Genomic DNA, 55,059 nt, shown 5'->3' on the forward strand with positions numbered 1-55,059 from the left:
GAGATCAAAGAGAATTTTGCAAAGATTGCGGTTCGCGTCTTTGAACAAGGATACGACTTTCGCCATGGCATGGCCTTGGCGATCCCTGTGCTCATAACCGAATCGCTAATCCGGGTCATGTGGACCTTTAAGCAGAGATTCTACCGCGACGTGCCGTTGGGCGAGTGCGCCCCTCTCGAAAAAAACCCAGAACTCCGGCGGATGCTCCTGATCGGCCATGGAACACTTTGCATCGTCGATGGCGCCGACGCGGCATTGAAGTCAGGCGGTTACATAATCCCGTTCATGCTTCGCGCCAACATGATCGGCTGGGCGCGTTTCGGTACCATAGCTCTGAAGGAACTCAAAGTTTGGTATCAAGCTGGCGGTTTGGACGTCGATGCGGTCGATGGATATCTCAACGCTGAATATGAACGCCTTCTTGTGCGGAGCCGTTAAGTTTCCTGACAGTCCGTTGTCGCAGGCGGTCCGGACCGTTTGCTCAGAACAAGCGGCCGATATCGCGTGCCCCATGTAGCACATGCAGAACGGCGATGCCGTCCTTGAGCGGGCGATAGAAGACGACATAGTTGCCGTGGATAAAGCTGCGGATGTCGTCGCCGAGTTCGATGCGGGCACGCCCTGCCAGAGGGTTTCCCGCCCAGACAGAGCAGGCCGTCCGTATCTCGTCCACGAACGAATAGCCACGACCTGGCCGGTCGGTCTCGATGTACTCGGCAATCTGTCGGAGATCGGAGACGGCTGCCGGACGAAAAAGAACGCGCGGCATCAGGACCGGGTTCGGAATTTCTGGTCAAGGTGGCTGCGGACCTGCGCGAAGGCCTCATCGCCGTCGATATAGTCGCCGCTGGCGTCCGCCTCGATCATGGCGGCGCGGAGATCGGCCAGCTTCGCCTCGTCCTCTTCGTCGAGGACGATCATCATGATGCGCTTATTGCCAGCAAACCCCGCTTTGGCGAGGTCTGCGGCAGCCGTGCTGACGGTGGTTTCGATCTTCATTGCCATGGCCTTACCGTAGCGCATTCGGCGGCTGGCGCGCAATGAGCCCGCTGTGATCGGTCATTCGGTGGGCTTGGATCAGCGTGAGGCGGGGTAGCGGTGCCGGGGCTTCGCCTCCGCCGGTTCAGCGGATTCGGGGATCACTTCCACCTGCGGCTGCTTCCGCGAATTACCGAGGCCACTGGCCTTCGCCAGCGCCGAGCGGCGCTCGGCATAATCGGGCGCGACCATGGGGTAATACCAAGTCCCGGTGATCAGCACCCATGCGCCCACCGACGGAGTCCGATGGACATGATGGTCCAGGGCTGATCGATCAGCTTGTTCCAGGCGTGGCAGCAGTGATCGAGGATGTCCTCGTAGGATTGGAAGATCCGGTTGGACAGCCAGTTGTCGCGCATGAACTGCCAGATGTTCTCGACCGGATTGAGTTCCGGGCATTTTGACGGCAAGGGCAGCAAGGTGATGTTGTTGGGGACCGTCAGATCGGCGGAGAGATGCCATCCGGCCTGGTCCACCAGGAGGACCGCATGGGCGCCCGGGGCCACGGCGCGAGAGACTTCCTCCAGGTGCAGCGCCATGGCGGCTGTGTTGCAAAACGGCAGGACCAGACCGGCCCCTTTTCCCAAAGCCGGGCAGATGGCGCCGAACAGATAGGCCGAGACCGTCCTCTGATCCTTGGGAGCCGATGGCCGGGTGCCGCGTCGAGCCCACAGAGGAGGCCCCGTCCATTTGGACAGAATGGCGGCTTTGTTAAGCTATCGCCGGGTTCCTTTTATGCCGCCAGCGGGATGGCCGACACCGTCTCCGGGGCATGCCCCGGAGACGGTGTCGGCGTGCGTTGATGATACGCCTCGTCGGGCGGGCGTCCAGCCAGGGATGAATGCGGCCTGCGGGTGTTGTAAAAGTCGATCCAGATACCGAGGCCGTCCCGGAGTTCCGATCCGGTCTCGAAGGCGTGCAGATAGACGCATTCGTATTTCAGGGACCGCCACAAGCGCTCGATGAAGACGTTGTCCATCCAGCGGCCCTTGCCATCCATGCTGATGCGCACCTTGGCATCCTTCAGCACCTGGGTGAAGCGGGGGCTGGTGAATTGGCTGGGCGTGCTTCTCGAGGCTGTCCAATTTATCCAATGCGTAGGTGAGGAGCTCTGCTTCTGATTTTTCGTCCCCTGGGCCACCCGGAATCACGGTTATACGCATCACGTTCTCCTATCGATTGCCTTTCGTGAAAGCCATTTTGCCAATAATGCCCGTAAGAGTCATGATTTCGTCGTGGTGAATTGTCCCCGCCTTACCTCCGCGTGATTCCGCTATGATTCCGCAAAGAAAAAGGGCCTAGCCGAATGAACGGCTAAGCCCTTGATAAACTTGGTGGAGCCGAGCGGGATCGAACCGCTGACCTCCTCATTGCGAACGAGGCGCTCTCCCAACTGAGCTACGGCCCCTGAAAGGGAAGCGAGATAATGTTCAAACCCCCCCGCGCTGTCAAGCGCCACTGTTGGCGCGATTCCTACGCGCTCAGCCTCAGCGGCGGCAGGGACAGCCAGGACAGTTTTTCCAGCGCCGTCTCGGCGGTGCGGGTCTGGGGAGCGTCGGGATTGTGGCGTTTCTCGAAATCCACCCGCTGTTCCCACTGGGCCAGCATGTCCTTGGGCTGGTCGGGATTGGCCTTTTCGCCGGTCAGGGCGCCGATGGTCTCGTCATAGCGGGGGTCAAGCTCGCTGGGAAAGCCCACCATCTTGAACTCGTCCCAGCTCAGCGTGCCTTCCAGATACAGTTCGTGGGTGGTGTCGGCGAACTGGCGCGGCGACATGTTGCGCAGGTCGAACCGGGGCTGGGCGGCGAAGTCGCCGGGGGCGGGCAGGGCGGGCAGTTCGCCGGTCTCGGCGGCCGTGCCGGCATCCTGGGCGGCGCCGGCGTCTCCCAGGCGCGGCTCGTGGCGGGTTCGTTCCGAGACGGTGCGTTCCCACGGATCGGCGAACAGGCGGGACAGGGCGGAGCTGATCAGCGTCATGGCAGGATGGCCCGGCTTCGCCTGGACAGCGGCCACGCCGCCAGGCTGGTGTTCAGGTGGGGCCTCAGCTCGGGCAGGCCCGCCAGCGAATGCAGTTGATCGGGGGACAGGGTTCCCTCGGCGAACAATTCACTGACCAGGGCGGCCACCTCGGCGCAATCCGGGTAGGACGGGACCGCCATGGCGCCGGGCGAGGCCGAGCCCACCGGATCGGCGACCGTGAAGGAGGTTCCGTTCAGCAGCGATGTCATCCAGTCGGGAGCGAAATCGAAGGTCATTCCTCTCACTCCTTGTCGTGTGCAACCCCATTCCCGGACGGTGCCTCGCAACCCATATGCCAAGTGCATGAATGGCGGTTCCTGGGACCGCGCGCCGGAATCCACGGCCGGCGACGGGAATTTTCTTCCCGGGGGGCGGCAGGATTTGCCTGGTGCCCGGCAGGATCGTCCCGTCACGGATGTCTCGTCTGGTTCCCCGCGCGGGGAGGTGTATAATGAAGAACGTTTTCCCACCGGAGGGTCAGATGAGGCGGTTGCGTGGAGTGGCGTTGTTTGGCTGCATGGCGGCGCTGGCATCGGTTGCCTCGGCCGCCGCCGCCGTGCCGGCCGAACTGGCGTCGCACCTTGCCACCTACCGCATGGGGCTGTCCTCCTCGCGCTCGGGCAGCGGCATGAGCAATGCCGGCGGGGCCTGGACCTACAAGTTCGTGGATTCGTGCGACGGTTGGGTGACGGAATTCCGGCTGGTGATGACCTATGCCTATTCCGAGGGCGGCCAGATCGAGACCACGACCGATTTTCTGGGGTGGGAGTCCAAGGACGGGCTTTCCTACCGCTTTCGCGTGCGTCAGGCCCGCGACGGGCAGGTGACCGAGGAGGTGGAGGGCACCGCCAGGCTGAACGGCGCCGGCCAGGGCGGCATCGCCCGCTATACCCGGCCGGAGGTCTATACGGTGAAGCTGCCAAAGGGCACCTTGTTTCCCACCGCCCACACCATCCGCCTGATCGAGACCGCCCGCGCCGGCGGCCGCATCCTGTCGCGACCGCTGTTCGACGGCCAGGGCGACGAAGGGCCGTTCGACACCAGCGCCCAGATCGGCCGGGCGGTGACGGCGCAGCCGGCGACGCTGAACAGCCCATTGCTGGAATCGCCGGTGTGGCCCATGCGCATGGCGTTCTTTCCGGCCGGCAGCACCGATCCGCTGCCGGAATTCGAGATGTCGCTGACCTACCACCCGAACGGCGTGGCCGAGGATATCGAGCAGATCTTCAAGACCTTCAGTCTCAAGGGGCGGCTGGAATCCATCGAGACGCTGCCCCGGGCCAAGTGCTGACCCGCCGCGCCAGGACGCTTCTGCCCCGGAAGGAACCACGACGCTTGTCTTCGCACCAGTCCCCCGATGCCGATGCCGATGCCGAGTTCGAGCGTCTGCTGGCCGTGGTCGCCGAATTCCGCCGCCGGATCGAGGCGGACCCCGAATCCCTGTTTCCCGCCCATGCCGATTCCCTGGTCCGGCTGGGGGGGCTGCTGGCCGGACGCGGCGAGGCGGCGGCGGCGGCGGCGGCCCTGGCCGAGGCGGTGGAATTGTTCCGCGCCATGGCCGAGGTCGATCCCGGCGCCTTTCGCGTTCATCTCGCTTCGGCTCTGAATTCCCTGTCGAACCGTCTGGATGACGTCGCCGACCGCGACGGGGCCAGGTCGGCCTGTGATCAGGCGGTGGCCGAAGCCCGTCTCGCGGTCGAGGCCCGGCCGGATCAGGCCCGCTTCGTGCTGGTGTCCTGCCTGATCAACCTTGCCGGCAAGCGGCTGCGCGACGGCGATATCGGCGGCTGCCTCGACGTGCTGGCCGAGGCGGTCGAGGTATTCCGCGCCGGTGGCGCCGCCGGGACGCCCTATCTGGGCTCCATGGTCGAGGCCCTGCACCGGGCCGCCATGGCGTTTTCCGAGATCGGCCGATGGGGCGAGGCGGTGGATACCCGCCGGCTGATGATCGGGCTGTTCGCCGATGGTCCGCCGCCGGCCATGGTGCATCTGCTGGCGCTGACCCTGCAACAGGCCTCGCTGGCCATGGCCGGGGCCGGCCGCTTCGATGTGGCGCTGGCTTCGGCCAACGAAGCCGTGGATCTGGCGCGGCTGCTGTTCGACAAGGATGCCGCCGAATACCGCCTGTTCCTGGCCCAGGCCCTGGGCAACCAGGCCGGGCGGCGTCATCAGGCCGGCGACAGCGCCTCGGGCCTGGATGCGGCGCTGGAGGCGGTCAACCTGTTCCACGAGGTGGTGGGCAAGGACCCGGTGGCGGCGGTCCCGTCCATGATCCTGACGCTTGGCAGCCTGTCGGAGATTCTGACCGGCCTCGGCATGGCCGGTCAGGCGGCCATCGTCGACGAACAGCGCCACCAGTTGCAGCAGACCCTGGACGTGCTGACGCGATCCGACCCGGGCCGGTAGGAGTTCAGCCGGATTCCAGTTCGGCGGTCATCGCCACCCGCCCCAGGTGGTCGAGTGCCAAAGGTTTGTCTTCGTCATGGTTTTCCTATTATTGATTGCGTATTCCGGCGTGAATATCAGGCGCTGCTGTAGAATATTGGAGTTGATGGTGGCGTCCCTGGATTATACATTAATCGCAAGATAATAAAATCCGGGGGCTGAGACCAGGGACAGGGGCGGAGGCGGGGGGTGAACAGCGGGGCAAGACGGATTTCCTTTATCAGGCGCCGAGTGCTGATCGCGCTCGCGGCGCTTGTTCCGTTCGTCATGCTGGAGGTTCATTACGTTTCCATTCTGAATGACCGGGTCATGGACACCGCCAATGGTCGTGGGGCGACATTGGCGCGGTCGGTGGCCTTGCAGCATCGCGCCATGATCGAGGCGGCGGGCCTCGCCCTGGAACAGGTGGCCCTGTCCGATCAGATTCACAGCGGCAGTCCGGACCGATGCGCCGCCTGGATCAGGCGGATTCGGGCGGAGTCCCGGCTGTTCGCCAATCTGGCGCGCGGCACGGTGGACGGCGTCGTCGATTGTTCCGGAGTTCCGGGGCAGGCACGCTTCATCGCCGAGGCGATGACGGCGGTCGCCAAGATGGCCGGGATCGGCCGGACCGCCGTCGGCGTCGCCACCATCAGTCCCAATCACGGCCGCCCCATCCTGCCCATGGCGACGCCGCTGTCCGGGCCGGACAACCGCCGGGACCGGGTCCTGGTCGCCGGCATCGACCTCCACTGGCTCGACCGGGTGATCGCCGAACTGGCGCTCAATCCCGGCGAGCGGGTCCTGGTCCTGGACGATCGCGACACCATCCTGGCCATCTGGCCGTCCACCCCCGGCCTGGTCGGCGCCTCCATCGGCCTGGGGGACGCCTGGGCGGACCTGGAGCGATTCGACCTCACCTTGCCGGACGAGATGCCGCGAAGCTTTTCGGCGACTTCGTTCGACGGCGGCATCCGCATCGCGGTCGGCACCGACCAGAGGGCCGCCCTCGCCGAACTGGACCGGGCGCGAACAACGCATCTGATCGGTTTTGGCGCCACGGCGGCGGGATCGGTGCTGCTGCTGGTGCTGATCGACTATTTCGGCCTTGGCCGCCGGACCAAGCGTTTCGCCAAGGTGGCGGCCAGTCTGGCTGCCGGGGATTCCTCGGCCCGCCTGCGCGTCGACGGCCGCGACCCCGTCGAATTCGGCCGCATCGCCGACGCCCTCAACTCCATGGCCGACGCCATCGCCGAGCGGGACAGCCTGATCGAGCATTCGGTGGAGCAGATCCGGATTCTCTCTCGCGCCGTCGAGCAGAGTCCGCACATGGTGATCATCACCGACATCGACGGGATCATCCGATACGTCAATCCCCGATTCACCGAGATCAGCGGATACCCGCCGGACGAGGCCATCGGGCGGCCGCCCGGCTTTCTCGGATCGGGCGACACCCCTCCCGAGGTCTATCGCGATCTTTGGGAGACGGTGCTGTGCGGCCGGCAATGGCATGGCGAGATCAAGGACCGCCGCAAGGACGGCAGCGTCTTCTGGGCGGCGGTCAGCATCGCGCCGGTGCGGGAACCCGGTGGCGCCCTGACCCATTTCGTCGCCATGCACGAGGACATCACCAGGCGCAAGCTGGAGGAGGATGGCGTCAGACTCGCCCGCGAGCAGGCGGAAGTGGCCAGCCGGGCCAAATCGGAACTGCTCGCCAACATGAGTCACGAGCTGCGGACGCCGCTGAACGCCATCATCGGCTTTTCCGAAACCATGCTGATGCAGATGTTCGGTCCGCTGGGGGCGGAAAAATACCAGGAATACGCCCGCGACATTCATTTTTCCGGCCAGCACCTGCTGGAACTGATCAACGACATCCTGGATGTTTCCGCCATCGAGGCCGGTAAGATGGAACTGCACGAGGAGAGCGTCGACATCGGCCGGCTGCTGGAATCCTCGGTCCGGCTGGTGGTGCCGCGGGCCGAGAAAGGGGGGGTGACGGTGCGGTTCCAGGCGCCGTCCGGACTGGCGCTCCTGTGGGCCGACGCCCGGCGGATGAAGCAGATTCTGCTGAACCTTCTCAGCAACGCCGTCAAGTTCACCCCGGAGGGGGGAACCGTGACGGTCTCCGCCAGGATGCTGTTCGACGGACGCCTGACGATCCAGGTCAAGGATACCGGCATTGGCATGACCAGGGACGAGGTCGGCAAGGCGGTGACCAAGTTCGGCCAGGTGGATTCCAGTCTGGCGCGAAAGCATGACGGCACCGGACTCGGGCTGCCGCTGACCATCGGCCTGGTGGAACTGCACGGCGGAACCCTGGAGATTTCCAGCGAGAAGGGGGCGGGCACCCTGATCAGCATCATTCTGCCGGCTGGTCGCATGTCGCCGGCCCCGGCCGTTCCCCGGCTGGAGGATGCCTGACGGATCAGCCCAGGGCGTTGGTGATCAGATACTGGGCGACGTCGGCGGGCTTGACCTTGAGGGCCTTGGGCTCCTGGTTGGTCTCCAGGGCGATGCGGATGCGCATGGAATTCTCCACCTTCATCAGGTCGACCTTGACCAGCCCGCGCGCGCCCCTGACCTTTGGGTAATAGGTGGGATCGACCAGCTTTTCCTTGCGGGCGAGGCGGGCGAGGGCGGCATCCTCGTCGACGTCGTCAACGTCCCGGGTCTTGACCACCTCCCAATCGCTCACTCCGGCAAAGCCCGAGGCCAGCATTTCGGCCGGGTCGCCCTCCTCGACCACTCCGATCTTGTAGAGGTTCTTGCCCAGGCCGACATCGGCCCCCCAGGCTTGCAGGGTCTTGCTCTTGGCGACATAGATGACGGGCATGGTGATCTCCGGATAAAACCAATACTATTGGTCGTATGCTTACTTGCCTGGAATAGGTACGGCTAAGGGCTGGTGCGTGGTCTTGTCGGCGGCAGAGCCCCGGATTATGCTGTCGTGGCGTGGAACAGTCCACGATTCGGAGCGGATTTCTTGACAGGCGAAGCACGGGGACTTTCAGGCAGGACGGCCCTGGCCGTGGTTTCCGGTATCCTGGCGGCCGCTCTCGGGCTCGGGGTGATGGTGGGGTGGCACGCGCGGCTGGCGTCGCTGATCCAGGTGCTGCCGGGCTTGGTGCCGATGCAGTACAACACCGCCCTCGGTTTTCTGCTGGCCGGCGCCGGGCTGGTGGCCCTCGCCACGGGCCGGAACCGCTGGAGTCCGGGGTTCGGGGCACCGGTGGCTTTGATCGGCGGCCTGACCCTGATCCAGTACCTGCTTGCGCTCGATCTGGGCATCGACGAAATCCTGATGACCCATTACGTCAGCGTCGACACCTCCCATCGCGGGCGGATGGCGCCCAACACCGCCCTCTGCTTCGTGCTGGTCGGAATGGCGCTGACGGTGGGAGGGGCGGCGCCTCGGGCAAGGCGTGGCCTCATGGCCGTCGGATGGCTGGGGTCCCTGGCCGCCGGCCTGGGGCTGGTCGCCTTCTCCGGCTATCTGACCGGCCTGCCCACCGCCTATGGCTGGGGTCAGCTGACCCGGATGGCGCTGCATACCTCGATAGGCTTTATCACCCTGGGATTCGGCGTGGTCGCGGTCGCGTGGGAACTGGAACTGCGCCGGTTCGCCGCCCGGCCGGGCTGGCTGCCGATGGTGGCGGGAACCGGCACCGCCGCCGCCGCCATCGCCCTGTGGCAGGCGTTGCTCATGGATCGGGACGTGGGCGATTTCGCGGCCCACACCGTCCTGGCGTTCGGGCTTGTCATGAGCCTTGCCCTGGTCATCGCGACGGCGGCGGCCCAGAACGCCCGGCGGGCGCTGGCCGAACGCAGGGACGCCGAGGAGAGGCTGGCGCGGAGCGAACAGCGGTTCCGCGACTATTTCGAGATGGGGCTGGTCGGATTCGCCGAAACCTCGCCGGGCAAGGGCTGGGTCCGGGTCAACGACCAGCTTTGCCGCATGCTGGGCTATTCCGCCGAGGAACTGAGCAGCAAGACCTGGAGCGAGTTGACCCATCCCGACGATCTGGCGGCCGATCAGGCCGAATTCAACCGCCTGCTGGCCGGCGAGATCGACGGCTATTCCCTGGAGAAACGCTTCATCCGCAAGGGCGGCGCGGAACTGCACACCATCTTGTCGGTGCGGATTCAGCGCCGGGCGGATGGTTCGCCCGATTACCTGTTCGCCATCTTGCAAGACGTCACCGAGCGCAATCGCGCCAACCGGGCGCTGCATCGCAGCGAGGCGACATTGCGGGCGGTGATCGACAGCCTGCCCGGCATTTTCTATCTGTTCGACGCTGACGGCCGTTTCCTGATGTGGAACCGCAACATGGAGGCGGTGTCGGGACGGACGGCGGCGGAGATGGCGGAGCTTCACCCCCTCGACCTGTTCGAGGGCGACGACCGCCGCCTGATCGGGGAACGGATCGCCAAGGTCTTCGCCGATGGCGCTGCCCAGGCCAGGGCGACCCTGACGGCCACGGACGGGCGGCGCACGCCGTTCCTGTTCTCGGGCCTGCGTTTCGTCCTGGATGGCCGTCCGTGTCTGGTGGGGGTGGGAATCGACATCACCGCCATCCGCGACGGTGAGGAAAGTCTGGCCCGTTCCAACGCCGAACTCCAGCGCTTCGCCTATATCGCCTCGCACGACCTGCAAGAGCCGCTGCGGACCGTCGGCAATTTTGTCCAGTTGCTGGAGCGGCGCTATGCCGACCGGCTGGACGACACCGCCCGCGAATACATCGATTTCGCCGCCGGCGGCGCCAAGCGCATGGGACAGCTGATCCGTGATCTCCTGGAATATTCCCGGATCGATACCCAGGGATCGGCGATGGAGCCGGTCGAGACGGGGCCGCTGGTGGCGCGGGTGATCGAATCCCTGTCGGCGGCCATCGCCGACGCCGACGCCGACGTGCGGGTGGACGGCGACCTACCCGCCGTCGTCGGCGATTCCGCCCAGTTGGAGCGCCTGTTCGGAAACCTGATCGGCAACGCCGTCAAGTACCGCCACCCCGGCCGCCGGCCGCTGGTCCGCGTCGCGGCGCGGCGAGAGGACGGGACCTGGGTGTTCTCGGTCGCCGACAACGGCATCGGCATCGAGCCGGAATATCACGAGAAGATTTTCGTCATCTTCCAGCGCCTGCATGGCCAGGGGGCGTACGAGGGCACCGGCATCGGCCTTGCCGTGTGCAAGCATATCGTCGAGCGCCACGGCGGCCGCATCTGGCTGGAATCGACGCCCGGCGAGGGAACGACCTTCCTGTTTGCCCTGGGGGTGCTTGACGGGCATCAATGAGGGGGGCTATGACCCTTGATATCGAGACCGAAACCGCGCCGTCATCGAGAGAGGCCCCACCCATGACTCCGGGACACGCCCGCGCCGCCGTCCGGCAGGCACCACCGCCGTTCTCGCCGGTCCTGCTGCTGGGACTGGCGTTGAAGCCGGTGCGGCCGCAGGTGCTGCAACCCGTCTTCGACGCCATGCTGGGCGTCATCCGCCGCCGCCATCCCGATATCCTGGATCGCATGGCCGATTACGCCGACAAGCCGGTCTGCATCGATCCGACCGACCTGCCCTTCGTCATCCTGCTCGATCCCAATCCCGAGGCTCCCGCCCTGACCGTGCGGCGCGAGATCGATCCCGCCGAGGTGGCGGCCACCATTCACGGCCCGCTGGACATGCTGGTCAGCCTGGCCGAGGGCAAGGTCGACGGCGACGCCCTGTTCTTTTCGCGCCGGCTGGTGATCGAGGGCGACACCGAGGTGGTGGTGGCCCTGCGCAACGCCATCGACGGCGCCGGCATCGACCTCGTCGAGGACATCTCGTTGCAGTTGGGGCCGCTGGGCCGCGTGTTCCGCGGCATGGCCGGCGCCGCCATCGGGCTGGTCGGACGGATGCGCGACGATTTCGAGATGCTGCGCGCCTCGCTGATCGCGCCTGCCGTCAAGGAGGTGGACGCCCAGGCCGCCCGCATCGACGCCCTGGAAAGCGAGGTCAGGCAATTGCGCAAGGCCGCCCGTCGGGGAAGCGCGGCATGATGCGGCCCGAACTGGTGTGTCCGGCCGGCACCCCGGCGGCACTGAAAAGCGCGGTGGATGCCGGGGCCGATTGCGTCTATGTGGGGTTCCGCGACGAGACCAACGCCCGCAATTTCCCCGGTCTCAATTTCAGCCGCAAGGAACTGGGCGAGGCCATCGCCTACGCCCATGCCAAGGGCGCCAAGGTGCTGGTCGCCATCAACACCTTTCCCCGCGCCGGCCAGCCGGAACTGTGGCACCGGGCGGTGGACGACGCCGCCCGGCTGGAGGCCGACGCCGTCATCCTGGCCGATATCGGTCTGATCGAGTACGCGGCGCGCAGCCATCCCGGCCTGCGTCTGCACCTGTCGGTCCAGGCGGCGGCCTCGAATCCCGACGCCATCGCCTTTTACGCCGGGCGTTACGGCGTGAAGCGGGTGGTGCTGCCCCGGGTGCTGACGGTCTCCGAGATCGCCGCCATCAACGCCCGCATCGCCCCGGTCGAGACCGAGGTGTTCGTGTTCGGCGGCCTGTGCGTCATGGCCGAGGGACGCTGCGCCCTGTCGTCCTACGCCACCGGCCAGTCGCCAAACATGAACGGCGTGTGCTCGCCGGCGGGCGAGGTGCGCTATACCGAGACCCACGAGGGCGTCACCTCGGAACTGGGGGGCTTCACCATCAACAAGTTCTCCCGCACCGAGCCGGCCGGCTATCCCACCTTGTGCAAGGGCCGCTTCATCGCCCGCGACAAGGCCAGCTATCTGTTCGAGGAGCCGACCTCGCTGAACACGCTGACGATCCTGCCCGATCTGATCAAGGCCGGCGTCACCGCCTTCAAGATCGAGGGCCGCCAGCGCGGACGCGCCTATGTCGCCGCCGTGGTGCAGGCGTTCCGCCAGGGAGTCGACGCGGTGATGGCGGGCCGTCCGTTGCCCGACATCGACCTGGACCGCATCACCGAGGGCGGCAAGCAGACCACCGGCGCCTACGAGAAGGCTTGGCGATGACCTCCTCCTCGCCGAAGCTGACCCTTGGTCCCGTGCTGTTCAACTGGAAGCCGGAAGCGCTCCGCGACTTCTATTTCCGCATGGCCGACGAGGCCGATGTGGACACCATCCATGTGGGCGAGGTGGTGTGCTCCAAGCGCACGCCTTTCTTCGACCCCTTCATCCCCGAGGTCGTCGAGCGCGTCGCCGCTTCGGGCAAGCAGGTGGTGCTGTCGTCGCTGGCCCTGATCATGACCGACCGCGAACTGGCCCAGGCCCGCGACCTGGCCGCCTCGGACATCCTGGTGGAGGCCAACGACATCTCGGTGGCGGCGCTGATGGGCGGGCGGCCGTTCGTCGCCGGCCCGCTGCTGAACATCTACAACGAGGGCACCCTGGCCAGCCTGGAGGCCATGGGCGCCGCCCGCATCTGCCTGCCGGCGGAATTGTCGGCCGACGCCGTCGCCACCCTGGCGGCCGGCGCCAAGGCCGAGATCGAGGTTCAGGCCTTCGGCCGGCTGCCTCTGGCCATCTCGGCCCGCTGCTATGCCGCCCGCGCCCGCAACCTGTCCAAGGACGGCTGCCAATATGTCTGCGCCGACGATCCAGACGGCATGGACGTGGAGACCCTGGACGAGGTTCCCTTCCTGGCGGTCAACGGCACCCAGACCATGTCCTATCATCACATGGACCTGCTGGGGTCTGTTGCCGGCTTGGCCGACAGTGGAATCAGCAGGTTCCGCCTGTGGCCCCAGACCTTCGACATGGTGAGGGTGGCGGAACTGTTCCGCGCCGTGCTGGCCGGCCGCATGGCGGCGGACGAAGCCGAGGCCGCCCTGGTTCCCCTGTGCCCGGGGGCGGAATTCGCCAACGGCTATATCCACGGCAAGGCCGGCCACCTGTTTATCGATACCGACTGATAACCGCACCCCTTGTTCCCGGCGTTGGGGCTGGGCATACTAAGTGGAGTTCCCGATTCGGGGGTGGTGGGCTTGGGGCGCGCCACGCGGGGTTTGATGGGCGAGCGATATGGCTGCGGAAGCGGACAACAAAGGAAAAGACAAGGCTGCGCCGGAAGAAATCTCTGGTGAGATCACGTTCGAGCACAAGTTCTTTTCCTCGTTTGAGGATCTTTACTTCCGGCTGACGGATTCGGGCGAGCCGGTGGCGGTGCTGAAGCTGGCCACCAACGAGGCCGTCCTGGCCATGGAGGGCATCAAGCGCGAGTTCATGCTGAAGGAGGACAGCCACGACTTCCGCATGCTCGACAAGGTGGCCGAGGGATTGCAGCACGTCCGCGGCCTGAGACCCGGCGACATGCTGCCCAAGGAGGTCACCACCCGCGAGGCGTCGTGGGAGCCGCAGGACCGCCATCGCCGCATCGCCTATCAGCGCCTGACCATGCAGCTGGTCACCTGGCTGACCGGCAACGAGCACGTCATCAGCAGCGTCACCGAACTGGCCCAGGTGGCCGAGGACCCCCAGGTCAAGAAGAACGTCCAGCTCGCCTTTTCCGAGGCCGCCGAGGAACTGGGGCTGGGACGCGACAATCGCGACGAGGTGGTACGCTACATCGAGACCCTGGCCAAGGAACTGGCCTATATCGAGGCGCTGCGCGACACCTTCGGCGAAGTGCAGAAGATCGATGAGAAGTTGCAGGGGTTGCGGCGCATCTATGGCGCCGACCGCTCGATGATCGAGACCGCCGATCAGGTCGCCCGCCTGTCGCAGCGGGCCTTGAAGGTGTTGCAGGACTTCTTCGATCAGGTCGACGCCCAGACCGGCGAGATCCTGGCCATGCTGAAGAACATCGACAACCAGATCGGCTATATCCGTCAGGTGCGCGACGCCCTTCACTGTCGTCTGCTGCCTTGGGAAGACTTCATCCAGGTATGGAAGACGGTGTTCATCGTGCGCTCGGACGAGAACACCAACCGCATCCGCGATATCTACCAGTTCCTGGCGCCGCGCTACATGCAGTTCAATGACTGGGTGCTGATGACCAAGCGCGGCGTCGCCAAGGCCAAGCCGCTGGGCGGCATGATGCGGTGGTGACGTTCCCTTCCCCGGCTATGCGGCCGCGATGCTGCGTTCCGGCGGGAAGGCGATGGTGACGGTGGTGCCCCGGCCCTTGACGCTGGCGATGTCCAGGGTTCCCCCATGCAGGGCGACCAGCCCGTGGGTGAGGGGAAGCCCCAGTCCGGTTCCCTCGTGCTTGCGGTTGAGGCCGGAATCCACCTGACCGAACTGGGTCATGGCCACGGCGATCTCGGTCTCGGTCATGCCGATGCCGGTGTCCTCCACCACGACGGTGACGCCGCCGTCCGGCGAGGGCCGGACCGAGGCGGTGATCTCGCCTCCCTCCGGCGTGAACTTGACGGCGTTGGACAGCAGGTTGAGCAGGATCTGCTTGAAGCGTCTGGAATCGGCGCGCAGCAGCGGCAATCCCCCGGCGACGTCCTGGCGGATTCCGACCTTGCCGGCGTCGGCGCGCGGCGAGATCAGGCGGACGACAGCCTCGACGGTGCGGCCCACCTCCAGGTCCTCGTCGTGCAGTTCAAGCTTGCCGGCCTCGATGGCCGAGACGTCGAGGATGTCGTTGATCAGATCCAGCAGATGCAGCCCGGACGCATGGATGTCGGTGACATATTCCCGGTTCCGGTCATTGCCCAGGGGGCCGAAGGTCTCGGCCAGCAGGACCTCGGAAAAGCCGATGACGGCGTTCAGCGGGGTGCGCAGTTCATGGCTCATGTTGGCCATCAGCTCGGACTTGGCGCGGTTGGCGATCTCGGCCTGCTCCTTGGCCTGGCGGACCTGGGCCTCGGCCTCGTGGCGGTGGGTGACGTCCTCGTGCATGGCGACGAAATTGGTGATGGCGCCGGTTTCGTCCTTGACCGGCGAGATCAGGACGCTGGCCCAGAACATGGTCCCGTCCTTGCGGCGATCCTTCAGTTCGCCCCGCCATTCGTTGCCCTCGATTATGGTCCGCCACATCTCGGCATAGACGTGGGGCGGGGTTTCGCCCGATTTCAGCAGGCGGGGATTGGCGCCAATGGCCTCGTCTCGCGGGTAGAGGGTCAATTCGGTGAACTTCGGATTGACGTATTCGATGGTGCCGTCCAGCGCGGTGATCATCACCATGTTATGGCTTTGCTCCAGCGCCATCGACAGCTTGCGGATGTCGTGGGTGCGCATGGCGACGCGGGATTCCAGGGCGTCCTGGGTCCGGCGCAGGGTCTCGCGATGGGATCTGACGGCGGCGCTCATGGCGTTGAACGACCGCGCCAGGGTTCCGATCTCGTCGTTCCTGTCGATGGCGACGCTGTGCGGCTGCTCTCCCCGGGCGATGGCGTCGACCGAATCGGTCAGCATCCGCAATGGCCGCAGGCTCCAGCGGGTCAGCCACCACATCACCGCCGCCATGACCGCCACCGACAGCAGGATCAGCGCGATGGTGCGGCGGTTGGCGGCGTCGATCGTCTCCATGTAATGGGACGCGGGCACGATGGTGGCGATCATCCACGAGATGCCGCCATCGACGGTGAACGGCGTCACCTCGATGAAATGGCGGCCCTGGGCCGTGTCCAGGGTCAGCGAGCGGTCGCCGCCCCGTGTCGCCCTCGCGCCGTTGTCCGCCAGGATCATTTCGGCGCTGGCGGCGATGAGGGGAGACTTGCTGTCGCCGGCCTTCAGGCGTTTGCCGGGGCGGCCGTCGGGCGCCAGGGTGAAGGGAACTTCCCCGTTGGAGGTGGCGACCAGTTCCCCGTCGTCCTCCATGATGAAGGTCAGGCCGGGAGCCCGGCGGTGGAGATCGGCGAGAAAGCGGCTGATCTGCGACACGAAAATGTCGCCGCCGACCACGCCCAGCAGGCGGCCGGAGGAATCGCGCACCGCCCGGCTGGGGGGCAGGGCCATGTCCTGGCCGGTGAACAGGATGTAGATGCTGCCCCAGACGCCGCCGTCGGTGGCCGCCGCCGCCTGGTACCATGGCCGGGTGCGGGCGTCGTAGCCGGGCAGGGACTGCATCAGCTGCGTCCGCGTTCCATCGGCGTCGGCCCGGTACTTGTTGAAGGTGCCGGCGGTGAACCCCTCGGTCTCGATGGTGTAGAGCACCTCGCGGTGCCCGTCGTGGCCGCCGACCACCAGCCCGCCGTCGGCGTTGCCGAAATATATACTGGTGAGGGAGGGATGAATCAGCGACTGGCGCAGGAAGTGTCGCCGGATGGTGGCGGGGGCGGCGCCGCTCAGTACGCCATTGGCGATGTTGAGAGCGTTTTCGCGGAGAACGTGCTGCGGCTCGTCGAGAAGCTCTCGAAGATGGTCTTCGATCCGGTTGGCGATCTCTCGCCGAAGCTCCTTGGCTACAGAGTTTACGGCATTGCGTGAGTTAATAAGCGAAAAATAGCCGATGGTCGCGCCCGACAGCAACAGGACGGCGACGGCGGATAGCATGATAACGGTTCGAAGCGAGTATTTGAGCATGACTGCCGGGATTTTCCGCCTGGCGGGGACGCCGCTCCTGGCTTCCCCGCCTCTCCATTCGGAGACTTTGGCACGAACCGGCCTTATCCTCAATTCTCAATTGGCGGCTATGGACTCGCGGCGGTGGGCGTGACGGCTTATGGTCTGGCTGATCTGGCGGCTGGACCGCACCGCGTCCCGCTCGCGGGTGAAGGCGGCGCCGATGGCGTCGGCGACCTTGGGCAGGACCGACAGCCAGCGGGAATCCGGGTTGTCGATGTTGTGGCCCAGGCCATAGGCGATCTCGATCATGGTTGTCGCCAAGTGGGCGACGTGGTCGAAGCCGCAGCCGGCCACCCGCAGCCGCAATTCCGATGTGCAGTGCAGCAGCTGGGCGATCAGGCTGGCGGCCTCTTCGGCGGGCGGGCGGGCCTGCAGGGCGGCGCGGATGCGGTTGGCCAGCCAGATCAGTTGAACCGCCTGACGTTCGATGCGGTGTTCGTTGACCACCTCCCAGGCGGCGCGGACCCTGCGGCGGAGTTCGTCGCGGTTGGCGCCGCCGGTCACGGTCTCGCGCAGCGGATTGGGAACCTGGAGCCTGGGCGCCGATTCGGTGCCGGGGCGCATGCCGTCGGCGCGGCGTTCCGGCCCGACATAGTCGCGGGTGATGACGAACGGCCGGCGGGAGCGGATCAGGGTGTCGATCTGCATGGCCAGCGTTGCCGGCTGGAACGGCTTGACCAGGATGGAATCGGTGCCGCTGTCGATCAGGTGGGTCACTGTTTCCGGGTCGGGGCGGCTGGTCAGGATCACCGACAGGGCGAAGGCGTTGTCGCCGTCGGCGCGGTTGCGCATCTGGCGGACCGAATCGCAGGCATCCTGAAGCCCCTGGTCGGCGTCGCAGATCAGCAGGTCGATCATGTCGGATTTCAGGTGATGCTCGACCTCGCCGCCATGCTCGGCGACGACGATCTGCCGGCAGCCGTGGTTGCCCAGGGTTCCGGTGACGATCTTGCGGGTGACGGGATCGGGGTTGCGCAGCAAGGCGCGCACGCTCTGGAAATCGTGTGTCATGGCTTACCATCCTGGCAAGAGCGGACGACCTTCTGGTCGCCGGGCCTGCCGGCGGCGCGCACGCCGGCTGACTTGTCCCCAGTGTGCCCCGGACTCGTAAACATTCGGTTAGAGCGGCTTGACAAAATCCGGCCCGCGATGCCTTCTTCCGGGTTTCCAGGCCCGGTTTGATGAAGGTTTCCCATGCACGCCTACAGAACGCACACTTGCGGCCAGTTGAAGGCCGCCGATGCCGGTATCCAGGCCCGCCTGTCGGGGTGGGTCCACAGGAAGCGCGACCACGGCAATCTGCTGTTCGTCGACCTGCGCGACCATTACGGCGTCACCCAGTGCGTGCTGGATATTTCCAGCCCGGTGTTCGCCACGCTGGAGAAGGCCCGGCCGGAAAGCGTGATCACCGTCACCGGCAAGGTGGTCAAGCGCTCGGCCGAGACCATCAATCCCCGCCTGCCCACCGGCGAGATCGAGCTGTACGTGGCCGAGGTGGAGATCCAGTCCATCGCCGACCCGCTGCCGATCCAGGTTTACGGCGACCAGGAATACCCCGAGGACATGCGCCTCAAGTACCGCTTCCTCGACCTGCGGCGCGAGGGCGTGCACGCCAACATGATGCTGCGTTCCCAGGTGATCTCGTACCTGCGCCGCGCCATGCAGGACCAGGGCTTCACCGAGTTCCAGACTCCGATCCTCACCGCCAGCAGCCCCGAGGGCGCGCGCGATTATCTGGTGCCGTCGCGTATCCATCCCGGCAAGTTCTACGCCCTGCCCCAGGCGCCGCAGCAGTTCAAGCAATTGCTGATGGTCGCCGGCTTCGACAAGTACTTCCAGGTGGCACCGTGCTTCCGCGACGAGGCTGGCCGCGCCGACCGTTCGCCGGGCGAGTTCTACCAGCTTGATTTCGAGATGAGCTACTGCACCCAGGACGACGTCTTCGCCGCCATCGAGCCGGTGCTGGAAGGCGTGTTCAGGGAATTCGGCCAGGGCCGCACGGTCACGCCAGCGCCGTTCCCGCGCATTCCCTATGCCGAATCCATGCTGAAATACGGCTCGGACAAGCCCGATCTGCGCAATCCGATCATCATCGCCGACGTCACCGAGCCGTTCCGTGGCTCGGGCTTCGGTCTGTTCGCCAAGCTGGTGGACAAGGGCGGCGTGGTCCGCGCCATTCCGGCGCCCGGCGCCGCCGGCCAGCCGCGCTCGTGGTTCGACAAGCTGAACGAATGGGCGCGCGAGAACGGCGCCGGCGGCCTGGGCTACATCCAGTTCGCCGCCGACGGCCCCAAGGGTCCCATCGCCAAGAACCTGGAGCCCGAGCGGGTCGCCGCCATCAAGGCCGCCGCCAACCTTTCGGACGGCGACGCGGTGTTCTTCGCCTGCGACAAGGCCGATGCGGCCGCCAAGTTCGCCGGCCTGGTCCGCACCAAGGTCGCCAACGAGCTGGACCTGCTGGAAAAGGACGTGTTCAAATTCTGCTGGACCGTCGATTTCCCCATGTACGAGAAGAACGAGGAAACCGGCCTGATCGAGTTTTCGCACAACCCGTTCTCCATGCCCCAGGGCGGCATGGAGGCGCTGATGAACCAGGACCCGCTGACCATCAACGCCTATCAGTACGACATCGTCTGCAACGGCGTCGAGCTGTCGTCGGGGGCCATCCGCAACCATCGCCCCGACATCATGTACAAGGCGTTCGAGATCGCCGGCTATTCCGCCGCCCATGTGGAGGAGCATTTCGGCGGCATGCTGAACGCCTTCAAGTTCGGCGCGCCGCCCCACGGCGGCTCGGCGCCGGGCATCGACCGCATCGTCATGCTGCTGGCCGACGAGCCCAATATCCGAGAAGTCATCCTGTTCCCGATGAACCAGCAGGCCCAGGACCTGCTGATGCAGGCCCCGGCCGAGGTGACGCCCGAGCGGCTGCGCGAACTGCACATCAAGCTCGATCTTCCCAAGCCGAAGAAAGAGGTCAAGGAGGGATAGAACCGCCATGGCCATCGACGACAGCAGTTTCGCGACCCTGGCCGATCAGTTCCTCGAACGCATCGCCGATGCGGTCGAGGATGCGATGGCGGATGCCGACGCCGACCTTCAGGCCGGCATCCTCACCATCACCTTGCCGGGACGGGGGCAGTACGTCATCAACAAGCACGCCCCCAACCGCGAGATATGGCTGTCGTCGCCCAAAAGCGGCGCGCACCATTTCGCCTGTCGGGACGGCGTCTGGGTGTCGACCCGCGATTCCGGCGTCGTCCTGCCGGAATTGCTGCGCGCCGAACTGGGGGTCGAGGTCTGATCAGGCCGGCTTCACCAGGATGTGCCGCTTCTTGCCGGCGGTCAGCTTGATGATACCATCCCGCAGGTCGGCGCTGGTCACCGGCTGGGTCTCGCTGTCCAGGGTGGCGTCGTTGATCTTGCCGCCGCCGCCCTTGATCAGCCGCTTGGAATCGCCGTTCGAGGCGGCGAGGCCGGCCCGGACGAACAGGGCGAAGGCCGGAATGCCGGCCGCCAGTTCGGCCGCCGGAATCTCGATGGTGGGCAGGTTGTCGGCGGCGGCGCCTTCCTCGAAGGTCTTGCGGGCGGTTTCGGCCGCCTCGGCCGCGGCCGCGTCGCCGTGGCACAGGCGGGTGATCTCGTTGGCCAGGATCTTCTTGGCTTCGTTGATCTCGGCGCCGGCCAGGGCTTCCAGCCGGGCGATCTCGTCCAGCGGCAGTTCGGTGTAAAGCTTCAGGAAGCGGCCGACATCGGCGTCCTCGGTATTGCGCCAGTACTGCCAGAATTCCCACGGGCTCAGCATGTCGGCGTTCAGCCACACCGCGCCGTTGACGGTCTTGCCCATCTTGGCGCCCGAGGACGTGGTCAGCAACGGGCTGGTCAGGCCGAACAGCTCGGCCTGATCGGCGCGGCGGCCCAGCTCGACGCCGTTGATGATGTTGCCCCACTGGTCCGAGCCGCCCATTTGCAGGATGCAGGCGTTGCGGCGGTACAGCTCGACGAAGTCGTAGCCCTGCAACAGCATGTAGTTGAATTCCAGGAAGGTCAGCGGCTGTTCGCGTTCCAGCCGCAGCTTGACCGAATCGAAGGTCAGCATGCGGTTGATGGTGAAGTGGTGGCCGTAATCGCGCAGGAAATCGATATAGTTGAGCTTGTCCAGCCAGTCGGCGTTGTTGACCATCAGGGCGTCGGTCCGAGCGTCGCCGAAGCTGAGATACTTGCCGAACACGCTCTTGATGCCGTCCATGTTGCGGCGGATGTCGGCGTCGGACAGCATCTTGCGCGATTCGTCCTTGCCGGTGGGATCGCCGATGCGGGTGGTGCCGCCGCCCATCAGGACGATCGGCTTGTGGCCGGTCTTCTGCCACCAGCGCAGCAGCATGATCTGCATCAGCCCGCCCACATGCAGCGACGTCGCGGTGCAGTCGAAGCCGATATAGGCGGCCTGGCACCCCTCGCTCAGGCGCTTGTCCAGACCTTCCAGGTCGGTGCACTGGTGCATGTAGCCGCGTTCGGTGACGATGCGCAGGAAATCGGACTTGAGAGTGGTCATGGACGGCCCGTATGGCTTGCTGCTGCGAGGCCGCTCGTTTATCACAATCCCGGGTCCGCGACAATCCAAGGCGACGCCATGCTGGCATTGGGGCTGATGAGCGGGACAAGCCTGGACGGCATCGACGCCGCCCTGGTGGAAACCGACGGCGACAAGATCGGCGCCATGGGCGCACGCCGGACCACGCCCTATCCGGGGGCGCTGCGAGATCGCCTGCGCGCCGTGCTGGGAGGCGTTGGCGACGTCGCGGCGGTCGAGCGCGAGATCACGTTGTTTCATGCCGGGGTGGCGCGGAACCTGCTGTCCGAGGCCGGGGTGGAGCCGTTGGCGGTCGGGCTGATCGGCTTTCACGGCCACACCATCCTGCATCGTCCGGACCAGCGCCGCACCTGGCAGATCGGCGACGGCGCCCTGCTGGCGGCCGAGACCGGCATCGACGTGGTCAACGACTTCCGCGCCGCCGACGTGGCGGCGGGCGGGCAGGGGGCGCCGCTGGTGCCGGCGTTCCACCGGGCGCTGGCCGGCGGCCTGCCGGGGCCGCTGGCGGTGCTGAACCTGGGCGGTGTCGGCAACGTCACCTGGATCGGCGCCGACGGCGGGCTGCTGGCCTTCGACACCGGCCCCGGCAACGCCCTGATCGACGACTGGGCGCTGATCCATACCGGCCGGCCGGTGGACGAGGACGGCGCCCTGGCGGCGGCCGGTCGTGCCGCCGCCGCCGCCGAGCGGGCCTTTCTCGATCATCCCTATTTCGCCTGCCGGCCGCCGAAATCGCTGGACCGCGACGATTTCCGCCAAACCGCCATGGCGCTGGTGGCGGGCCTGAGCCCGGCCGACGGCGCCGCCACCCTGACCGCGCTCACCGCCGCCGCCGCCGCTGCCGCCGCCCGGCATTTTCCCCGGCCATCCCGGCGTTGGCTGGTTTGCGGCGGCGGTCGCCGCAATCCCCAATTGATGGCGGCGCTGCGGGCCCGCCTGGAGGTTCCGGTGGAGGCGGTCGAGGCGGTGGGCTGGGACGGTGACGCCATGGAGGCGCAGGCCTTCGCCTATCTGGCGGTCCGCGTCTGGCGCGGCCTGCCCATCACATTCCCCGAAACCACCGGCATCGACCGGCCGCTGACCGGCGGGCGCATTCACCGGACGGCGACGCCCCTCGCCACGGATCAGTTTCCCTGACCTCGGGAATCCCCGTGCGCTTCAAGGAGTCCGCCCTTGATGGAGCGGAGGTGCGGGGATGGGTGGGATTGGGCGGTTGGTCGGGGCGGTATCTTATGTCATTCGAATTCATCCGCCGCATAAATCTCCTGGCGTCTTTTCGCAATTGCAGCATTTAGCTTGACGCGCGCACTGAAGTGATTCTAGTCAGGTGTCCGAGTTAGGCTCTCTCTTGGATTCGGTTGCCCCCAATGTCACTTCATCGTCAAGACTATCAAGTGACAGTGACGCCGCCGTAAGACGGCACCGGGCTTGACCTAGCTTTTTTCGAACTTTTCCCCTCTGTGTGATCCGGTGCGCTTGCGTCCGGAACTAAGGAATTTTCATGTCTCCCCTTTCCCGCTTGCGGACCGAATGGTTCGCCAACGTGCCGCGCGACATGCTTGCCGGCACGGTCGTCGCCTTGGCCCTGATTCCCGAAGCCATCGCCTTTTCCATCATCGCTGGCGTCGATCCCAAGGTCGGGCTGTACGCATCGTTCTCCATCGCCGTCATCATCGCTTTCGCCGGCGGCCGGCCCGGCATGATCTCGGCCGCCACCGGCGCTATGGCCTTGGTGATGGTTACCCTGGTCAAGGACCACGGCCTGCAATATTTGCTGGCGGCCACCGTGTTGACCGGCGTGTTGCAAATTCTTGCCGGCTGGGCGCGGCTGGGGACGCTGATGCGCTTTGTTTCGCGGTCGGTCATCACCGGTTTCGTCAACGCCCTGGCCATCCTGATCTTCATGGCGCAATTGCCGGAACTGACCGACGTCACTTGGCATGTCTACGCCATGGTTGCCGCCGGCCTGGCCATCATCTACCTGTTTCCGCGCCTGACCACCGCCATTCCGTCACCGCTGGTGACCATCGTCGTGTTGACGGCGGTCAGCATCGTTCTGGAAATCGACGTGCGCACCGTCGGCGACATGGGCCAACTGCCCGACAGCCTGCCGGTATTCCTGCTGCCTGACGTGCCGGTGACTTGGCAGACCCTGACCATCATTCTTCCTTATTCCGCCACGCTGGCGACGGTGGGATTGCTGGAATCCATGATGACCGCATCCATCATCGACGACCTGACCGGCACCGCCAGCGACAAGAACCGCGAATGCGTGGGCCAGGGCATCGCCAACATCGCCACCGGCTTTATCGGCGGCATGGCCGGCTGCGCCATGATCGGGCAATCGGTGATCAACGTGAAATCGGGCGGGCGCGGGCGCCTGTCCACCCTGACGGCGGGTGTTCTGTTGCTGATCATGGTGGTGTTCCTGGGCGACTGGGTCGGGCGCATCCCCATGGCTGCGCTGGTCGCCGTGATGATCATGGTGTCCATCGGTACTTTCAACTGGGCATCCATCCGTAACCTGCGCGACCATCCCAAAAGCTCCAGCGTGGTCATGCTGTCCACGGTTGCTGTGGTGGTCGCCACCCACGACCTGGCCCAAGGCGTGCTGGTGGGCGTGCTGCTGTCGGGTTTCTTCTTCGCCCACAAGGTCGGCCAGATCCTGCACGTGCGCTCTCGTACCGAGGACGAGGGACGCATGCGCGTCTACACCGTGACCGGGCAGGTGTTCTTCGCCTCGGCCGAGCGTTTCATCGCCGCCTTCGACTACAGCGAAGTGATCGACAAGGTGCGCATCGATGTCAGCCGAGCACATTTCTGGGACATCACCGCCGTTTCCGCCCTGGACAAGGTGGTGGTGCGCTTTCGCCGCGAAGCTGCCGAGGTGGAGATCGTCGGCCTGAACGAGGCCAGCGCCACCATGATAGACAAGTTCGCCGTCCACGACAAGGACGGTGCCGAAGACCTGCTGCTGGGCCATTAAGGAGGATCGCGCCATGAAGAATGAGAACAAGGTGCTGGCCTGCGTCGACCAGTCGCGTTACGCCGAATTCGTCGCCGATTATTCCGCCTGGGCGGCACGGCGAATGGACGCGCCGCTGGAATTTCTGCATGTCCTCGATCGCCATCCCGAAACCGCCGACACCAAGGACAACAGCGGCGCCATCGGCATCGACGCCCAGGAAAACCTGCTGGAACAACTGTCGTCCGAAGACGCCGCGCGAGCCAGGGCTGCCCGCGAGCAGGGACGCATCTTCCTGAATGCCCTGCGCGAACGGGCCATCGCCGCCGGAGCCGGTCAGGTGGACACCCGCCAGCGTCACGGCGACCTGGAGGAAACCCTGGCCGAACAGGAAAAGGGTGTCCGGCTTCTGGTGCTGGGGCGCCGCGGCGAGGCGGCGGGGGCCACCAGCCGCGACATCGGCCGCAACGTCGAACGCACGGTTCGCGCCCTGCACAAGCCGATCCTGGCGGTCACCGCCGAATTCGCCGAGCCGCAACGGGTGCTGTTCGCCTTTGACGGCGGAGCCACCGCCCGACGAGGCGTCGAGATGGTCGCGGCTTCACCGCTGCTTCGCGGGCTGCCCATCCATCTGCTGATGTCGGGTAAGAAAAGCCGGGAAGGCCGCCGCCATCTCGACTGGGCCAAGTCGGTGCTGGAGGTGGCCGGATTCGAGACGACGTCCGCCCTGGTTCCCGGAGACGCGGAAACGGTGATCGCCAAGGCGGTGCGCGACCAAGAGATCGACCTGCTGATCATGGGGGCCTATTCCCATTCTCCGTTGCGGACCCTCCTGTTCGGCAGCAAGACGTCTGATTTGCTACGCTCCGCCACCGTTCCAACTCTCTTGCTAAGATAGGGAGCTTTGCCCGAGGTCGTGTCCCGCCGAGTAATCAACCAGCCGCGTTGACTCGGCCTTGCTTCGGCCATACCCTGCGGGTGCGACCGAAAAGAGGCGGGGAATCAGGACGTGGATCAGCGTCACGGCGTCAGTTTGCACCAAACCGAGGAGGCCATGCGGCGGCTTGGGGCGGCCATCGATCGTCTTGAGAGCGCCTCGGCGCGGGTCGGGGCCGGCGATCTGCTGCTGGCCGGCGAACTGCGCGGCGCCCGCGAGGATTATATCCGGCTGGAGGAGACGACCCGCGTCGTCTCGGCGCGGCTGGACGGCGTCATCGACCGTCTGCGCGACCTGCTGGAGGAGTAAGCCCGTGGCCGTCGTCAACGTCACCATCAACGGCCGGGTCTACGACATCGCCTGCGACGATTCCCAGGCCGGCCGGGTTCAGGAACTGGGGCGTCAGGTGGACGCCCATGCCCAGCACCTGCTGTCCACCGTCGGCACGGTCAGCGATTCCCGTCTTCTGGTGATGGTGGCGCTGCTGCTGGCCGACGAACTGGGCGACGCCCGCGAGCAGTTGAGCCGCCTGGGCAAGGAGGTCGCCGCCGCCGCCGAGGGCGACACCCGCCTGGCCGGCGTGATCGATTCCTTGGCCCAGCGCATCGAAGGCATTGCGACCCGCCTTGAAAGGTCCTAAACTCAGGATTCGGAGCGGTCTGCTGCGCGGTGCGTCAGGCAGCCAACGTCCCTGGGGCTATATCTTCCTCTTGGGAGCTGTCCCTGTCGAGGCCCTGGTCTCGTTACACGGCGCCCACCTGCACAAGCAGGCCACGGAGGACTTGCAGGCCAACGGCCGAGGTGGCGCCGCTCCGACCCGTCCATGACAGACACGATCCCGCCATCGCCCGATCCCAAATCCACCCTTCGCGCCCAGGCGTCCCGCCTGCGCGGCGAGGCGGCGTCGCGTCTCGGCGCCGCCGCCGGACAGGCGCTGGCGGACCTGGCGCCGTCGCTGGGCATCGCCGCCGGCAGCGTGGTCGCCGGGTACTGGCCGCTGGGCGACGAGATCGATCCGTTGCCGCTGATGGCGCGGTTGGCCCGGTCGGGCTGCCGCCTCGCCCTGCCGGCGGTGGCGGCTCCGCGTAGTGCCCTGGAATTCCGTCCCTGGGGCCTGGACCGGCCGCTGGAGGATGGGCCGCACCGCACTCGCCATCCGCCCGCCTCCGCCGGACGGGTGGTGCCGGACGTGGTGCTGGTGCCGCTGCTGGCCTTCGATGGCCGGGGCTTTCGCCTGGGCTATGGCGGCGGCTATTATGACCGCACCCTGGCCGCTCTCAGGGCGGCGGGCGGAGTGGTGGCCATCGGGCTGGCCTTCGCCGTCCAGCGGGTGGCTTCGCTGCCGCTGGACGGTTGGGATCAGCCCTTGGACATGATCGTCACCGAGGGTGGCAGGATCGCTTTGGAGCAGGCATGAAACTTCTTTACATGGGCGATGTGGTGGGCCGGTCCGGCCGCGACGTGGTGATCGGGCGGCTGGCGGAGATCAGGGATCGCCTGTCGCCGGATTTCATCGTCATGAACGGCGAGAACGCCGCCCACGGTTTCGGCATCACTCCCAGGATCTGCGACGAATTCCTGGCCGCCGGCATCGACGTGGTGACCCTGGGCAACCACAGCTGGGATCAGCGCGAGATCATGCCCTACATGGACGGTCAGCCGCGCCTGCTGCGGCCGCTCAACTATCCCGCCGGCACGCCGGGACGGGGAATCGGGGTCTTCGCCGCGCCGCGCGGCCGCAAGGTGGCGGTGATCCAGGTGATGGGGCGGCTGTTCATGGACCCGCTCGACTGTCCCTTCGCCGCCCTGGAGCGTGAATTGGCCAGGTTGCCGCTGGGGCCGGGCGGCGCCGACGCCATCATCCTCGACGTTCATGCCGAGGCTTCCAGCGAGAAGATGGCCCTGGCCCAGGTGGCGGCCGGCCGGGTCAGCCTGGTTGTCGGCAGCCACTCCCACGTTCCCACCGCCGACGCCCAGATTCTGCCGGGCGGAACCGCCTATCAGACCGATGCCGGCATGTGCGGCGATTACGATTCCGTGATCGGCATGAAAAAGGATGCGGCGATATTCAAGTTCGTGCGAAAAATCCCCGGTGAGCGGCTGTCGCCGGCCGAAGCGGCCGGAACCTTGTGCGGCGTGTTCGTCGAGACCGACGACCGGTCGGGACGGGCGACGAGGGTGGCGCCGCTGCGCCTGGGTGGCCGCCTCGCCGAGGCCTGGCCGTGAGCTGGTGGAGAGAGGGGACCATGGGGTATCGTTCGTTGCGCGTCGCCGTCTTTGTCGTCCTGGGGCTGCTGCTGGCCTCTCCCGCCCGCGCGCTTGAGGCCGCCGCCGCCGAGGCGGTGGTGCGCAGCGCCGTGGCCGACGCCAGCGCCGCTTTCGAGGGGGGGCCGTTCAGCCGGGACGAGAAACGCGCCCGGGTGTCGCGTCTGGTCGAGAAATACGTCGATCTTCCCTTCGAGTCTGAATTGCTGCTGGGGCGCCATTGGCGCAAGGCCAGCCCGGAACAGCGCAGCACCTTCACCGAACTGCTGATCCCGTTCTTCGTCTCCACCTATGGCTCCATGGTCGACAGCGCCAAGGTCACGCCCGAGGTCGAGGTGATCGGCTCGCAGCCGGGCGGCGGCGGCGCCGTCGTCGTCCATACCCTTCTCAAGACGCCGGGCGAGACTCCGGTCACGGTCGACTGGACCGTCACCGGCCTGGAAACCGGTCGGACGGTGATCACCGATCTGGTGGCGCAGGATATCGGTCTGGTCACCACCCTGAAGGCCGATTTCACCGCGGTCATCCGTTCCGCCGGCGGCGATATCGAAGCGCTGTTCGCCGCCATGCGCAAGAAGATCACCGGATAGGTTCACTCCACGCCGAACCGGATGCCCTGGGCCAGCGGCAGATCGCGGCCGTAATTGATGGTGTTGGTGGCGCGGCGCATATAGGTCTTCCAGCAATCGGAACCGGCCTCGCGGCCGCCGCCGCTGTCCTTGTCGCCGCCGAAGGCTCCGCCGATCTCGGCGCCCGACGGGCCGATATTGACGTTGGCGATGCCGCAATCGCTGCCCGTGGCCGCCAGGAAGGTCTCGGCCTCGCCGAGGTCGGTGGTGAAGATGGACGAGGCCAATCCCTGCGCCACGCCGTTGTTGAGCTGGATGGCTTCCTCCAGGGTGCCGAAGCCCACGACGTACAGGACGGGGGCGAAGGTCTCGCGCCGGACCACCCCGGTCTGGGCCGGCATCTCCACCAAGGCGGGACGGACGTAGAAGGCGCCGTCCCAATCGTTCACCCTTACCCGCTCGCCGCCGTGAACCACGCCGCCCTGGGTCCTGGCCTCGGCCAGGGTCGCCTGCATGCGGTCGAAAGCGTCCTCGCCGATCAGCGGTCCCACCAGGGTTCCCGCCGCCCGCGGGTCGCCGATGCGGATCAGGTCGAACGACGCCCGCAGCCGCCGGGTCAGTTCGTCGCGGATGCCGTGGTGGACCAGCAGGCGGCGCAGGCTGGTGCAGCGCTGGCCGGCGGTGCCGGCGGCGGCGAACAGCACGGCGCGCTCCACCAGATCGAGATCGGCCGAGGGGCAGACGATGGCGGCGTTGTTGCCGCCCAGTTCCAGCAAGGAGCGGCCCAGCCGCGTCGCGACGCGGGGCGCCAGCGCCTTGCCCATGGCGGTCGAGCCGGTGGCCGAGACCAAAGGAACGCCGGGATGATCCGCCAGGGCCTCGGCCGGTTCGCGCCCGCCGGCCAGCACCTGGCTCAGCCCCTCGGGCACATCGCCCAGCCGCCGGGCGGCGCGGTCGAGCAGGGCGTTGGCGGCCAGCGCGCACAGCGGCGTCCGGTCCGAGGGCTTCCAGATCACCGGATCGCCGCAGACCAGGGCCAGCGCCGCGTTCCACGCCCACACCGCCACCGGGAAGTTGAAGGCCGAGATCACCGCCACCGGCCCCAGCGGGTGCCAGGTCTCCATCATGCGGTGATGGGGGCGCTCGGTGGCGATGGTCAGGCCGTGCAATTGCCGCGAAAGTCCGACGGCGAAGTCGCAGATGTCGATCATCTCCTGCACTTCGCCCAGGCCTTCCTGGACGATCTTGCCGGTCTCGATTGTCACCAGCAGGCCGAGATCCGTCTTGGCGGCGCGCAATTCCTCGCCGAACAGCCGCGCCAGTTCGCCCCGACGCGGCGGCGGCACCCGCCGCCAGACGTCGAAGGCCGCGGCGGCCCGCCTCACCGCCGCCTCGACGTCGCCGCCGGATTCTGCCCGGCCGATGATGCCGCCGTCGATCGGCGAGCGCACCTCAAGCTCGCCGGAGGAGTGTGGAATGCCCAGTCGGGTCAGCAGGTCGGAGACGTCCATGGCGGTCAGCTCCTGTTTTTCTCCCGGATGGCGGTGAGGGTGGTGCGGGTGGTGATGGCCTCGGGGTCGAGCCTGAGGTGCAGCAGCGCCAGGGTTTCCGCCGCCAGCGCCTGCTCCAGGGCGGGGACGAAGTCGTGGGTGTGCTCGACGGTGGCGGCCCAGGCGCCGTAGGAGCGGGCCAGGGCGGCGAAATCGGGATTGGCCAGATCGGTGGCCAGGGCGCGGCCGGGATGGCTGGCCTCCTGATGCATGCGGATGGTGCCGTACATGCCGTTGTCGATGACGATCACCAGCGGGGCGAGGCCGTGCAGCCTGGCGGTGGCCAGTTCCTGCGCCGTCATCAGGAAACAGCCGTCGCCGGCGAATGCCACCACGGTGCGGTCGGGGAATTTCGCCTTGGCGGCCAGCGCCGCCGGCAGGCCGTAGCCCATGGAGCCGTTGGTGGGCGCCAATTGGCTGCGGTAATGGTGGAAGCGGTGAAAGCGCTGCGGCCAGCCGGTGTAGTTGCCGGCTCCGGTGCAGATGATGGCGTCGGCGGGCAGCCGGGCTTCCAGTTCCTCCATCACCTGCCCCATGTCCAGCGCGCCGGGGCAGTAATCGGGAATGCGGTTGGCCAGATGCTCGTCGCGCAAGCCCCTTGCCCAGTCGTGCCAGCCGCATTCGGCCGGCGGCGTCAGGTCGGCGGCGCGGCGGGCGAAGGGCGGCATGGCGCTGACCACCGCCAGGGCGGGGCGATAGACCCGCCCCAGTTCCTCGGCCTCGGGAAAGACGTGGATCAGGGTCTGGACCGGATTGGGTGAACGCACCAGGGTATAGCCGTTGGTGTCGATCTCGCCCAGGCGGGTTCCCACCGCCAGCAGCAGATCGGCTTCCCTGACCCGCCGGGCCAGCGCGGGCGCCACCGAGAAGCCCAGTTCGCCCACATAGACCGGGGAATCGTTGTCGACGATGTCCTGGCAGCGGAAGGCGGCGGCCACCGGCAACGACCACGCCTCGGCGAAACGGGTGAACAGGGCGCCGGCCTCGGCGGTCCAGCCGCCGCCGCCGACGACGGCCAGCGGCCGCCGGGCCTTGCCCAGCAGGTCCGCCAGCCTGTCCATGCGGCAGGGGCCGGGATGGGGCAGGGCGACGGGAAGGGGCTCGACGTCGTCGGTCTCGGCCGTTTCGGCCAGCACGTCCTCGGGCAGAATCAGCGCCACCGGACCCGGCCGTCCGCCCAGGGCCGCGGCGAAGGCGCGGGCCACCGCCTCGGGCAGGCGGGCGGCGGAATCGACCTCCTCGACCCGCTTGGCCAGCGGCCGGAACATGGCGGCGAGATCGACCTCCTGAAAGGCCTCGCGGCCCCGGTTGGGACGATCCACCTGGCCGATCAGCAGCACCATGGGAGTGGAATCCTGAAAGGCGGTATGCACGCCGATTGCGGCGTGGCTGGCGCCCGGCCCGCGCCCGACGAAGCAGATTCCGGGCCGCCCGGTCAGCTTGCCGTGGGCCTCGGCGGCGTAGGCGGCGCCGCCCTCGTGGCGGAAGGCCAGCACCTTGAGGCGGTCGCGGCGATCCCAGGCGGCGTCGAGGAAGGGCAGGAAGCTCTCGCCCGGAACGCAGGTGACGGTGTCGGCGCCCTGGAGGATCAGCGCGTCGGCCAATATCTCGCCGCCGGTGCGGGAACGGGTCATCTCTCTGTCCTTCTGCTATGGTGGAAGGGCAAGTGTAGCACAGGGATGATCAGGGATGGATGGGCAGTGGAACGATCTTGGCCGGCGCCTGACCCAGGCCAGCGGGTCCGATGCCGGCCTGGACGCGGCGGTGGCCAAGGCCTTCGCCCAGCCGGAAGCCGGCTACACCTCGTCGGTGGAGGCCTGCCGCGCCCTGGTGGCGGCCGCGCTGCCCGGCTGGCGGCTGCATCTGGGCTATGGAGTGACCGGAACCTTTCCCTATGCCTCGCTGTCGCGTGATGGCTGCCACATCGTCTCCGACGCCCCCACCGTGCCGCTGGCCATCCTCAGATCGGCGGTGGAAGCAGCATCGTCAGCGCCGTCATCGCCGCCGCCAGCCTGACCGCGTCGCGGTCGCCGGCAAAGATTTCGCTGCGGTGAGCGGTCGTGCCGCCGCGTTCGGCGCGGGCGAGGTGGACGAGGCCCACCGGTTTTTGGGCCGTGCCGCCGCCGGGGCCGGCGATGCCGGTGATGGCGATGGCGACATCGGCGCGGGAGCGGGCCAGGGCGCCGTCCGCCATGGCGCGGGCGACCGCCTCGCTGACCGCGCCATGGCTTTCGATCAGGATGGCGGGCACGCCCAGCATCTCGGTCTTGGCCTGATTGGAATAGGTGACGAAGCCGCGCTCCACCACCTTGGACGAACCGGCGATGGCGGTCAGTGCCGCCGCCACCATGCCGCCGGTGCAGGATTCTGCGGTGGCCAGCATCAGGCCGCGCGCCTCGAACGCCGCCAGCACCTCGGCCGCCACGATCCGCAAGGCGGGGGTCACGGCCGCACCGCCAGGAATACCGCCATGCCCGCCAGCCCGTAGAGGCCGGCCAGGATGTCGTCCAGCATCACCCCCAGTCCGCCGCCGATGCGGTCGTCGGCCCAGCGCACCGGCCACGGCTTCCACACGTCGAACAGGCGGAACAGGGCAAAGCCGGCCAGATAGGCGAGCGGATCGAGGGGGGCGGCGCAGAGCACCAGCCATTGGCCGGCGACCTCGTCGATCACGATCTCGCCGGGGTCTTCGGCCGCGGTCCGGGCGACATAGACCGCCGAGGCCCACCATCCCACCAGGAAGCAGGCCGTTGCGGCGGCCAGCAGCAGGGCGGGGCCGCCCAGCGCCGCCAGTCCCCAGGCGAAGGGCAGGGCGGCCAGCGATCCCCAGGTTCCCGGCGCGCGCGGCAGCAGGCCGGCGCCGAACCAGGTGGCGGCGATGACGGCGGGGTGAAACGGGGCGATGCCGTCGCGACGGTAGGGCAAGACTCCTCCGGACATGTTGCGGCCAGGATATCAGCTTGCAAGCCTGCCGTCGCGCACCCGCAATATCCGGTCGAAACGGTCGAAGATCTTCTCGTCATGGGTCACCACCAGGACGGTGGCGGATTGCTCCACCGCCACCTTGCGCATCAGATCCATGACGATGGCCGCCCGTTCGGAATCCAGGGCGGCGGTGGGCTCGTCGGCGAGGATCAGGCGGGGGCGGTTGGCCAGGGCGCGGGCGATGGCGACGCGCTGGGCCTCGCCGCCCGACAGCTTGGCCGGCAGGGCGCGGGCGCGGTTGCCGACCTCCAGGTAATCCAGCAACTCGTCGGCCCGCCGGCAGGCGGCCTCGCGGCCGGCTCCCGCCAGCTCCAGCACCACCGCCACGTTGTCGCGGCTGTTCAGGAAGGGCAGCAGGTTGTGGAACTGGAAGATGAAGCCGATCTTGTCGAGGCGCAGCCGCCGCAGGTCGCCGCCGCTCCACTTGCCGTCGTAGACGACGGCCCCGTCCAGCACCATCCGGCCGGAACTGGGCTCGACGACGCAGCCGATGATGTTGAGGAGCGTGCTCTTGCCCGATCCACTTGGCCCCAGCAGCCCCACCACCTCGCCGGGATGAAGGGTGAGATCGACGCCGCGCAGCGCGTCGACCCGCGAGCCGCCCTCGCCGAAATGCTTGGCGATGCCGGTCAGTTCCGCGAGAGGTGGAAGGGCGGCCATGCTCAGCCCCCCAGCGCGGTGGCGGGATCGATGCGCAGCGCCAGACGTACGCCGAGACCGCTGGCGACGATGCAGACCAGCGCCACCACCACGCCCAGCAGGGCGGCGTCCTCGGTCATCAGCAGCACCCGGCGGGGAAACGTGTCGGCCACCAGCGAGATCAGCCCCCATCCCATGACGAAGCCGATCATGCCCATGGCCAGCGCCTGTTGCAGGATCAGCCCGACGATGGTGCGATCAGGCGCCCCGATCAGCTTCAAGGTGGCGATCTCGCGGGTCTTGTCCATGGTCATGGTATAGATGATCAGCGAGATCACCACCGCCGACACCACCATCAGGATGGCGGTGAACAGGCCCAGCTGCCGCCTGGCCTTTTCCACCACGGATTGGACAAGGATGGTTTCCTGCCGAAGCTGGGTGATGGCGCCCAGATGCTTCCAGCGGCCGATCTGGCGGGCGATCTCCTCGGGCGCGGTGTCGGGCTCCAGGCGCGCCACCACCGTGTTGACGGTGTCGGTGGCCGGCGGCGGCGCGCCGCGCGCCTGATCGCGACGATAGGCCGACGGCTTGGGCAGGAACTGGATCTTCTGGGCGTCGCGCAGGCCGAGAAACACCACCGGGTCGCCGCCGGTGGAGACGTGGTTGGCGGTCAGGCCGACGATCGTCACTTCTTCCCGCCCCAGCCGCAGCCGCTCGCCCACGGTGAGGCCGGCGCGGCGGTCGATCACCGCCTCGCCGTGGCGGATGGCGATGGCGCGGCCCTCGACGATGGCGGCGGGGCCGCCCATGCGGCCGGGCTCGAAGCCGACCACCTGCAAGCGCATGCCCTGGCCGCGATGGGATGTCTCGACCGTCTGGTAGGTCATGGACCCGGCGGCGGCGATTCCGGGAATCCGCGCCACCATCTCGCGGGTGTCGCCCGGCATCTTCGACGCCTCAGCGAACGGCCCGCGGGTTCCCGATTCCACCACCCACAGATCGGCGCCCGGCGCCCTGGCCAGCGACAGGGCGTCGTCGACGATGCCGCGATAGATGCCGATCATCGACAGCACCACGCCGAGCAGCAGGGACAGCCCCAGGCAGGTCAGCATGAACCGCCCCAGCTTGTGGCGGATGTCGCGGAAAGCCAGAGTCATGGCGCAGCCTCGGTCACCCGCGCCGCGCGTCCCTCCTTGAAGCCGGCAAGCACCCGGGTCACCACCCTTGCGCCGTCGGGCAGATCGCCGGCCACCTCGAAGCGGCCGTCCAGGGTGCGATGGCCGAACGATATCCGGCGTCTCGCCAGCCGGCCGTCCTCCACCGTCCAGACCATGCCCTGGCGGCCGTCGAATTCGTCGATGGCGGCCATGGGCACCAGCAGGGCCTTGTCGAGGCGGGCGGTGTCGATCACCACCTCGGCCTGTTCGCCCAGATGCTGCGGGCAGTCGCGGCAAGCGACGTAGACGCGGCGTTCCTCGGTGACGCGGTCGCTTTCGACGTCGATGCGGACCACGGTGCCGGCGAAACGCGCCGCCGGGGCCGAGCGCAGCCTGACCTCGGCCGTCTGGCCCAGCCTGACGCCACCGGCCAGGGTCTCGTCCACATAGGCCAGCACCCATACCGAGGCGGGGTCGAACAAGGTGAACACCGCCTCGCCCGGTCCCACCACGCTGCCCAGTTCGCGGCTGCGCAGCGCGATGCGTCCGTCATAGGGCGCCGTCAGGGCGTGGCGGGCCAGCAGCACCTCGTTCAGTTCCAACTGGGCGCGGGCATCGGCCAGGGTCGCCAGGGCCAGCGCCACCTCGGCATTGGCGGCCTGGGCGTCGGCGCCGGCGCCGATGGCGGCGGCGCGGGCGTCGCCGAAGGTTTCCTCGCTGACGGTTCCGGACGCCACCAGAGACTTGCGGCGCAGGCTGACCTTTTCCTTCTGGTCGCGGGTGGCGGCGGCCTTGGCGACGGCGGCTCTCGCGCCGACCGACTGGGCCATGGCCTTGTCGTAAAGGGCGCGGGCGGCGGCGGCGCGGGCCTTCTGCTCGGCGTCGTCGAGCCGCGCCAGCACCGCCCCGCGCGGAACGGCGTCGCCGGCGTCGGCCAGGAGCTCGACCAGGGTTCCTCCCACCGCGAAGCCCAGCTTGGACGACACCTTGGCCTCGATGGTGCCCAGCCCGTAGACCCGCACCGGCACGTCCGAGGCCATGGCCGCCACCTCCACCGTCAGCCCGCCGCCGCCGAGGCGAAGGCCGAGCAGCACCGCCGCCGCCGCCATCACGACGGCGATGATGATGGCCTTGGGAGAGCGGAACGGCGGGGAAAACGTCATGGCCGGGAGCCTTCAGGTGAGAGGAAGATGTATTTTAGCTGTTTCTAATTAATTGACCAGCCTTTCCGTTCGTGCGCCCATCTTGCAGGGGAGGCCGGTTGAGGATAATGTCCCCATTCCTTACAGCAACCCCGTTCCGGATAGCCGCCATGTTCAAGGGATCGATCACCGCCCTCATCACTCCGTTCGCGAATGGCGGAATCGACGAGAAATCGTTCCAGGATCTGGTGGCCTGGCAGATCGCCGAGGGAACCCACGCCCTGGTGCCGTGCGGCACCACCGGCGAATCCCCCACCCTGTCCCACGAGGAACATCACCGCGTGGTGGAACTGTGCGTCGAGGTGGCCAAGGGCCGGGTTCCGGTCATCGCCGGCACCGGCTCCAATTCCACGGCCGAGGCCATCGATCTGACCCGCCACGCCAGGAAGGCCGGGGCCGACGCGGCGCTGGTGGTGGCGCCCTATTACAACAAGCCCAGCCAGGAAGGCCTGTTCCGCCATTACGAGGCCATCGCCAAGGCGGTCGACCTGCCGATCATCGTCTACAACATTCCCGGCCGTTCGGTGGTGGACATCAGTGTCGATACCTTCGTCCGTCTGGCGGCGCTGCCCAACATCGTCGGGGTCAAGGACGCCACCGGCGATCTGACGCGGCCGTTGAGGACTCGCCTGGCGGTGGGCGAAGGCTTCTGCCAGCTTTCGGGCGACGACGCCACCGCCACCGCCTTCAACGCCATGGGCGGAGTGGGCTGCATCTCGGTGGCCTCCAACGTCGCGCCCAAGCTGTGCGCCCAGATGCAGAACGCCTGGGAGGCCCGCGACCTGGACACTTGCTTCGCGCTCCGCGACCGGCTGATGCCGCTGTTCGACGCCCTGTTCTGCGAGACCAGCCCGGCGCCGGTCAAGTACGCAGCCAGCCTGCTCGGCAAGTCGTCGCCCGACGTGCGGCTGCCGCTGGTCGAGGCCTCGTCCGCCGCCCGCGCCAAGGTCGAGGCCGCCATGAAGCGGGTCGGCCTGATCCGATGACGGTCCTGCCGGGCCACATCGCCGCCCAGAACCGTCGCGCCCGCCACGATTACTTCATCGTCAGCGAGATCGAGGCCGGCATCATGCTGGTCGGGACCGAGGTCAAGTCGCTCCGGGCCGGCAAGGGCAACATCAACGAGGCCTATGCCGGCCCGATGAAGGGCGAACTGTACCTGTTCAACGCCTATATCCCCGAGTACCAGTCCCACATGCCGTTCCCGCACGAGACCCGGCGGCCGCGCAAGCTGCTGCTGCACAAGCGCGAGATGGCGCGGCTGATGATGGCCATCACCAAGGACGGCATGACCATGGTGCCGCTGGACATCCACTTCGCCCAGCGCGGCATCGCCAAGGTGCTGCTGGGCCTCGCCAAGGGCAAGAAGCTGCACGACAAGCGCGAAGCCATCAAGGAACGCGACTGGAACCGCGACAAGGCCCGCCTGATGCGCGACAAGGGGTGACGGGGGCGAACCACGGGAAGGGCCATGACCGACACCGTCTTCCTGCTGGGCAATATCCGTGCGGCCGATTGGGCCAACATCTTCCTGCAAGATCTGGCCCGGGCCTTTGCCAATCTGGGACGCGACGCCGTCTTCCTGATGTGCGAGGACGGGCCGCTGGAGGTGGAGCCGGCGCGGCTGGCCGCCCCGGGCTCGTTCATCGTCGACATCAACGGCAAGCGCGACACCGGCGATTATCCCAAGTTCTCGCTGGTGGTCGATCATCCCCTGGCCCATCCCCGCCTGAACCATCCCGGCAGCCGCACCGTGCTTGGAACGGTGGACGCCGGTCACGCCGTCCTCGGCGGCATCTCGCCGGCCCCGGCCGTATTCGTTCCCCATGGTGGCCCCGCCGCCGATGCCGATGCGCTGACGCGGCGTCGCGACATCGACGTGCTGTATGTCGGCAACATTCCCGAGCGTTTCATTCCATCGGCGCCGCTGGAGGAACTGGCGCTGGAGGCGGGGCGTCTGGTTGGCCATTGCTGCCGCGACCCCTTCGAATCCCTGGAACGGGCATTGGCCGGGCAAGGCCGCTCGCCCTGGGACTTCGGGCGGGAGGAGTTGCGCCGCCTGCTGGCCATCGCCACCGACGAGGCCCAGCGCCTGGCCCGAACCGCCGCCATTCTCGGCATCAGGGATTGCGTGTTCCATGTGATCGGCGAGATCGCCGACGAGGTCCGGGCGCGACTGCCCGGAAACGTCGTCGTCCATGGTTTCAACCGCTCCTTCGCCGAAAGCCGCGATCTGTGGCGCCGGTCCCGGCTGCTGATCAACATCACCCAGAAATTTCCCAGGGGCTCGCACGAACGCATCTGGTACGGCATGGCCAGCGGCACCGCCCTCGTCACCAATCAGTCCAGCTTCGTGGCCGGCGATTTCACCCATGGCGAGTCCATCTTGTTCTATCAGGACCCGCGTCAGGTGGGCGAATTGGTGGCCTGGGCGCTGGAGGGGGACCGGGCCGCCGCCCTGGCCGCCGCCGCCCTTCCCGTCTATCAGGCGGCTCACACCTGGGAGGAGCGGGCCGAACGCATCCTGGCCGCCATGAGCGGCCTGCGTCGGGGGTGAAGGACCGTCCAAGGAGGGCTTGACCTTCCCTCCACGGGAAGGTTCATGCTGTGGCCATATGGACTTGTCACAAGGAGAGCGATTCATGGCGACCACCTATCACGTCACCGGCATGACCTGCGGCGGCTGTGCCCGCTCGGTGGAGGCGGCCATCAAGGCGATTGCCGCCGATGCCAAGGTCGAGGTCGATCTGGGCAAGGCCGCGGTCACCGTCGATGGCGCCAGCGAGGCCGAGGTGAGGACGGCGGTCGACGAGGCCGGCTTCGGTTTTCAAGGCCGGGCGGGCTGACCGGCATTGTAGCTTTTTGGCATCACTCGCCGAAGAAATCGGAACGGAGAGACCGTGACCGCCATGCGGAATCGGTCGATTCGAAGATTCCATGACTGTCATTCGGGCCGCGTCCGGCACATCAGGTTCACGAGGCGCATAGGATTCAAGGGGGGAATCCGTGTCTTCGTCGCTTCCTACGCTCGAAAGCCGGTTGGAAACAGTGGCGGGACCATCCGAATCGGGGCACTAGCCTTTCGCCGGGGACTGTGGTACCTCGGAATAGTAGGGCCATCGTGTTTCCGGCGTGCCGTCACGCGGCCTCTGATCGGGTGAAGCCAAAGGTAACCAGACGCATGACCGTGCTCCGCGCCAACCGCTCCGCCGTTTCCCGCATCGCCGGGTCGATACTGGCTCTTGCCCTGCTGGCGGGGTGCGCCACTCCGCCGCCGGCCGACGACCCCGAGGCCGTCGCCGAGTGGGAGCAGATCAACGATCCACTGGAACCGTTCAATCGCGGCGTCTTCGAGGTCAACCGGACCCTGGACACCTACGCCTTCAAGCCGGCGGCCCAGGCCTATCGGGCCGTCGTGCCGAAATTCGGCCGCGAGCGTATCCACAACGTGCTGTCCAACCTCAGTTCTCCGCTGATCTTCGCCAACGACCTGTTGCAGGGCGAGGTTGATCGCGCGGTGCAGACGCTGTTCCGGGCGGCCATCAATACCTCGATCGGCCTGCTGGGGATCCACGACGTGGCGTCGGAGGCCGGCATTCCCCCGCATGAGGAGGATTTCGGCCAGACCATGGCGGTGTGGGGCGTGGGGGAGGGACCCTTCCTGATGCTGCCGGTGTTCGGGCCGTCCAACCCCCGCGATGCCGTCGGCATGGTGGCCGAGATGTTCGCCGATCCGTTCGACATTCACATGGGTAATATCGACCGCGAGTGGATTTCCTACACCCGTACCGGCTTTTCCGGGCTGAACAAGCGGGAAGGCCTGCTGGACAGCCTGGACGAGATCGAGCGGACCTCGCTGGATTATTACGCTTCTCTGCGCTCGCTCTATCGCCAGCACCGCGCCGCCGAGATCAAGAATCACAAGACTTCTTCCGTCCGCAAGGATGAACCGTCACAAAAAGCGCAGTGAACCGATGATGAAACGCCGGACTCTTCTTGCAGCCTTGGCCGGGTTGCTGGCCCCCTTCGCCGTGCCCGCGCCGGTTTGGGCCAATGACAGCGACCCCAAGGCCTTCGTGACCAATCTGGCCTCCACCGCCATGGACATGATGACGGCGAAGGGGGTTTCCGATCAGGACCGCTCCGCCCGATTTCGCGCCCTGTTCACCAGGGAGGTGGACATCGCCGAGATCGCCCGCTTCGTGCTGGGGCGGCATTGGCGTGTCGCCACCACCGAGCAGCAGCAGGAATTCATCCGGTCGTTCGAGGATATCGTGGTGTTCACCTGGTCGAACCGCTTCAAGGATTACGGCGGCGACCTGCGTCATATCGTGACCAACGTCACCCAGGACGGCGAGCGCGGCGGTTTCGTGGTGGATTCCAGGGTGGAGCGGGAGCACCAGCCCCCCATCTCGCTGCAATGGCGGCTGAAGCCGATCAGCACCGGTCTGCGGGTGACCGATCTGGTGGTCGAGGGATCGTCCATGGCCATCTATTACCGCTCGGAATACGCGGCGGTGATTCAGAGGCATAACGGCAAGGTCGAGGGATTGCTGTCCGATCTGCGGGCCAAGCTGGCCGAACTGAAATCGGCTCCTCCGGTCAAGGCCAACTGAGGCCAGGGGCAGCCCGCCGCGCCGGCGTCACTCTCCCGCCGCTCTCAAGGTCGCGGCGCACGGCCCCGACCGCAGGGGCAGGCGCACCGACACGGTGGTGCCGGCCCCCTTGCTGCTGGCGATTTCCATCGAGCCGCCGTGCAGTTCGACGAAGGCCCGCACCAGCGGCAGGCCGAGGCCGGTTCCCTCGTACCGGCGGCCCAGGCCCCCGTCGACCTGACGGAACGGTTCCAGCGCCACCACCACCTCGTCGTCGCTCATGCCGATGCCGGTATCTTGAATCCTGAAGATGACCTCGCGGTCGTCGGCATTGACCCACATCTCCACCGAACCGCCCTCCGGGGTGAACTTGACGGCGTTGGACAGCAGGTTGACCAGGATCTGGAGCACCCGGCGGCGGTCGGCCCACAGCCTGGGAACCGGCTCGGGGATGTGGACCCGCAGGTTGAGGCCGCCAGATTCGGCGCGGCCCTCGACGATGCGGGCGGCGGCGGTGGTGACCTCCTTGGGGTCGACCTCGGACAGGTCGAATTCCATGTGGCCGGCCTCGATCTTCGAGATGTCGAGGATGTCGTTGATGACCTCGGCCAGATGGCGGCCGGAGGCAAGGATATCGGCGGCATAGGCGCGGTAGCGGGGATTGCCCAGGGCGCCGAACATCTCGGAGGCCATCACCTCGGAAAAGCCGATGATGGCATTGAGCGGCGTGCGCAATTCGTGGCTGACATTGGCCAGGAACTCGGTCTTGGCGCGATTGGCCATGTCGGCCTGTTCCTTGGCGGCCAGCAGGTCCTGGCGGGCCTGGACGTGCTCCCTGATCTCGTCACTCAGGGCTTCGGTCCGCTGCTGGACCCGCCGTTCCAGGCTTTCGTTGACCATGTGGAGCAGGCGTTCGGCCGCGACGCGTCCGGTAACGTCGGCCCCGTACAGGTTGACCACGCCGGCTCCGGGCAGCGGCACCAGATAAAGCGACAGAACCCGCTCTCCGATGGTTACCTCGATGTCGCGGCGCATGGCGGTCGCCAGCACCTCGGCGAAGATATTTTTCCAGTCCTCCGACAATTGCCCCCCGACCGAGACCTTCCAGTAGTCCAGCAGGCGTTCGCTGGCCTGATTGGCGTGGGTGACGACGCCGTTGGAATCCACCCGCAGGACCGGGTGGGGATTCTGGGACGGAAACTGGGCGAAGGTGTGGATGGTGGCCTCGGCCCGGCTTTGCTCGGTGATGTCGCGGACCAGCAGCAGGCCGGCATCCACCTGCCGCGCCAGCAGGATCTCGAAGATGCGTTCCTGGTCGCCCTCGCCGATGCACAGGATTTCGTCGCCGCGGGTGCGGCCGAGGATGAACGGCTCAAGGCCACCGACCTGCCCGGCCAGTTCCCGCATCACCTGATTTTCGGCGGACGGGCCGTCGGGGCCGATGCGGATGACGCCGACCTTCATTTCCTCGGTCACCGCCTGAAGCAGCGCCAGGCGTTCGTTCTCCATCTCCAGGGCCATCCGGTCGGACAGCAGACGGTTGCGGCGTTCCCCTTCAAGGGCCAGGGCGGCGCGGGCCTGTTCGATCTCGCCGGCCAGATGGGTGGCTTCCGCCTCCAGGTCGACCAGTTCGTCGCCGCTTGATCGCGGCGAGCCGCCCCCGAACACCTTGCTGCTGAGGATGGAGATGCGGGCGCGGACTCCCTTGATCCGGAAGGCGACGTAGGCCAGGGCCGCCACGAACAGGGCCAGGGTCGCCAGGGCCAGCAGGGTGCGGTGGCGGCGTTCCAGTTCGGCCAGGGGCTGGCTCAGGGCGATATGGCGGTCACGGGACAGCAAGGTGGTGAAAATGGCGCCGTCGCCGGGCAGGTCCGCTTCGATCCACTTGCGCGAACTGAGCAGGAAGCGGTCGGTCAGGTGGTCCAGGTTGGCGCCGGCGGGAACCAGGGACGGGTCGGAAGCCACCACGACCTCTCCCGACTTGGCGTCGGACAGAGTCAGGATGAAGCCGCGATCAAGATAACTGCCCAGTGTCGCCTTCATGAACCCGGTATTGAACAGCGAGACCAGCACCACCCGCCCGCTTCCGCCCAGGTCGCCCGACGAAATCAGCATCGGCATTCCGTCCAGGATCGCGACCCGGGCCTTGTCGCCGGCGGGAGAGGGCAGGGGGCCGGAAACGAGGCCGGCGGGAACCGGTCCGCCGGCGACCCGCCAGATGCGCCGCGGCTGGCCGCCGGGGGCGACCAGGGCTACGAAATCTATCGGAGGGAACAATTCGCGTCGGGGGCCTGGCGGCAACCACGCCGGTTCGCCCCGCACCACGTCCGGCTTTCCACTGGCCACGGCGCGCATCTCCCGCCTGGCGCCGTCGTCCCGGGCCAGCAATTCGGCGAGAAATTCGTGCGAGTGCAGCAGGTTGTCGATGCGCAGCTGGTCGCGGCTGGATTTTTGCTCGACCCGTTCCGCCAGCTGCTGATCGATCTGCTGCGCCAGTTCCCGGTTATGGGCGAGATCGAGCAGCCACCACAACCCGACATAGGCGAGTATTCCACCCACCACCAGGCGGGTGGTCAGACTCGGCTTGCCGATCCGTGGCCTGGACTGCATCTCGGCCATGGCGATGCACCTCGATCCATCGAACGTTCAGTGGCGGCGACTCTGGCGGCTGGAGCACCCTGCGGGGCCGACGTCATCATCGCAAATACCCTTTAACAACACAGCGACGACAATTCCATCCTTTATTGCAGGGCAACATGGGGATTTGAGGGGGGTGTTTTAAATATATTCTAATAATAGTCACATACGGGCGAGCCTGTGTCCAGCCCGTAAAGCGGAAAGGTCCGGGTGGGGCGCCGCTATCTCGGATAGATGTGCAGTTCCACCCGGCGGTTGATGGCCTGATTCTCGGGATAGGGCTTGCCGCCTTCGCTGCGGTTGGGAACCCGCGGCGCGGTATCGGCCAGGGCGGAGATCTTCATGCGCTGCTGCGAGATGCCCAATTCGGTCAACAGGCGCAACGTCGCCAGGGCCCGCGCGGCGGACAGGTCCCAGTTGGAGGGGAATTGCTGGGTCCTTACCGGCGTGTCGTCGGTGTGGCCCTGAATCTCGATCTGATAGCCGGAAAATCGCTGCTGGGTGAGGGTTCCGACGATTTCCTTCATCAGCGGCATGATCTCTGGCCGGATTTCGGCCGAGCCCGGCTTGAACAGGGCGCCGCTGGCGAGATTGAGGACGATGCCCTTGTCGTCCTTGCCGACGTCGACGCTGTCCTCGACCCCGGCTCCCGCCACCTCGCCCAGCAATTCGGAGCGGAGATCCTGCAGCGGCTTGGTGGTCTCGCGGTTGCCGATGTCCTTGGCCATGCCGGCCTGGACCTGTTCGTATTTGTTGGGATCTATCTTGGACATGGAGACCAGCACGATGAAGAACGCCATCAGCAGGGTGATCATGTCGGCGTAGGACAGCAGCCAATCCTCGGCCGCTTCCTTGTTGTGCTTGGCGAATTTGCTCATCGTCCGGCTCCTATGCCTTCTTCGGCGCCTTGTCGATGTCGAAGTGGATGGAATAGTCGAGGAAACTGTTCATGGCGTCCTGGATGAAGCGGGGATTGCGGCGGTCCGCCAGCAGGGCCAGTCCCTCGGCCACCAGGAGATTGCGGAAGCGGAGGATGGATTCGCGCTGATGCACCTTTTCCGCCGCCGGCATGATGGCGAGGCGGGCGAACAGCACGCCGTACAGGGTTCCCAGCAGGCCCACCGCCATGCCGGCGCCCAGGCCGGATGGGTCCGAGCCCATGCTGTCCAGCATCACCACCAGACCGATCAGGGTCGCGATCATGCCGAAGGCCGGGGCGTTGCTGGCCATGTATTTCAGGATTTCCACCGGCACGGTGTGGCGCTGGAAGGCGGTTTCGATCTGGTTCTCCAGCATCTGCCGCACCTCGGCCCCGGTATAGCCGGAAATCACCAGATTGATGCCGAAGCCGAGAAAGGCGTCTTGGCCCTTGACGCTCTTGGCATCGGATTCGACGGCCTGCACGCCGCTCTTTTGCACCATGTAGGCCCAGCGGACGATGCGGGCGACTTCGTTGGTCAGCATGTCGCGGGTCATTTTGGGCGACGAGAAGATGGATTTGAGCGTGCCCAGCGCCGCCTTGACGTAGCGGGCCTCGTAGGCGACCAGGGTTGCCGCCAGGGTGCCGCCGATCACCATGGCGATGCCGCTGAGGTGAAGGAAAATCTTGAAATTGGTGGTCAGCTCGAGAATCGAGACGAGCAGCAGCATGAGGCTGAGAACGAATCCGATGACCGTTGGCAACGACATTTGGATGGAGCCCCTGTCCGCGACTTTGCTTTCGCCATCTTGGGCCAAGTCGTCTCACGGGGCAACAGCTACGGATCGGAGCTTTCTTTTGGATTGGAATGTGTTCGGGCCGCATTTGGCGGCGGCCGGACAAGAAAACACCCCCCGGGTTTGCCTCCGGGGGGTGTTTCAAGCTGTCGAAGCGAAGGAAATCAGCCGTTGACGGCGTCCTTCAGGCCCTTGCCGGCAGTGAACTTCGGCGCCTTGGAGGCCGCGATCTTGATGGTCGCGCCGGTCCGCGGGTTGCGGCCTTCCTTGGCGGCCCGCTGGGTCACCGAGAAGGAGCCGAAGCCCACCAGACGAACGTCGTCGCCGGACTTCAGGGCCGCGGTGATGGCCGCGAAAGTGGCGTCGATCGCCGAATCGGAGGCGGCCTTGGACAGACCGGACAGCTCCGCAACCTTGTTCACCAGATCCTGCTTGTTCATAAGACCCCCAATGGAATGTCGTGGCCGCAACAAAATGACACGACCGCGGCAGGCGTCAACCCTTGAATCGGTCAGCTCCAACCGGTCGTCCCGAACCCTGTCCCGACGGCAAGTCGTCCGCCCGGGAGAAGGGAAGATACGAAATCTCTCTTGTTTTGCGCAACAATACAATCGTCCAACATGATTCCCGCCCGGGTTTCCCACAGGAATCGTCACACGGCGAATATTGTGTCGGGTAAAGATCCGAGTTTGGCCGGGTTCCGGCATCGATCCGCCAGGAACCGGACCTCGGGCAGCATCCAGTCGCGGACGAACGCCCCCAGGGCGCGGACGCGCCCGGGGTCGGGCGAGGCCCCGGCGGCGGCCTCCAGCCGCGCCCAGCCGGCGGCGAAGGCGACAAGGCCCAGCAGCCGCAGATAGGAGGTGGCGATCAGGCCGACATCGGCGGCGGCCAGCACGGCCGCGGTGGCGGCGGCCTCGGCCTCCAGCGCGCGGGCCAGCGCCTCGGCCGTGGCCGGTTCGGCACCCGCCGCCGCATCCCTGATCTCGGCGCGGAATTCGTCCAAGGCCCGGCCATTGTCCAGCCGGATGACCCGGCCGGCGATGGTGGCGGCCTGGATGCCGTTGGTGCCTTCGTAGATCGGGGTGATGCGGGCGTCGCGGGCGATCTGCTCGACCCGGTATTCCCTGAGGAAGCCATAGCCGCCGTGGACCTGGATGGCGAGGCTGGCCGCCTCCTGGGCGCAATCGGTGGCGAAGGCCTTGCACACCGGCGTCATCAGCTCCATCAGGGCGGGAGTCCGCCCCAGTTCCAGGTCCACCAGCGTCCGCATCACCATGGCGCGCAGGCCCTGGGACAGCGCCATCAGGGTCAGCAGCATGCGCCGCACGTCGCCGTGGCGGTTGATCGGATCGGGGCCTTCGGAGCCGCCGGCGCGGCCCTGGCGGCGTTCGGCGGCATAGGCCAGCGCCCGCTGGGCCGCCACCTCGCACAGGCCGACGCCCTGGACCGCCACGTCCAGGCGCTCGGCGTTCATCATGGTGAACATGCGGGCCAGCCCCTCGCCGGGGGCGCCGACGATCTCGGCCACCGCACCGTCGAACGCCACCTGACAGGTGGGGGACGCATGCATGCCCATCTTTTCCTCCAGCCGCACCACCGAGATGGGATTGCGGCCGCCGTCGTCGAGATGCGACGGACACAGGAACAGCGACAGCCCCTTGACGCCCTTGGGAGCGTCGGGGGTGCGGGCCAGCACCAGATGCAAGACGCGTCCGCCGGTCAGGTTCTGGTCGCCGCCGGAGATGAAGATCTTGCCGCCGGAAATGCGCCAGCGGCCGTCGCCGGTGGGAACGGCGGTGGTGCGCGCCAGCCCCAGGTCGGAGCCGGCCTGGGGTTCGGTCAGGCACATGGTGGCGAGATACTCGCCCGAGGCCAGCCGGGGCACCCAGGTCTCGCGCTGCGCCTCGGACCCGCTGGCGATCAGGGTGCGCATGGCGCCGTGCGACAGGGACAGCACCATCTGGTAGGTGATGCAGGCCCCGGACAGCATTTCCGACAGCGCCGAGGCCAGGATGTGGGGCAGCCCCTGGCCGCCGTAATCCTCGGATACCGCCAGACCCTGCCAGCCGCCATCCCTGAACTGGCGCCACGCCTCGACGAAGGCGGGGGGCATGACGGCGCGGCCATCCACCAGCCGGGTGCCCTCGATGTCGCCGATGGGGTCCAGCGGCGCGATGATGCCGTCGACCATGGCGCCGGCGTGGCCGAGCACGTCCGAAGCCAGTTCCTCGTCCCAGCAGGGCAGGCGGTCGGCGCCGGCGCCATGCTTCAGGGCGAACAGCAGGTCGGGGACGGGGGTCTTGTAGTCGATCATGGCGATGGTTCCGGTCAAACAGGCCAAGGGGGTTAAAAGCCTCATCCTGAGGAGAGCCCCCCCTTGGGGCTCGTCTCGAAGGATGAGGCTGGTCGGGCGTCACCTACGATTGGCCTCGTCCTTCGAGACGCTCCGCTCCTCAGGATGAGGCCAATCGAAAGATCATCAGGACTTCAGGTCAACCCTTTCACACCTCCAGCAGGATGGCCACCCCTTGGCCACCGCCGATGCAGGCCGAGGCGATGCCGCGCTTCAGCCCGGCCCGGCGCAGTTCGCGGGCGACGGTGATGCACAGCCGCACGCCGGTGACACCCAGTGGATGACCCAGGGCGATGGCGCCGCCATGGACGTTGACCTTGGACCGGTCGAGGCCCAATTCCTTTTCCACCGCCAGATACTGGGCGCCGAACGCCTCGTTGATCTCGAAGCGGTCGATGTCCGACAGCTTGAGGCCGGCGCGTTCGACCACGTTGGCGATGGCCGGCGCCGGGCCGATGCCCATGATCTCGGGCGGCACGCCGACGATGTCGGCCGCGACCACGCGGGCCAGCGGCGTCAGGCCCCGTTCCTTGACGGTCTTGCCGCCCACCACGACGGCGGCGGCGGCGCCGTCGACCACCGCCGAGGAATTGCCGCCGGTCTGCACGCCCTTGAAGGCGGGTTTCAGCTTGCGCAGGACTTCGATGGGAGTTGGGCGGACATGTTCGTCCACCGCGAAGCCGTCGACGCCCTTGGGCAGCTTGATCGAGCGGTCGTTATAGCCCTCGCGGGTGAAGGTCTCGCTGATCACCGGCACGATCTCGCCGGCGCGGAACTCCATGCCGGCCAGGGCCTTGGCGAAGCTCTGGGCCGCGAATTCGTCGACTTCCTCGCGCGTGATGCCATACTTCCTCGCCAGATTCTCGGCGGTGTCGCCCATGCCGGTGGAAGACGCGGTGTCCTTGGTGGCTTCCCACAGGAAGTCCTTGAACTCCACCTGCCCCATCTTGAAGCCGTTGCGCGACGTGTAGGACGCCACCGGATTGCGCGACATGGATTCGGTGCCGACGCACAGCACCTTCGACGCCTTGCCCAGCGTGATGGCGTCGGCCGCCTGGATGATGGTCTCGAAGCCGGTCCCGCACAGCCGGTGCACCAGCAGGGCGGGAACCGGGATGGGCACGCCGGCGTAAAGCCCGATATGGCGCGGCAGGAAATAGGCGTCGAAGCTGCTTTGCGCCATGTTGCCGGCGACGACCATGTCGATGGCCTCGGCCTCGATGGTCGACCTGCTCAGCGCTTCCCGCGCCACCTTGATGCCAAGATCGGTCGGTGAGATGGCCGACAGCACGCTGGTATAGTCGGCGAAGCCGGTGCGAATTCCATCGACCAGCCACACGTCGTCATAGACGGTTCCAAGCCCGTTGCTCATCGGTCAGTTCCTTCGTGTCGTCGCGTTATAGAATTCAGCCGAGTCGAACGATTTCCGGGTCCGGGGCCTCGGCGTAGAGCCTTTCCACCAGGGCGGCCCGGCGGGTCAGCACGGCGCGCTGGTTGATGTAGCCCTTGTCGGTGATCTCGTTGGCGTCGATGTTGGGCGGCTCGTCCATCAGCAGGGCGCGCGAGACTTGGTGCGAGCTGCCGAGTCCCTGGGCGGCCAGGGATTTCATCGCGGCGGCCAGGTGGGCGCGCACCTCGGGCCGGGCGATCAGGTCCTTCAGGGGGGTGTCGGCGGCGGCGTCGGGGCATAGCCTGAGACAGCCGGGGTGGCTGGCGAAGCCCAGCAAGCCGACCTCCTCGCGGTCGTGGCCGGTGATGACCGCGTCCTGGAGGATGGGCGAGGCGGCATCGATGACGGCAAGGCGCAGCGAGCCGACGGCGACCCAGGTTCCCGACATCAGCTTGAAATCCTCGGCGACGCGGCCGTCGAACACGATGCCCTTGGCCGGATCAAGAGGGTCGGCCAGCTTGCCGGCGTCGCCGGTGATGTAGAAGCCGTCCTCGTCGAAGGCCTTCTGGGTCAGGTCGTCACGCTTGTGATAGCCCGGCGTGATGTTGGTTCCGCGCACCCGCAGCTCCATCTTGCCGCCGTTGGGGATCATCTTGACCTCGCAGCCGGGGGCGGGCAGGCCGATGTTGCCGGCCTTCTCGATGTCGTAATGCACGGTGGTGATCATGGGCGAGGTTTCGGTGGCGCCCCACGACGACACCAGGCGGACCTTGTAGCCGACCGCCTTCATCGACAGCGCCTCCAGCTTTTCCCACAGGCTTTGAGGCAGGGCGGCACCGGCGTAGAACATCAGCTTGAGGCGCTTGAAGAAGTTGTTTCTCAGGACCTCGTCGGCCTCCAGCAGCGGAATCAGCATGTCGAAGCCGCGCGGCACGTTGAAGTACATGGTGGGGGAAATCTCGCGCAGGTTGGCGACGGTCTTTTCCACCAATCCGGGGACCGGCTTGCCTTCGTCGATGTACAAGGTGCCGCCGTGGCGCAGGACGATGTTGAAGTTGTGGTTGCCGCCGAAGGTGTGGTTCCACGGCAGCCAGTCCACCAGCACCGGGTGCTCCTCGGCCAGGAACGGCCAGCACTGGCGGATCGCCTGCTGGTTCGAGCAGATCATCCGCTGGGTGTTGATGACGCCCTTGGGCAGATCGGTGGACCCCGAGGTGAACAGGATCTTGGCGATGGTGCCGGGGCGGACCATGGCGAAGGCGGTTTCCAGCCCGGATCCCGGAACCGCCTTCAGCAGCGAGGCGAAATCCGCCGCCGCCGTCGGCGGATTGACGCTGGTCACCACCTCGACCCCGGCCAGTTCGGGAATCTTCAGGGCGTCGGCGAAGCGGGCGCCATCGGCGGCGTAGACCAGACCCGGCTTCAGCAGGTCGGTGATGTACTTGAGCTTGGAATGGTCCCTGGACATCAGCGAATAGGCCGGCGAGATCGGGGCCACCGGAATGCCGGCATGCATGGCGCCCAACGCCAGCAAGGCGTGGTCGATGCTGTTGTCCGACAGGATCATCACCGGCCGGTTACGGTTCAGCCCGCGATCCAGCAGTGATTGGGCGATGGCTTCGACCGACCTAAGCCCCTCGGCCCAGGTGACCTTGCGCCAGCCCCCGTCCGCGTCGCGCTGGGCCAGGAACAGGGAATCGGGGATGCGGTCGGCCCAGTGGTGCAGCAGGTCGCCCAGGCAGCGGGCGAACGGCTTCAGGCTGTCGGGCGAACGCAGGATCATGCCGCCGCCGGGCAGCTTGTCCACCGTCACCCGAGCCGGCGCGAAGTTGATCGGTCCCCAGGTCATCGCTTCCTCTCCCGTATCAAAGTCCCAGATAGGCCTGGCGGACGCCCGGATCGTTCAGCAGCTCGGTGCCGGTCCCCGACAGCACGACGCCGCCGTTCTCCAGCACATAGCCGCGATCGGCCAGCTTCAGCGAGGTCTGGACGTTCTGTTCCACCAGGATCACCGTCATGCCCTCGGCATGCAGGTCGCGGATGATCTTGAACATCTCGCTGACCACCGCGGGGGCCAGGCCCAGCGAGGGTTCGTCGAACATCATCAGGCGGGGCTGGCCCATCAGGCAGCGGCCGATGGCCAGCATCTGCTGTTCGCCGCCCGACAGGGTGCCGGCGGCCTGGTCGATGCGCGAGCGCAGCTTCGGAAACAGGTGGAAGCAGCGTTCCAGGGTGTCCTTGCGCTTGTCGCGTGCCCGGGGGATCACCGCGCCCATCTCCAGATTCTCCAGCACCGACAGGGTGGGAAATATCTGGCGGCCCTCGGCCACCTGGGCGATGCCCATGTCGCAGATGCGCGACGAGGCCAGGCCGGTGATGGGCTTGCCCTCGAAGACGATGCTGCCGGCGGCGACCTTCTCCATGCCGGCGATGGCGCGGATCAGGGAGGTCTTGCCGGCGCCGTTGGCGCCGACGATGGCCACCACCTCGTGCTCGGCCACCGACAGCGACACGCCGGCCAGGGCCTGGGCATCGCCATAGAACAGGTCGAGTCCCCGGATCTCCAGCATCACTCGTGCTCCTCGCCCAGATAGCATTCCAGCACCTTGGGATGGCTGGTGACCTCGGCGGGGGTGCCCTCGGCGATCTTCTCGCCATGATGCAGCACCACCACATGATCGGACAGGGCCATCACGGCGCGCATGACATGCTCGATCAGCAGGATGGTCAGGCCGGTTTCCTTGTTCAGTCCCTGGAGGATGGCCACCATGCGGTCGCATTCCACCGGGCGCAGCCCGGCCATCACCTCGTCCAGCAGCAGCAGCTTGGGCCGAGTCGCCAGGGCGCGGGCGACCTCCAGCCTCTTGCGGTCGGGCAGGGTCAGGGCCTGGGCCGGCTGGCGGGCCTTGTCGCCCAGTTCCAGCAGCCTCAGGATATCGTTGGCCCTGGCCCTGGCCGTCTCGACATCGCCGTCGTCGTAGCGCAGGCCGCCGACCATGACGTTCTCCTCGACCGACAGGCCGGCGAACGGCTTGACGATCTGGAAGGTGCGGCCCACCCCGGCGCGGCAGATTTCCGCCTGCCCCAGGCCGGTGACGTCGTGGCCGTCCAGCGTCACCTTGCCGTCGCTGGGGGGGAAGGCGCCGGCGATCAGGTTGAAGGTGGTGGTCTTGCCGGCGCCGTTGGGTCCGATCAGGCCGACGATGGCGCCCTTGGGGACGTCGAAGGTGACGGCGTTGACGGCGCGCAGGCCGCGAAAGCTCTTGCCGAGATCGCAGACCGACAGCATGGGATGGCTGGTCATTTGCCGTCTCCGTCCAGGCCGAGGCGATGGCGCAGCCACGGCCAGACGCCGTTCGGCTTGACGATCAGGATCGCCAGAAGACAGATGCCGTAGGCGATCTGCTTGACGCCGTCGATGCCGACATGCTCGCCCAGGATGGTGAAGGTCTCGCCCATGGCGGTCAGGATCACCGCCCCCAGGATCGGCCCGAACAAGGTGCCGACGCCGCCGATGATCGGCCCCAGGATCAGCTCCAGCGAGCGATGCATGGAAAAGATGCTCTCGGGAAACAGGTTGTTGCTGAAGAAGGCGATGAACATGCCGCCGACGCTGGTCATGGCCGCCGAGATCACCACCGCGATCATCTTGTAGCGGAACACCGGAATGCCGAGCGCGTCGGCGGCGTCCTCGTTCTCGCGGATCGCCTGCCAGTAATAGCCGATGCGGCGCATCAGCAGCGAGCGGCTGAACAGGAATCCCGCCACCGTCATAGCGAGGATCAGGTAGTAGAACATGGAGGTCGAGCCGCGCAGCAGCCAGAAATCGTCGCTGACGCGGTTGGTCACCGGCAGGACCAGGCCGGACGATGCCCCCACCCAGCCCCAGTGATCGAACAGCACCCGGGTGAATTCGGCGAAGGCGATGGTCAGCAGGGCGAAATAGACGCCCATGACCTTGAAGCGGAAGCCCAGCATGCCGATCACCGAACTGACGGCGACCGACACCGTCATGCCGGCGAAGACGCCGATCCAGGGCGATACGCCGAAGTGGATGAACAAGGCGCCGGCGGCATAGGCGCCAAGGCCGATGTAAAGGGCGTGGCCCAGCGAGAACTGGCCGGCGAACCCCATCATCACGTTCCACGACATGCCGAGATAGGCCTGAAGCAGAACCGCGATCAGGATCGACAGGGTGTAGTCGTCGACGCCCAGGGGCGCCAGGGACAGCACGGCGAGAAGGCCGAGCAGCAGCCGGGCGCTGCGGCTGGAGAAGAGGGTTCCGGCGTTCATGGCTTCTTTCCCAGGATGCCTTGCGGACGCAGCAGCAGGACCAGGATCAGCAGGCCGAAGCTGAACATGCTCTTGAGGCTGGGGGCGATCAGCACGCCCGACAGGGCCTCGGACAGTCCGACCAGGATGCCGCCCAGCAGGGCGCCGCCCAGGCTGCCCAGCCCGCCCAGGATGACGATGATGAAGCCGAGCAGGGTGTAGTCGGACGACAGGTGCGGATGCACGTCAACCAGCAGCAGCAGCAGGCAGCCGGCGGCGCCGACGCAGGCGGCGCCGATGCCGAAGGTGACGGCGTAGAGCTTTTCCACGTCCAGCCCGACCACCCGCGCCCCCACCGGATTGTCGGCGCAGGCGCGGATGGCGGTTCCGGTGGTGGTGTAGCGGAAGAAGGCCCACAGCAGCGCCGCCACGCCGCCGGCGGTGATGGCGGCGATGACCCGGACCTTGTCCAGGACCAGCGGCCCGACGGAATAGCTTTCGAAGCTGGCGTCGAGCTGGATGTTGCGGGCGTCGGGCCCGAACACCATCAGCACCACGTTGGTGATGATGATCGCCACCGAGAGCAGCAGCAGGAACTGGATGTGCTCGGTGGCGCCAAGAAAGCGGTTGATCAGGACTCTCTGCAACAGGTAGCCGACGACGAACAGGCCGCCGGCTACCAGCGGCAGCGCGGGAACGGGCTGGATGCCCAGCTTGGTGAACAGAAGGAAGGCGGCGTACATGGCCACCACCATCAGGTCGCCGTGGGCGAAATTGACTACCCGCATGACGCCGAAGATGACCGAAAGGCCAAGCGCCATCAGGCCGTAGACCAGGCCGGTCAAAAGACCGGAACTGGTCACGTTCAAAAAGAATGTCGCGTCCATCCCGAATCCTCGCTCAGGTGTTTGGGATGATCAGCCGCGACTCTTGAACGGCGGCATCGGGAACACGAACTTGGCTTCGGCCGATTCGGCGGGCAGCACCACGGTGGGCTTGCCATTGAGGTTCTGCACCACCGCCGAGCGCAGGTTCATGTTCTGGCCATTGGCTTCGAACTTGATGGCGCCGCCGATCATCACCCGCTTGGCGATGTTGGTGGCCCGAAGCGCCTCGGTCAGCGCCGCCGGATCGTTGGAGCCGGCGCGCTTGTGGGCGTCGGCGGCGATCAGCACCGCTTCGAAGGTGAAGCCGACGTTGAGGTCGCAGCTTTCGTCGGGATGGGCCTTCTCGAACCGCTGCTGCAACTGGGCCGCCATTTCCTGCTTGGGGTCGAACCAGGGAATGTTGACCGAGCAGAATTCGGCGTACTTGCCCAGCGCCTTCAGGAACTGCTTGTCGTACATGCCGGGGCTGCCGGGCGAGGTGATGCCCATGGTCTCGACCTGCTGCTTGACCATCTCGCGCACCAGCAGGATGGCGTCATTGAGGCGGGTCACGGTCATGACGAAATCGGCCTTGGCGGCCTTGGCCTTGGCCACCTCGATGGAGAGGTCGCGGGCCTTGGGGTCGTAGGCGATGGTCTCGACGATCTGGAACGGCAGGTCGAGCTTGGGCATCAGCGCGTTGATGCCGTTCAGCATGCCCATGCCGAAGCTGTCGTTGACGTGTAGCAGCACGGCGGTCTTGGGGGTGACGCCGGCGGCGGCGAACATGTCCTTGTAGAGCAGCAGGCCGCCCTTGCCCAGCATGCCGGCCGAGGGGAAATTGCGGAAGGTGTACTTGAAGCCCTGTTCGGTCAGCTTGGGCTCGGCGGCGATGTTGACTACCAGCGGCACGCCCTTCTGCTCGGCGACGCCGGCGATGGCGAGCGTGGTGGCGGAATCGAACGCGCCCATCAGCATGTTGGCGCCCTCGCGGATCAGCTTTTCCGCCTGGGTGCGGCCCACATCCGGGTTGGATTCGGTGTCGGCGTTCATGAATTCGACGGAATAACCCATCTCCTTCAGCATGGCGAGACCGACATCGGCGCCGCGCTGGCAGGCCTGGCCGATCAGGGCGAGATGGCCGGAGCGGGGCAGCAAGATGCCCAGCTTCAGCGGTGTGGCGGCGCGAGCCTTGCGCAGCGGCAGGCCGGCGGCGGCGGTGGTGAGCAGGGCGCCAGTCGCGGCGGTGGCGGAGAACTGGCGGCGGGTGATACCCTTGGACGAAGACGGAATCGTGGTGTGATCAGACATGGGACGTCCCTTTCACGGATCGTAAGGCCTCCTGGGTCGCTCTT

54 protein-coding genes, 1 tRNA gene, 1 other RNA gene and 2 pseudogenes are annotated in these 55,059 nt (G+C 66.8%); 27 read left to right on the forward strand and 31 right to left on the reverse strand.

The features are described 5' to 3' along the window. Positions 1-438, forward strand: a 438-nt coding sequence (locus MTBSS4_RS16115; protein WP_217425563.1) for a hypothetical protein, incomplete at its 5' end; no start/stop codon positions are given. Between the two features lie 43 nt (positions 439-481). Here MTBSS4_RS16115 and MTBSS4_RS16120 read toward each other — a convergent pair. The 8 genes and pseudogenes from MTBSS4_RS16120 to MTBSS4_RS16155 all read right to left on the reverse strand — a co-directional run bounded on the left by MTBSS4_RS16120 (position 482) and on the right by MTBSS4_RS16155 (position 3,293). Continuing rightward, the gene (locus MTBSS4_RS16120) at positions 482-769 is read right to left on the reverse strand and encodes a type II toxin-antitoxin system RelE/ParE family toxin (RefSeq protein WP_173984429.1); all 288 of its coding nucleotides are present in this window, start codon (positions 767-769) and stop codon (positions 482-484) included. Further along, positions 769-999, reverse strand: a complete 231-nt coding sequence (locus MTBSS4_RS16125; RefSeq protein ID WP_173984430.1) for a hypothetical protein — start codon at positions 997-999, stop codon at positions 769-771. The genes MTBSS4_RS16120 and MTBSS4_RS16125 overlap by 1 nt, the downstream gene beginning before the upstream one ends. A gap of 78 nt (positions 1,000-1,077) precedes the next feature. Then, complete coding sequence (locus MTBSS4_RS22170; RefSeq protein WP_217425564.1) at positions 1,078-1,260, reverse strand: hypothetical protein; 183 nt, start codon at positions 1,258-1,260, stop codon at positions 1,078-1,080. Further along, a pseudogene (locus MTBSS4_RS16135) lies at positions 1,254-1,709 on the reverse strand (IS630 family transposase); the annotation flags it as partial. The gene MTBSS4_RS22170 and the pseudogene MTBSS4_RS16135, both read right to left, overlap by 7 nt. Before the next feature lie 62 nt (positions 1,710-1,771). Next, positions 1,772-2,098, reverse strand: a pseudogene (locus MTBSS4_RS16140) (transposase); the annotation flags it as partial. A gap of 272 nt (positions 2,099-2,370) precedes the next feature. Then, positions 2,371-2,446, reverse strand: a tRNA-Ala gene (locus MTBSS4_RS16145). A gap of 65 nt (positions 2,447-2,511) precedes the next feature. After that, positions 2,512-3,015 (reverse strand): hypothetical protein, encoded by a 504-nt coding sequence (locus MTBSS4_RS16150; protein WP_173984431.1) that lies wholly within the window; start codon positions 3,013-3,015, stop codon positions 2,512-2,514. Then, positions 3,012-3,293, reverse strand: coding sequence for a hypothetical protein (locus tag MTBSS4_RS16155; RefSeq protein WP_173984432.1), 282 nt, complete (start codon positions 3,291-3,293; stop codon positions 3,012-3,014). Before MTBSS4_RS16155 ends, MTBSS4_RS16150 begins: the two co-directional genes overlap by 4 nt. Positions 3,294-3,538: 245 nt before the next feature. Here MTBSS4_RS16155 and MTBSS4_RS16160 point away from each other — a divergent pair, with 245 nt between their 5' ends. The 3 genes from MTBSS4_RS16160 (at position 3,539) to MTBSS4_RS16170 (ending at position 7,905) form a co-directional block, all read left to right on the forward strand. After that, the gene (locus tag MTBSS4_RS16160; RefSeq protein WP_173984433.1) at positions 3,539-4,348 is read left to right on the forward strand and encodes a cell envelope integrity EipB family protein; all 810 of its coding nucleotides are present in this window, start codon (positions 3,539-3,541) and stop codon (positions 4,346-4,348) included. A gap of 44 nt (positions 4,349-4,392) precedes the next feature. Beyond that, the gene (locus tag MTBSS4_RS16165; protein ID WP_173984434.1) at positions 4,393-5,463 is read left to right on the forward strand and encodes a hypothetical protein; all 1,071 of its coding nucleotides are present in this window, start codon (positions 4,393-4,395) and stop codon (positions 5,461-5,463) included. 270 nt (positions 5,464-5,733) lie between these two features. Then, a complete protein-coding gene (locus tag MTBSS4_RS16170) occupies positions 5,734-7,905 on the forward strand; it encodes an ATP-binding protein (protein ID WP_173984435.1) in 2,172 nt (723 codons plus the stop codon). A 4-nt stretch (positions 7,906-7,909) separates the two neighbouring features. Here MTBSS4_RS16170 and MTBSS4_RS16175 read toward each other — a convergent pair whose 3' ends face one another. Then, positions 7,910-8,317 carry a hypothetical protein gene (locus MTBSS4_RS16175; RefSeq protein ID WP_173984436.1) on the reverse strand — a complete coding sequence of 136 codons (408 nt, stop codon included), beginning with the start codon at positions 8,315-8,317 and terminating at the stop codon, positions 7,910-7,912. A 195-nt stretch (positions 8,318-8,512) separates the two neighbouring features. Between MTBSS4_RS16175 and MTBSS4_RS16180 the strand changes: the two genes are divergently transcribed. The 5 genes from MTBSS4_RS16180 to MTBSS4_RS16200 all read left to right on the forward strand — a co-directional run bounded on the left by MTBSS4_RS16180 (position 8,513) and on the right by MTBSS4_RS16200 (position 14,540). Beyond that, the gene (locus MTBSS4_RS16180; RefSeq protein WP_173984437.1) at positions 8,513-10,777 is read left to right on the forward strand and encodes a PAS domain S-box protein; all 2,265 of its coding nucleotides are present in this window, start codon (positions 8,513-8,515) and stop codon (positions 10,775-10,777) included. Between the two features lie 62 nt (positions 10,778-10,839). Beyond that, positions 10,840-11,520 carry an SCP2 domain-containing protein gene (locus MTBSS4_RS16185; RefSeq protein WP_173984438.1) on the forward strand — a complete coding sequence of 227 codons (681 nt, stop codon included), beginning with the start codon at positions 10,840-10,842 and terminating at the stop codon, positions 11,518-11,520. Further along, the gene (locus MTBSS4_RS16190; protein ID WP_173984439.1) at positions 11,517-12,506 is read left to right on the forward strand and encodes a peptidase U32 family protein; all 990 of its coding nucleotides are present in this window, start codon (positions 11,517-11,519) and stop codon (positions 12,504-12,506) included. Before MTBSS4_RS16185 ends, MTBSS4_RS16190 begins: the two co-directional genes overlap by 4 nt. Next, positions 12,503-13,405 (forward strand): U32 family peptidase, encoded by a 903-nt coding sequence (locus MTBSS4_RS16195; protein WP_173984440.1) that lies wholly within the window; start codon positions 12,503-12,505, stop codon positions 13,403-13,405. The genes MTBSS4_RS16190 and MTBSS4_RS16195 overlap by 4 nt, the downstream gene beginning before the upstream one ends. 109 nt (positions 13,406-13,514) lie before the next feature. Beyond that, complete coding sequence (locus MTBSS4_RS16200) at positions 13,515-14,540, forward strand: hypothetical protein (RefSeq protein ID WP_173984441.1); 1,026 nt, start codon at positions 13,515-13,517, stop codon at positions 14,538-14,540. 15 nt (positions 14,541-14,555) lie between these two features. Here MTBSS4_RS16200 and MTBSS4_RS16205 read toward each other — a convergent pair whose 3' ends face one another. Next, a complete protein-coding gene (locus MTBSS4_RS16205; RefSeq protein ID WP_173984442.1) occupies positions 14,556-16,937 on the reverse strand; it encodes a PAS domain-containing sensor histidine kinase in 2,382 nt (793 codons plus the stop codon). A 126-nt stretch (positions 16,938-17,063) separates the two neighbouring features. After that, positions 17,064-18,020, reverse strand: a complete 957-nt coding sequence (locus tag MTBSS4_RS16210) for a response regulator (protein WP_173984443.1) — start codon at positions 18,018-18,020, stop codon at positions 17,064-17,066. A 183-nt stretch (positions 18,021-18,203) separates the two neighbouring features. Here MTBSS4_RS16210 and aspS point away from each other — a divergent pair, with 183 nt between their 5' ends. Together aspS and cyaY are read left to right on the forward strand one after the other, a co-directional pair. Further along, the gene (gene aspS / locus MTBSS4_RS16215; protein WP_173984444.1) at positions 18,204-20,000 is read left to right on the forward strand and encodes an aspartate--tRNA ligase; all 1,797 of its coding nucleotides are present in this window, start codon (positions 18,204-18,206) and stop codon (positions 19,998-20,000) included. Positions 20,001-20,007: 7 nt separating this feature from the next. After that, a complete protein-coding gene (gene cyaY / locus MTBSS4_RS16220; RefSeq protein WP_173984445.1) occupies positions 20,008-20,313 on the forward strand; it encodes an iron donor protein CyaY in 306 nt (101 codons plus the stop codon). Here cyaY and tyrS read toward each other — a convergent pair whose 3' ends face one another. Beyond that, complete coding sequence (gene tyrS / locus MTBSS4_RS16225) at positions 20,314-21,564, reverse strand: tyrosine--tRNA ligase (RefSeq protein WP_173984446.1); 1,251 nt, start codon at positions 21,562-21,564, stop codon at positions 20,314-20,316. Between the two features lie 78 nt (positions 21,565-21,642). Between tyrS and MTBSS4_RS16230 the strand changes: the two genes are divergently transcribed. The 9 genes from MTBSS4_RS16230 (at position 21,643) to MTBSS4_RS16270 (ending at position 28,360) form a co-directional block, all read left to right on the forward strand. Beyond that, positions 21,643-22,740 (forward strand): anhydro-N-acetylmuramic acid kinase, encoded by a 1,098-nt coding sequence (locus MTBSS4_RS16230; RefSeq protein ID WP_173984447.1) that lies wholly within the window; start codon positions 21,643-21,645, stop codon positions 22,738-22,740. Between the two features lie 364 nt (positions 22,741-23,104). After that, positions 23,105-24,589 (forward strand): SulP family inorganic anion transporter, encoded by a 1,485-nt coding sequence (locus MTBSS4_RS16235; RefSeq protein WP_173984448.1) that lies wholly within the window; start codon positions 23,105-23,107, stop codon positions 24,587-24,589. Between the two features lie 13 nt (positions 24,590-24,602). Further along, on the forward strand, positions 24,603-25,466 hold the full coding sequence (locus tag MTBSS4_RS16240) for a universal stress protein (RefSeq protein ID WP_173984449.1): 864 nt from the start codon (positions 24,603-24,605) through the stop codon (positions 25,464-25,466). Positions 25,467-25,577: 111 nt separating this feature from the next. Beyond that, the gene (locus MTBSS4_RS16245; protein ID WP_254432606.1) at positions 25,578-25,814 is read left to right on the forward strand and encodes a hypothetical protein; all 237 of its coding nucleotides are present in this window, start codon (positions 25,578-25,580) and stop codon (positions 25,812-25,814) included. A gap of 4 nt (positions 25,815-25,818) precedes the next feature. Continuing rightward, complete coding sequence (locus MTBSS4_RS16250) at positions 25,819-26,145, forward strand: cell division protein ZapA (RefSeq protein ID WP_173984450.1); 327 nt, start codon at positions 25,819-25,821, stop codon at positions 26,143-26,145. Between the two features lie 16 nt (positions 26,146-26,161). After that, a non-coding RNA gene (gene ssrS / locus MTBSS4_RS16255) (6S RNA) lies at positions 26,162-26,316 on the forward strand. 12 nt (positions 26,317-26,328) lie between these two features. Beyond that, positions 26,329-26,922 carry a 5-formyltetrahydrofolate cyclo-ligase gene (locus tag MTBSS4_RS16260; RefSeq protein ID WP_173984451.1) on the forward strand — a complete coding sequence of 198 codons (594 nt, stop codon included), beginning with the start codon at positions 26,329-26,331 and terminating at the stop codon, positions 26,920-26,922. Further along, entirely contained in the window at positions 26,919-27,731 is an 813-nt protein-coding gene (locus MTBSS4_RS16265; RefSeq protein ID WP_173984452.1) for a TIGR00282 family metallophosphoesterase, read from the forward strand. Before MTBSS4_RS16260 ends, MTBSS4_RS16265 begins: the two co-directional genes overlap by 4 nt. Before the next feature lie 20 nt (positions 27,732-27,751). Further along, entirely contained in the window at positions 27,752-28,360 is a 609-nt protein-coding gene (locus MTBSS4_RS16270; RefSeq protein WP_173984453.1) for a phospholipid-binding protein MlaC, read from the forward strand. A 2-nt stretch (positions 28,361-28,362) separates the two neighbouring features. Here the strand turns inward: MTBSS4_RS16270 and MTBSS4_RS16275 are convergent, their stop codons facing one another. Continuing rightward, positions 28,363-29,850, reverse strand: a complete 1,488-nt coding sequence (locus tag MTBSS4_RS16275; RefSeq protein WP_173984454.1) for an aldehyde dehydrogenase family protein — start codon at positions 29,848-29,850, stop codon at positions 28,363-28,365. 5 nt (positions 29,851-29,855) lie between these two features. Beyond that, positions 29,856-31,523, reverse strand: a complete 1,668-nt coding sequence (locus MTBSS4_RS16280; protein WP_173984455.1) for a thiamine pyrophosphate-dependent enzyme — start codon at positions 31,521-31,523, stop codon at positions 29,856-29,858. Between the two features lie 55 nt (positions 31,524-31,578). Between MTBSS4_RS16280 and MTBSS4_RS16285 the strand changes: the two genes are divergently transcribed. Next, positions 31,579-31,905, forward strand: coding sequence for a hypothetical protein (locus MTBSS4_RS16285; RefSeq protein ID WP_173984456.1), 327 nt, complete (start codon positions 31,579-31,581; stop codon positions 31,903-31,905). Here MTBSS4_RS16285 and MTBSS4_RS22175 read toward each other — a convergent pair. The 5 genes from MTBSS4_RS22175 to MTBSS4_RS16305 are packed head-to-tail and all read right to left on the reverse strand — an operon-like array spanning position 31,850 to position 35,833. After that, complete coding sequence (locus tag MTBSS4_RS22175; RefSeq protein WP_254432607.1) at positions 31,850-32,335, reverse strand: CinA family protein; 486 nt, start codon at positions 32,333-32,335, stop codon at positions 31,850-31,852. The genes MTBSS4_RS16285 and MTBSS4_RS22175 overlap by 56 nt on opposite strands. After that, entirely contained in the window at positions 32,332-32,814 is a 483-nt protein-coding gene (locus tag MTBSS4_RS22180; protein WP_254432608.1) for a phosphatidylglycerophosphatase A, read from the reverse strand. The genes MTBSS4_RS22175 and MTBSS4_RS22180 overlap by 4 nt, the downstream gene beginning before the upstream one ends. 30 nt (positions 32,815-32,844) lie before the next feature. Next, complete coding sequence (locus MTBSS4_RS16295; RefSeq protein ID WP_173984458.1) at positions 32,845-33,534, reverse strand: ABC transporter ATP-binding protein; 690 nt, start codon at positions 33,532-33,534, stop codon at positions 32,845-32,847. A gap of 2 nt (positions 33,535-33,536) precedes the next feature. Then, a complete protein-coding gene (locus MTBSS4_RS16300) occupies positions 33,537-34,670 on the reverse strand; it encodes an ABC transporter permease (RefSeq protein ID WP_173984459.1) in 1,134 nt (377 codons plus the stop codon). Then, a complete protein-coding gene (locus MTBSS4_RS16305) occupies positions 34,667-35,833 on the reverse strand; it encodes an efflux RND transporter periplasmic adaptor subunit (RefSeq protein WP_173984460.1) in 1,167 nt (388 codons plus the stop codon). The genes MTBSS4_RS16300 and MTBSS4_RS16305 overlap by 4 nt, the downstream gene beginning before the upstream one ends. A gap of 149 nt (positions 35,834-35,982) precedes the next feature. On the opposite strand from MTBSS4_RS16305, the gene dapA reads away from it, so the two are divergent. The 6 genes from dapA to MTBSS4_RS16335 all read left to right on the forward strand — a co-directional run bounded on the left by dapA (position 35,983) and on the right by MTBSS4_RS16335 (position 40,488). Next, entirely contained in the window at positions 35,983-36,858 is an 876-nt protein-coding gene (gene dapA, locus MTBSS4_RS16310) for a 4-hydroxy-tetrahydrodipicolinate synthase (protein WP_173984461.1), read from the forward strand. Next, complete coding sequence (gene smpB, locus MTBSS4_RS16315) at positions 36,855-37,319, forward strand: SsrA-binding protein SmpB (protein ID WP_173984462.1); 465 nt, start codon at positions 36,855-36,857, stop codon at positions 37,317-37,319. Before dapA ends, smpB begins: the two co-directional genes overlap by 4 nt. Positions 37,320-37,343: 24 nt before the next feature. Next, entirely contained in the window at positions 37,344-38,429 is a 1,086-nt protein-coding gene (locus MTBSS4_RS16320) for a glycosyltransferase (RefSeq protein WP_173984463.1), read from the forward strand. Positions 38,430-38,514: 85 nt separating this feature from the next. Then, on the forward strand, positions 38,515-38,718 hold the full coding sequence (locus tag MTBSS4_RS16325; protein ID WP_173984464.1) for a heavy-metal-associated domain-containing protein: 204 nt from the start codon (positions 38,515-38,517) through the stop codon (positions 38,716-38,718). 335 nt (positions 38,719-39,053) lie between these two features. Then, entirely contained in the window at positions 39,054-39,842 is a 789-nt protein-coding gene (locus MTBSS4_RS16330) for a VacJ family lipoprotein (RefSeq protein WP_173984465.1), read from the forward strand. Between the two features lie 4 nt (positions 39,843-39,846). Beyond that, complete coding sequence (locus MTBSS4_RS16335) at positions 39,847-40,488, forward strand: phospholipid-binding protein MlaC (protein ID WP_173984466.1); 642 nt, start codon at positions 39,847-39,849, stop codon at positions 40,486-40,488. 27 nt (positions 40,489-40,515) lie between these two features. Here MTBSS4_RS16335 and MTBSS4_RS16340 read toward each other — a convergent pair whose 3' ends face one another. The 12 genes from MTBSS4_RS16340 to MTBSS4_RS16395 all read right to left on the reverse strand — a co-directional run bounded on the left by MTBSS4_RS16340 (position 40,516) and on the right by MTBSS4_RS16395 (position 55,015). Then, positions 40,516-43,086, reverse strand: coding sequence for an ATP-binding protein (locus MTBSS4_RS16340; protein ID WP_173984467.1), 2,571 nt, complete (start codon positions 43,084-43,086; stop codon positions 40,516-40,518). A gap of 239 nt (positions 43,087-43,325) precedes the next feature. After that, complete coding sequence (locus MTBSS4_RS16345; protein WP_173984468.1) at positions 43,326-43,982, reverse strand: flagellar motor protein MotB; 657 nt, start codon at positions 43,980-43,982, stop codon at positions 43,326-43,328. A 10-nt stretch (positions 43,983-43,992) separates the two neighbouring features. Then, a complete protein-coding gene (locus MTBSS4_RS16350) occupies positions 43,993-44,793 on the reverse strand; it encodes a motility protein A (RefSeq protein WP_173984469.1) in 801 nt (266 codons plus the stop codon). Positions 44,794-44,984: 191 nt separating this feature from the next. Continuing rightward, the gene (locus MTBSS4_RS16355; protein WP_173984470.1) at positions 44,985-45,260 is read right to left on the reverse strand and encodes an HU family DNA-binding protein; all 276 of its coding nucleotides are present in this window, start codon (positions 45,258-45,260) and stop codon (positions 44,985-44,987) included. 212 nt (positions 45,261-45,472) lie between these two features. After that, on the reverse strand, positions 45,473-47,137 hold the full coding sequence (locus MTBSS4_RS16360; protein WP_173984471.1) for an acyl-CoA dehydrogenase family protein: 1,665 nt from the start codon (positions 47,135-47,137) through the stop codon (positions 45,473-45,475). 187 nt (positions 47,138-47,324) lie between these two features. Further along, positions 47,325-48,548, reverse strand: coding sequence for a thiolase family protein (locus MTBSS4_RS16365; RefSeq protein WP_173984472.1), 1,224 nt, complete (start codon positions 48,546-48,548; stop codon positions 47,325-47,327). A 34-nt stretch (positions 48,549-48,582) separates the two neighbouring features. Then, positions 48,583-50,415 (reverse strand): feruloyl-CoA synthase, encoded by a 1,833-nt coding sequence (locus MTBSS4_RS16370; protein ID WP_173984473.1) that lies wholly within the window; start codon positions 50,413-50,415, stop codon positions 48,583-48,585. Between the two features lie 16 nt (positions 50,416-50,431). After that, on the reverse strand, positions 50,432-51,136 hold the full coding sequence (locus tag MTBSS4_RS16375; RefSeq protein WP_173984474.1) for an ABC transporter ATP-binding protein: 705 nt from the start codon (positions 51,134-51,136) through the stop codon (positions 50,432-50,434). Next, a complete protein-coding gene (locus tag MTBSS4_RS16380; RefSeq protein WP_173984475.1) occupies positions 51,136-51,870 on the reverse strand; it encodes an ABC transporter ATP-binding protein in 735 nt (244 codons plus the stop codon). The genes MTBSS4_RS16375 and MTBSS4_RS16380 overlap by 1 nt, the downstream gene beginning before the upstream one ends. Then, positions 51,867-52,859: a branched-chain amino acid ABC transporter permease gene (locus MTBSS4_RS16385; RefSeq protein ID WP_173984476.1), complete on the reverse strand. Its 993-nt coding sequence runs from the start codon at positions 52,857-52,859 to the stop codon at positions 51,867-51,869. Before MTBSS4_RS16385 ends, MTBSS4_RS16380 begins: the two co-directional genes overlap by 4 nt. Then, positions 52,856-53,725, reverse strand: coding sequence for a branched-chain amino acid ABC transporter permease (locus MTBSS4_RS16390; protein ID WP_173984477.1), 870 nt, complete (start codon positions 53,723-53,725; stop codon positions 52,856-52,858). Before MTBSS4_RS16390 ends, MTBSS4_RS16385 begins: the two co-directional genes overlap by 4 nt. Positions 53,726-53,755: 30 nt before the next feature. Next, positions 53,756-55,015 carry an ABC transporter substrate-binding protein gene (locus tag MTBSS4_RS16395; protein WP_173984478.1) on the reverse strand — a complete coding sequence of 420 codons (1,260 nt, stop codon included), beginning with the start codon at positions 55,013-55,015 and terminating at the stop codon, positions 53,756-53,758. Positions 55,016-55,059 lie beyond the last annotated feature (44 nt).

Origin of the sequence: Magnetospirillum sp. SS-4 (genome assembly GCF_902729425.1) — a bacterium.
Taxonomy (GTDB): domain Bacteria; phylum Pseudomonadota; class Alphaproteobacteria; order Rhodospirillales; family Magnetospirillaceae; genus Phaeospirillum.

Excerpts from the sequence above, each read along its gene's own strand:
- MTBSS4_RS16185 (WP_173984438.1), top strand. The coding sequence starts at position 10,840 with ATGACTCCGGGACACGCCCGCGCCGCCGTCCGGCAGGCACCACCGCCG.
- MTBSS4_RS16295 (WP_173984458.1), bottom strand. The coding sequence starts at position 33,534 with ATGGCCGCCCTTCCACCTCTCGCGGAACTGACCGGCATCGCCAAGCAT.
- MTBSS4_RS16330 (WP_173984465.1), top strand. The coding sequence starts at position 39,054 with ATGACCGTGCTCCGCGCCAACCGCTCCGCCGTTTCCCGCATCGCCGGG.
- MTBSS4_RS16195 (WP_173984440.1), top strand. The coding sequence starts at position 12,503 with ATGACCTCCTCCTCGCCGAAGCTGACCCTTGGTCCCGTGCTGTTCAAC.
- MTBSS4_RS16345 (WP_173984468.1), bottom strand. The coding sequence starts at position 43,982 with ATGAGCAAATTCGCCAAGCACAACAAGGAAGCGGCCGAGGATTGGCTG.
- MTBSS4_RS16275 (WP_173984454.1), bottom strand. The coding sequence starts at position 29,850 with ATGGACGTCTCCGACCTGCTGACCCGACTGGGCATTCCACACTCCTCC.
- MTBSS4_RS16210 (WP_173984443.1), bottom strand. The coding sequence starts at position 18,020 with ATGACACACGATTTCCAGAGCGTGCGCGCCTTGCTGCGCAACCCCGAT.
- MTBSS4_RS16270 (WP_173984453.1), top strand. The coding sequence starts at position 27,752 with ATGGGGTATCGTTCGTTGCGCGTCGCCGTCTTTGTCGTCCTGGGGCTG.
- MTBSS4_RS16350 (WP_173984469.1), bottom strand. The coding sequence starts at position 44,793 with ATGTCGTTGCCAACGGTCATCGGATTCGTTCTCAGCCTCATGCTGCTG.
- MTBSS4_RS16265 (WP_173984452.1), top strand. The coding sequence starts at position 26,919 with ATGAAACTTCTTTACATGGGCGATGTGGTGGGCCGGTCCGGCCGCGAC.
- smpB (WP_173984462.1), top strand. The coding sequence starts at position 36,855 with ATGACGGTCCTGCCGGGCCACATCGCCGCCCAGAACCGTCGCGCCCGC.
- MTBSS4_RS16335 (WP_173984466.1), top strand. The coding sequence starts at position 39,847 with ATGATGAAACGCCGGACTCTTCTTGCAGCCTTGGCCGGGTTGCTGGCC.
- cyaY (WP_173984445.1), top strand. The coding sequence starts at position 20,008 with ATGGCCATCGACGACAGCAGTTTCGCGACCCTGGCCGATCAGTTCCTC.
- MTBSS4_RS16235 (WP_173984448.1), top strand. The coding sequence starts at position 23,105 with ATGTCTCCCCTTTCCCGCTTGCGGACCGAATGGTTCGCCAACGTGCCG.
- MTBSS4_RS16120 (WP_173984429.1), bottom strand. The coding sequence starts at position 769 with ATGCCGCGCGTTCTTTTTCGTCCGGCAGCCGTCTCCGATCTCCGACAG.
- MTBSS4_RS16150 (WP_173984431.1), bottom strand. The coding sequence starts at position 3,015 with ATGACGCTGATCAGCTCCGCCCTGTCCCGCCTGTTCGCCGATCCGTGG.
- MTBSS4_RS16260 (WP_173984451.1), top strand. The coding sequence starts at position 26,329 with ATGACAGACACGATCCCGCCATCGCCCGATCCCAAATCCACCCTTCGC.
- MTBSS4_RS16380 (WP_173984475.1), bottom strand. The coding sequence starts at position 51,870 with ATGACCAGCCATCCCATGCTGTCGGTCTGCGATCTCGGCAAGAGCTTT.
- MTBSS4_RS16365 (WP_173984472.1), bottom strand. The coding sequence starts at position 48,548 with ATGAGCAACGGGCTTGGAACCGTCTATGACGACGTGTGGCTGGTCGAT.
- MTBSS4_RS16375 (WP_173984474.1), bottom strand. The coding sequence starts at position 51,136 with ATGCTGGAGATCCGGGGACTCGACCTGTTCTATGGCGATGCCCAGGCC.
- MTBSS4_RS16340 (WP_173984467.1), bottom strand. The coding sequence starts at position 43,086 with ATGGCCGAGATGCAGTCCAGGCCACGGATCGGCAAGCCGAGTCTGACC.
- MTBSS4_RS16305 (WP_173984460.1), bottom strand. The coding sequence starts at position 35,833 with ATGACGTTTTCCCCGCCGTTCCGCTCTCCCAAGGCCATCATCATCGCC.
- MTBSS4_RS16175 (WP_173984436.1), bottom strand. The coding sequence starts at position 8,317 with ATGCCCGTCATCTATGTCGCCAAGAGCAAGACCCTGCAAGCCTGGGGG.
- tyrS (WP_173984446.1), bottom strand. The coding sequence starts at position 21,564 with ATGACCACTCTCAAGTCCGATTTCCTGCGCATCGTCACCGAACGCGGC.
- MTBSS4_RS16200 (WP_173984441.1), top strand. The coding sequence starts at position 13,515 with ATGGCTGCGGAAGCGGACAACAAAGGAAAAGACAAGGCTGCGCCGGAA.
- MTBSS4_RS16125 (WP_173984430.1), bottom strand. The coding sequence starts at position 999 with ATGAAGATCGAAACCACCGTCAGCACGGCTGCCGCAGACCTCGCCAAA.
- MTBSS4_RS16325 (WP_173984464.1), top strand. The coding sequence starts at position 38,515 with ATGGCGACCACCTATCACGTCACCGGCATGACCTGCGGCGGCTGTGCC.
- MTBSS4_RS16190 (WP_173984439.1), top strand. The coding sequence starts at position 11,517 with ATGATGCGGCCCGAACTGGTGTGTCCGGCCGGCACCCCGGCGGCACTG.
- MTBSS4_RS16240 (WP_173984449.1), top strand. The coding sequence starts at position 24,603 with ATGAAGAATGAGAACAAGGTGCTGGCCTGCGTCGACCAGTCGCGTTAC.
- MTBSS4_RS16155 (WP_173984432.1), bottom strand. The coding sequence starts at position 3,293 with ATGACCTTCGATTTCGCTCCCGACTGGATGACATCGCTGCTGAACGGA.
- aspS (WP_173984444.1), top strand. The coding sequence starts at position 18,204 with ATGCACGCCTACAGAACGCACACTTGCGGCCAGTTGAAGGCCGCCGAT.
- MTBSS4_RS16385 (WP_173984476.1), bottom strand. The coding sequence starts at position 52,859 with ATGAACGCCGGAACCCTCTTCTCCAGCCGCAGCGCCCGGCTGCTGCTC.
- MTBSS4_RS16280 (WP_173984455.1), bottom strand. The coding sequence starts at position 31,523 with ATGACCCGTTCCCGCACCGGCGGCGAGATATTGGCCGACGCGCTGATC.
- MTBSS4_RS16395 (WP_173984478.1), bottom strand. The coding sequence starts at position 55,015 with ATGTCTGATCACACCACGATTCCGTCTTCGTCCAAGGGTATCACCCGC.
- MTBSS4_RS16320 (WP_173984463.1), top strand. The coding sequence starts at position 37,344 with ATGACCGACACCGTCTTCCTGCTGGGCAATATCCGTGCGGCCGATTGG.
- MTBSS4_RS16160 (WP_173984433.1), top strand. The coding sequence starts at position 3,539 with ATGAGGCGGTTGCGTGGAGTGGCGTTGTTTGGCTGCATGGCGGCGCTG.
- MTBSS4_RS16285 (WP_173984456.1), top strand. The coding sequence starts at position 31,579 with ATGGATGGGCAGTGGAACGATCTTGGCCGGCGCCTGACCCAGGCCAGC.
- MTBSS4_RS16205 (WP_173984442.1), bottom strand. The coding sequence starts at position 16,937 with ATGCTATCCGCCGTCGCCGTCCTGTTGCTGTCGGGCGCGACCATCGGC.
- MTBSS4_RS16300 (WP_173984459.1), bottom strand. The coding sequence starts at position 34,670 with ATGACTCTGGCTTTCCGCGACATCCGCCACAAGCTGGGGCGGTTCATG.
- MTBSS4_RS16390 (WP_173984477.1), bottom strand. The coding sequence starts at position 53,725 with ATGGACGCGACATTCTTTTTGAACGTGACCAGTTCCGGTCTTTTGACC.
- MTBSS4_RS16230 (WP_173984447.1), top strand. The coding sequence starts at position 21,643 with ATGCTGGCATTGGGGCTGATGAGCGGGACAAGCCTGGACGGCATCGAC.
- MTBSS4_RS16355 (WP_173984470.1), bottom strand. The coding sequence starts at position 45,260 with ATGAACAAGCAGGATCTGGTGAACAAGGTTGCGGAGCTGTCCGGTCTG.
- MTBSS4_RS16370 (WP_173984473.1), bottom strand. The coding sequence starts at position 50,415 with ATGACCTGGGGACCGATCAACTTCGCGCCGGCTCGGGTGACGGTGGAC.
- MTBSS4_RS16360 (WP_173984471.1), bottom strand. The coding sequence starts at position 47,137 with ATGATCGACTACAAGACCCCCGTCCCCGACCTGCTGTTCGCCCTGAAG.
- dapA (WP_173984461.1), top strand. The coding sequence starts at position 35,983 with ATGTTCAAGGGATCGATCACCGCCCTCATCACTCCGTTCGCGAATGGC.